Source organism: Caulobacter sp. SRI_008 (assembly GCF_057586355.1).
On sequence record NZ_JBYCZS010000005.1, the window covers coordinates 1 to 55,282 of the forward strand.

Annotated in this window: 51 protein-coding genes and 3 tRNA genes (1 of these 54 cut by a window edge); 26 read left to right on the forward strand and 28 right to left on the reverse strand. The window is 68.4% G+C overall.

The genetic code is table 11. The annotated features are described in order from the left end of the window. Positions 1 to 2,095, forward strand: a 2,095-nt coding sequence (locus AC2YHT_RS05895; protein ID WP_487288649.1) for a TSCPD domain-containing protein, incomplete at its 5' end; no start/stop codon positions are given. A 77-nt stretch (positions 2,096 to 2,172) separates the two neighbouring features. Further along, a complete protein-coding gene (locus AC2YHT_RS05900; protein WP_487288650.1) occupies positions 2,173 to 2,670 on the forward strand; it encodes a pentapeptide repeat-containing protein in 498 nt (165 codons plus the stop codon). Positions 2,671 to 2,673: 3 nt separating this feature from the next. On the opposite strand, the gene AC2YHT_RS05905 is transcribed toward AC2YHT_RS05900, so the two are convergent. From AC2YHT_RS05905 to AC2YHT_RS05940, 8 genes are all read right to left on the reverse strand, one after another. Next, complete coding sequence (locus AC2YHT_RS05905) at positions 2,674 to 3,219, reverse strand: hypothetical protein (protein WP_487288651.1); 546 nt, start codon at positions 3,217 to 3,219, stop codon at positions 2,674 to 2,676. Positions 3,220 to 3,327: 108 nt separating this feature from the next. After that, a complete protein-coding gene (aspS, locus tag AC2YHT_RS05910) occupies positions 3,328 to 5,166 on the reverse strand; it encodes an aspartate--tRNA ligase (protein WP_487288653.1) in 1,839 nt (612 codons plus the stop codon). Between the two features lie 1,025 nt (positions 5,167 to 6,191). After that, complete coding sequence (locus tag AC2YHT_RS05915; RefSeq protein WP_487288654.1) at positions 6,192 to 7,943, reverse strand: class I adenylate-forming enzyme family protein; 1,752 nt, start codon at positions 7,941 to 7,943, stop codon at positions 6,192 to 6,194. A gap of 260 nt (positions 7,944 to 8,203) precedes the next feature. Next, positions 8,204 to 11,023, reverse strand: coding sequence for a valine--tRNA ligase (locus AC2YHT_RS05920; protein WP_487288655.1), 2,820 nt, complete (start codon positions 11,021 to 11,023; stop codon positions 8,204 to 8,206). Between the two features lie 150 nt (positions 11,024 to 11,173). Further along, on the reverse strand, positions 11,174 to 11,716 hold the full coding sequence (popZ, locus tag AC2YHT_RS05925; RefSeq protein ID WP_487288656.1) for a pole-organizing protein PopZ: 543 nt from the start codon (positions 11,714 to 11,716) through the stop codon (positions 11,174 to 11,176). 135 nt (positions 11,717 to 11,851) lie between these two features. Further along, positions 11,852 to 13,297: a TolC family outer membrane protein gene (locus AC2YHT_RS05930; RefSeq protein WP_487288658.1), complete on the reverse strand. Its 1,446-nt coding sequence runs from the start codon at positions 13,295 to 13,297 to the stop codon at positions 11,852 to 11,854. Between the two features lie 125 nt (positions 13,298 to 13,422). After that, positions 13,423 to 13,995, reverse strand: a complete 573-nt coding sequence (locus AC2YHT_RS05935) for a protein-L-isoaspartate O-methyltransferase family protein (protein ID WP_110121236.1) — start codon at positions 13,993 to 13,995, stop codon at positions 13,423 to 13,425. A gap of 99 nt (positions 13,996 to 14,094) precedes the next feature. Then, positions 14,095 to 14,424: a hypothetical protein gene (locus AC2YHT_RS05940; protein WP_487288659.1), complete on the reverse strand. Its 330-nt coding sequence runs from the start codon at positions 14,422 to 14,424 to the stop codon at positions 14,095 to 14,097. A gap of 175 nt (positions 14,425 to 14,599) precedes the next feature. Here AC2YHT_RS05940 and AC2YHT_RS05945 point away from each other — a divergent pair, with 175 nt between their 5' ends. Both AC2YHT_RS05945 and AC2YHT_RS05950 read left to right on the forward strand, forming a co-directional pair. Then, complete coding sequence (locus tag AC2YHT_RS05945; RefSeq protein WP_487288661.1) at positions 14,600 to 15,031, forward strand: hypothetical protein; 432 nt, start codon at positions 14,600 to 14,602, stop codon at positions 15,029 to 15,031. Between the two features lie 90 nt (positions 15,032 to 15,121). Beyond that, positions 15,122 to 15,604, forward strand: coding sequence for a hypothetical protein (locus AC2YHT_RS05950; RefSeq protein ID WP_487288662.1), 483 nt, complete (start codon positions 15,122 to 15,124; stop codon positions 15,602 to 15,604). A gap of 19 nt (positions 15,605 to 15,623) precedes the next feature. Here AC2YHT_RS05950 and galE read toward each other — a convergent pair whose 3' ends face one another. The 3 genes from galE to AC2YHT_RS05965 all read right to left on the reverse strand — a co-directional run bounded on the left by galE (position 15,624) and on the right by AC2YHT_RS05965 (position 17,107). Beyond that, the gene (gene galE / locus AC2YHT_RS05955; RefSeq protein ID WP_487288664.1) at positions 15,624 to 16,598 is read right to left on the reverse strand and encodes a UDP-glucose 4-epimerase GalE; all 975 of its coding nucleotides are present in this window, start codon (positions 16,596 to 16,598) and stop codon (positions 15,624 to 15,626) included. A gap of 215 nt (positions 16,599 to 16,813) precedes the next feature. Next, positions 16,814 to 16,888: transfer RNA gene (locus AC2YHT_RS05960), tRNA-Asn, on the reverse strand. Between the two features lie 144 nt (positions 16,889 to 17,032). Next, positions 17,033 to 17,107, reverse strand: a tRNA-Asn gene (locus AC2YHT_RS05965). A gap of 349 nt (positions 17,108 to 17,456) precedes the next feature. Here AC2YHT_RS05965 and AC2YHT_RS05970 point away from each other — a divergent pair. Continuing rightward, positions 17,457 to 17,867, forward strand: coding sequence for a hypothetical protein (locus AC2YHT_RS05970; protein ID WP_487288665.1), 411 nt, complete (start codon positions 17,457 to 17,459; stop codon positions 17,865 to 17,867). Here AC2YHT_RS05970 and AC2YHT_RS05975 read toward each other — a convergent pair. Continuing rightward, on the reverse strand, positions 17,864 to 18,667 hold the full coding sequence (locus tag AC2YHT_RS05975) for a hypothetical protein (RefSeq protein WP_487288667.1): 804 nt from the start codon (positions 18,665 to 18,667) through the stop codon (positions 17,864 to 17,866). The two genes, AC2YHT_RS05970 and AC2YHT_RS05975, sit on opposite strands and share 4 nt — an antisense overlap. A 238-nt stretch (positions 18,668 to 18,905) precedes the next feature. On the opposite strand from AC2YHT_RS05975, the gene AC2YHT_RS05980 reads away from it, so the two are divergent. Then, positions 18,906 to 19,391: a hypothetical protein gene (locus AC2YHT_RS05980; protein WP_487288668.1), complete on the forward strand. Its 486-nt coding sequence runs from the start codon at positions 18,906 to 18,908 to the stop codon at positions 19,389 to 19,391. 47 nt (positions 19,392 to 19,438) lie between these two features. Further along, positions 19,439 to 20,017, forward strand: coding sequence for an NUDIX domain-containing protein (locus AC2YHT_RS05985; protein ID WP_487288669.1), 579 nt, complete (start codon positions 19,439 to 19,441; stop codon positions 20,015 to 20,017). Here AC2YHT_RS05985 and AC2YHT_RS05990 read toward each other — a convergent pair. Genes AC2YHT_RS05990 through tmk form a run of 4 tightly spaced genes read right to left on the reverse strand, consistent with a single transcriptional unit; the run spans position 20,014 to position 23,243 of the window. Beyond that, entirely contained in the window at positions 20,014 to 20,829 is an 816-nt protein-coding gene (locus AC2YHT_RS05990; RefSeq protein ID WP_487288671.1) for an MBL fold metallo-hydrolase, read from the reverse strand. The two genes, AC2YHT_RS05985 and AC2YHT_RS05990, sit on opposite strands and share 4 nt — an antisense overlap. Next, positions 20,826 to 21,605: a TatD family hydrolase gene (locus AC2YHT_RS05995; RefSeq protein ID WP_487288672.1), complete on the reverse strand. Its 780-nt coding sequence runs from the start codon at positions 21,603 to 21,605 to the stop codon at positions 20,826 to 20,828. The genes AC2YHT_RS05990 and AC2YHT_RS05995 overlap by 4 nt, the downstream gene beginning before the upstream one ends. A gap of 4 nt (positions 21,606 to 21,609) precedes the next feature. Beyond that, positions 21,610 to 22,617 (reverse strand): DNA polymerase III subunit delta', encoded by a 1,008-nt coding sequence (locus tag AC2YHT_RS06000; RefSeq protein ID WP_487288674.1) that lies wholly within the window; start codon positions 22,615 to 22,617, stop codon positions 21,610 to 21,612. Further along, positions 22,614 to 23,243 (reverse strand): dTMP kinase, encoded by a 630-nt coding sequence (tmk, locus tag AC2YHT_RS06005; protein ID WP_487288675.1) that lies wholly within the window; start codon positions 23,241 to 23,243, stop codon positions 22,614 to 22,616. The genes AC2YHT_RS06000 and tmk overlap by 4 nt, the downstream gene beginning before the upstream one ends. Before the next feature lie 78 nt (positions 23,244 to 23,321). Between tmk and AC2YHT_RS06010 the strand changes: the two genes are divergently transcribed. Continuing rightward, the gene (locus AC2YHT_RS06010; RefSeq protein WP_487288676.1) at positions 23,322 to 23,687 is read left to right on the forward strand and encodes a hypothetical protein; all 366 of its coding nucleotides are present in this window, start codon (positions 23,322 to 23,324) and stop codon (positions 23,685 to 23,687) included. On the opposite strand, the gene AC2YHT_RS06015 is transcribed toward AC2YHT_RS06010, so the two are convergent. Continuing rightward, positions 23,684 to 24,622 carry a septal ring lytic transglycosylase RlpA family protein gene (locus tag AC2YHT_RS06015; RefSeq protein WP_487288677.1) on the reverse strand — a complete coding sequence of 313 codons (939 nt, stop codon included), beginning with the start codon at positions 24,620 to 24,622 and terminating at the stop codon, positions 23,684 to 23,686. The two genes, AC2YHT_RS06010 and AC2YHT_RS06015, sit on opposite strands and share 4 nt — an antisense overlap. 317 nt (positions 24,623 to 24,939) lie before the next feature. On the opposite strand from AC2YHT_RS06015, the gene AC2YHT_RS06020 reads away from it, so the two are divergent. The 5 genes from AC2YHT_RS06020 (at position 24,940) to AC2YHT_RS06040 (ending at position 28,638) form a co-directional block, all read left to right on the forward strand. After that, a tRNA-Ser gene (locus tag AC2YHT_RS06020) sits at positions 24,940 to 25,029 on the forward strand. 58 nt (positions 25,030 to 25,087) lie between these two features. After that, positions 25,088 to 25,960 (forward strand): hypothetical protein, encoded by an 873-nt coding sequence (locus AC2YHT_RS06025; RefSeq protein WP_487288678.1) that lies wholly within the window; start codon positions 25,088 to 25,090, stop codon positions 25,958 to 25,960. A gap of 802 nt (positions 25,961 to 26,762) precedes the next feature. Continuing rightward, a complete protein-coding gene (locus AC2YHT_RS06030) occupies positions 26,763 to 27,680 on the forward strand; it encodes a class I SAM-dependent methyltransferase (RefSeq protein WP_487288679.1) in 918 nt (305 codons plus the stop codon). Then, positions 27,677 to 28,411 carry a pseudouridine synthase gene (locus AC2YHT_RS06035; RefSeq protein ID WP_487288680.1) on the forward strand — a complete coding sequence of 245 codons (735 nt, stop codon included), beginning with the start codon at positions 27,677 to 27,679 and terminating at the stop codon, positions 28,409 to 28,411. The genes AC2YHT_RS06030 and AC2YHT_RS06035 overlap by 4 nt, the downstream gene beginning before the upstream one ends. Further along, positions 28,408 to 28,638: a sulfurtransferase TusA family protein gene (locus AC2YHT_RS06040; RefSeq protein WP_487288681.1), complete on the forward strand. Its 231-nt coding sequence runs from the start codon at positions 28,408 to 28,410 to the stop codon at positions 28,636 to 28,638. Before AC2YHT_RS06035 ends, AC2YHT_RS06040 begins: the two co-directional genes overlap by 4 nt. Here AC2YHT_RS06040 and AC2YHT_RS06045 read toward each other — a convergent pair. Together AC2YHT_RS06045 and AC2YHT_RS06050 are read right to left on the reverse strand one after the other, a co-directional pair. Continuing rightward, entirely contained in the window at positions 28,610 to 29,560 is a 951-nt protein-coding gene (locus AC2YHT_RS06045) for a YihY/virulence factor BrkB family protein (RefSeq protein ID WP_487288682.1), read from the reverse strand. The genes AC2YHT_RS06040 and AC2YHT_RS06045 overlap by 29 nt on opposite strands. 242 nt (positions 29,561 to 29,802) lie before the next feature. Then, entirely contained in the window at positions 29,803 to 30,930 is a 1,128-nt protein-coding gene (locus AC2YHT_RS06050; protein ID WP_487288683.1) for a CaiB/BaiF CoA transferase family protein, read from the reverse strand. Positions 30,931 to 31,112: 182 nt separating this feature from the next. On the opposite strand from AC2YHT_RS06050, the gene AC2YHT_RS06055 reads away from it, so the two are divergent. Beyond that, positions 31,113 to 32,435: a diguanylate cyclase domain-containing protein gene (locus AC2YHT_RS06055; RefSeq protein WP_110121253.1), complete on the forward strand. Its 1,323-nt coding sequence runs from the start codon at positions 31,113 to 31,115 to the stop codon at positions 32,433 to 32,435. Positions 32,436 to 32,444: 9 nt separating this feature from the next. Next, entirely contained in the window at positions 32,445 to 33,080 is a 636-nt protein-coding gene (locus AC2YHT_RS06060; RefSeq protein WP_487288684.1) for a DsbA family oxidoreductase, read from the forward strand. 132 nt (positions 33,081 to 33,212) lie between these two features. On the opposite strand, the gene AC2YHT_RS06065 is transcribed toward AC2YHT_RS06060, so the two are convergent. Further along, a complete protein-coding gene (locus tag AC2YHT_RS06065) occupies positions 33,213 to 33,956 on the reverse strand; it encodes an EcsC family protein (RefSeq protein WP_487288837.1) in 744 nt (247 codons plus the stop codon). A 117-nt stretch (positions 33,957 to 34,073) separates the two neighbouring features. On the opposite strand from AC2YHT_RS06065, the gene AC2YHT_RS06070 reads away from it, so the two are divergent. The 5 genes from AC2YHT_RS06070 (at position 34,074) to AC2YHT_RS06090 (ending at position 40,042) form a co-directional block, all read left to right on the forward strand. After that, positions 34,074 to 34,889, forward strand: a complete 816-nt coding sequence (locus tag AC2YHT_RS06070; protein WP_487288686.1) for a DUF2806 domain-containing protein — start codon at positions 34,074 to 34,076, stop codon at positions 34,887 to 34,889. A gap of 165 nt (positions 34,890 to 35,054) precedes the next feature. Then, on the forward strand, positions 35,055 to 35,750 hold the full coding sequence (hdaA, locus tag AC2YHT_RS06075; RefSeq protein ID WP_487288688.1) for a DnaA regulatory inactivator HdaA: 696 nt from the start codon (positions 35,055 to 35,057) through the stop codon (positions 35,748 to 35,750). Between the two features lie 93 nt (positions 35,751 to 35,843). Beyond that, the gene (locus AC2YHT_RS06080; protein WP_487288689.1) at positions 35,844 to 38,072 is read left to right on the forward strand and encodes an RNA degradosome polyphosphate kinase; all 2,229 of its coding nucleotides are present in this window, start codon (positions 35,844 to 35,846) and stop codon (positions 38,070 to 38,072) included. Between the two features lie 96 nt (positions 38,073 to 38,168). Next, positions 38,169 to 39,656, forward strand: coding sequence for a Ppx/GppA phosphatase family protein (locus tag AC2YHT_RS06085; protein ID WP_487288690.1), 1,488 nt, complete (start codon positions 38,169 to 38,171; stop codon positions 39,654 to 39,656). A gap of 116 nt (positions 39,657 to 39,772) precedes the next feature. Next, entirely contained in the window at positions 39,773 to 40,042 is a 270-nt protein-coding gene (locus AC2YHT_RS06090) for a hypothetical protein (RefSeq protein ID WP_487288691.1), read from the forward strand. Positions 40,043 to 40,048: 6 nt separating this feature from the next. Here the strand turns inward: AC2YHT_RS06090 and AC2YHT_RS06095 are convergent, their stop codons facing one another. Next, positions 40,049 to 41,632: a response regulator gene (locus AC2YHT_RS06095; RefSeq protein WP_487288692.1), complete on the reverse strand. Its 1,584-nt coding sequence runs from the start codon at positions 41,630 to 41,632 to the stop codon at positions 40,049 to 40,051. Between the two features lie 354 nt (positions 41,633 to 41,986). Then, positions 41,987 to 43,156, reverse strand: a complete 1,170-nt coding sequence (gene rnd / locus AC2YHT_RS06100; RefSeq protein WP_110121262.1) for a ribonuclease D — start codon at positions 43,154 to 43,156, stop codon at positions 41,987 to 41,989. 125 nt (positions 43,157 to 43,281) lie between these two features. Here rnd and purM point away from each other — a divergent pair, with 125 nt between their 5' ends. The 3 genes from purM to AC2YHT_RS06115 all read left to right on the forward strand — a co-directional run bounded on the left by purM (position 43,282) and on the right by AC2YHT_RS06115 (position 45,443). Next, on the forward strand, positions 43,282 to 44,319 hold the full coding sequence (gene purM / locus AC2YHT_RS06105; RefSeq protein ID WP_487288838.1) for a phosphoribosylformylglycinamidine cyclo-ligase: 1,038 nt from the start codon (positions 43,282 to 43,284) through the stop codon (positions 44,317 to 44,319). Next, positions 44,319 to 44,900, forward strand: a complete 582-nt coding sequence (gene purN / locus AC2YHT_RS06110) for a phosphoribosylglycinamide formyltransferase (protein ID WP_487288693.1) — start codon at positions 44,319 to 44,321, stop codon at positions 44,898 to 44,900. Before purM ends, purN begins: the two co-directional genes overlap by 1 nt. A gap of 243 nt (positions 44,901 to 45,143) precedes the next feature. Next, entirely contained in the window at positions 45,144 to 45,443 is a 300-nt protein-coding gene (locus AC2YHT_RS06115; RefSeq protein WP_487288694.1) for a GIY-YIG nuclease family protein, read from the forward strand. A gap of 272 nt (positions 45,444 to 45,715) precedes the next feature. Here AC2YHT_RS06115 and ndk read toward each other — a convergent pair whose 3' ends face one another. Further along, positions 45,716 to 46,135, reverse strand: coding sequence for a nucleoside-diphosphate kinase (ndk, locus tag AC2YHT_RS06120; RefSeq protein ID WP_058350417.1), 420 nt, complete (start codon positions 46,133 to 46,135; stop codon positions 45,716 to 45,718). 89 nt (positions 46,136 to 46,224) lie between these two features. Here ndk and AC2YHT_RS06125 point away from each other — a divergent pair, with 89 nt between their 5' ends. Both AC2YHT_RS06125 and AC2YHT_RS06130 read left to right on the forward strand, forming a co-directional pair. Continuing rightward, a complete protein-coding gene (locus AC2YHT_RS06125) occupies positions 46,225 to 48,099 on the forward strand; it encodes an ABC-F family ATP-binding cassette domain-containing protein (RefSeq protein WP_487288696.1) in 1,875 nt (624 codons plus the stop codon). Between the two features lie 77 nt (positions 48,100 to 48,176). Then, complete coding sequence (locus AC2YHT_RS06130) at positions 48,177 to 48,587, forward strand: hypothetical protein (protein ID WP_110121266.1); 411 nt, start codon at positions 48,177 to 48,179, stop codon at positions 48,585 to 48,587. 5 nt (positions 48,588 to 48,592) lie between these two features. Here the strand turns inward: AC2YHT_RS06130 and AC2YHT_RS06135 are convergent, their stop codons facing one another. The 5 genes from AC2YHT_RS06135 to AC2YHT_RS06155 form a co-directional block, all read right to left on the reverse strand. Continuing rightward, positions 48,593 to 48,910: a hypothetical protein gene (locus tag AC2YHT_RS06135; protein WP_487288698.1), complete on the reverse strand. Its 318-nt coding sequence runs from the start codon at positions 48,908 to 48,910 to the stop codon at positions 48,593 to 48,595. A gap of 888 nt (positions 48,911 to 49,798) precedes the next feature. After that, the gene (locus AC2YHT_RS06140) at positions 49,799 to 51,520 is read right to left on the reverse strand and encodes a cellulase family glycosylhydrolase (RefSeq protein ID WP_487288699.1); all 1,722 of its coding nucleotides are present in this window, start codon (positions 51,518 to 51,520) and stop codon (positions 49,799 to 49,801) included. A 348-nt stretch (positions 51,521 to 51,868) separates the two neighbouring features. Beyond that, the gene (locus AC2YHT_RS06145) at positions 51,869 to 52,219 is read right to left on the reverse strand and encodes a peptidase inhibitor I78 (protein ID WP_199228291.1); all 351 of its coding nucleotides are present in this window, start codon (positions 52,217 to 52,219) and stop codon (positions 51,869 to 51,871) included. Further along, a complete protein-coding gene (locus tag AC2YHT_RS06150; RefSeq protein WP_110117847.1) occupies positions 52,216 to 52,674 on the reverse strand; it encodes a DNA polymerase III subunit chi in 459 nt (152 codons plus the stop codon). Before AC2YHT_RS06150 ends, AC2YHT_RS06145 begins: the two co-directional genes overlap by 4 nt. A gap of 8 nt (positions 52,675 to 52,682) precedes the next feature. Next, a complete protein-coding gene (locus tag AC2YHT_RS06155) occupies positions 52,683 to 54,164 on the reverse strand; it encodes a leucyl aminopeptidase (protein ID WP_487288700.1) in 1,482 nt (493 codons plus the stop codon). A gap of 260 nt (positions 54,165 to 54,424) precedes the next feature. Between AC2YHT_RS06155 and lptF the strand changes: the two genes are divergently transcribed. Continuing rightward, positions 54,425 to 55,282: the 5' portion of an LPS export ABC transporter permease LptF gene (gene lptF / locus AC2YHT_RS06160; protein ID WP_487288701.1), read on the forward strand. Its footprint extends 285 nt past the window's final position; 858 of the gene's 1,143 nt are visible here — the first part of the coding sequence; it begins with the start codon at positions 54,425 to 54,427; its stop codon lies off the right edge, out of view.

The window sequence follows — 55,282 nt, forward strand, 5'->3', positions numbered from 1 at the left end:
ACCGGCCAAGCCGGCGCCGCTGCTGGCCCTGGCCGAGCCGGCCGACGTCGCCGCCGGTGACGAGGCCGCCGCCCTCGCCGCTCGCGCCAGCTGGGAGACCGGCCAGATCGTCCTGGCCCTGTCGCCCGCCGACGCCGATCATCTGTCCGCCGGCCACGCGGCCCGCGCCGCCGTGAACGCCGCCGCCTTCCTTGGCGACGAAGGCTTCGACCTCGCCGGCTTCCGCCACGCGGTGCGCCTGTGGGCGATCGCGCTGGAGCTGGAGCGCCCGATCAACGGCGCCGTGGCCTTGAGCCTGGCTGGCGTCGGCGACTGGCTGCTGGCCCAAGGACTGTCGCCCGCGACGTCCGCCGGTCGTGACGCCGCCGCAGCGCTGTGGGCCCTGGCCTCCGGCGAGGCTCTGACGGCCTCCGCCGAGGTCGCCGGCGTGCTCGGCGCCGCCGAGACCTTCACGGCCGACCAACAGCGCGTCACGGACACGCTGGCCGAGCGCGCCACGCTCGCCACCAAGCTCGACGCGCCGCTGGCGGCTGAGGCCGTCGCCGCGCTGGATCGCGCTATGACCGCCGTGCGCGCCCACGGCCTACGCGGAACGGGCGTCGTCGCCGCTTTCGAAGACGCCGAGACGGCCCTGCGCTTGGGCGCTCGCCCCGGCCTCGATACGGTCTGGAGCCTGATCCAGGCCGCCGAGACCCTCGATGGCGTCGCCGTGCGCCAATTCTCCGGCGCCGCCCAGTCGGCTCTGCGCGCCGACGGCGCCGATCTCGACGCCGCGCGCCTGCACGCGCTTGGCGCTGGATCACTGGAGGAGGCCCAGGGCCTCGACCATCGCGCCCTGGCGGCCGTCGGCTTCACAGGCCACGAGATCACGCTTGCGGAGAGCGTCCTGCGGTCCACCGGCGACCTGCGTGCGGCTTTCGCGCCAGCCGTGGTCGGCGCCGACTTCCTCAGCGACGTGCTCGGCGCGCCCGCCGAGGCGCTGGCCGATCCCGCCTTCGACACCCTGGCCTTCGCCGGCTTCGCGCCGGAGACGATCGCCGCCGCCCAGGCCCACGCGGTTGGAACCGGCCGCATTCACGACGCGACGGCCCTGGCGCCGGAAACCCAGGTCCTGTTCCGCGCCTTCGAGGCGCCGGGCCAGGCTGACCGCATCGCCTTCACCGCCGCCGTCGAGGCCTTCGCCTGCGCGCCGTGGCCGCTGGCCCTGGTCGCGCCGTTCGACGCCCGCCCGGCCGACCTGCTGCGGCTGCAGGCCTCGGCCGCCCGCGCCGGCGTTCGGGCTCTGAAGCTGTCGCGCGCCGCCGCCCCGGCCGACTTCACGCTCGACCTGCCAGAAGCCCCGACCGAGGCGCCGCGCGCCAGGCCGCCCGAGCCGGTCGTCACCGAGCGGGTGGTCGAGAAGGTGGTCGAGCGCCGGCGCGAGCGCCGCAAGCTGCCCGACCGCCGCAAGGGCTACATCCAGAAGGCGGCCGTCGGCGGCCACAAGGTCTATCTGCACACCGGCGAATACGAGGACGGCGAGGTCGGCGAGATCTTCATCGACATGCACAAGGAAGGCGCCGCCTTCCGGTCGTTGATGAACAACTTCGCCATCGCCGTATCGCTGGGCCTGCAGCACGGCGTGCCGCTGGACGAGTTCGTCGACGCCTACGTCTTCACCAAGTTCGAGCCGGCCGGGCCGGTAACGGGCAACGACTCGATCAAGTCGGCGACCTCGATCCTCGACTACATCTTCCGCGAACTGGGCGTCTCGTACCTGGGTCGAGACGACCTGGCCAACGGCGACCCGCAGGAGTTCAACGCCGACGGCCTGGGCCGAGGCAAGAACGCCGAGACCGAGGACGAGGCTGACGAGCCCGCGCCGCTGCCGGCCTCGAAGTTCATCTCCAAAGGCTTCTCGCGCGGCGCGACGCCGGACAACCTGGTCTTCGCCGCCTTCGGCCGTCGCAAGGACGACGAGGCCAAGACCAGCGCGCAGGCCGACCAGGCCGACATCTGCCCAGCCTGCGGCGACGTCGCCCTGAGCCGCAAGGGCGGCCTCGTGGTCTGCGAAAGCTGCAACGGCCAGGCCGAACGGCCTTCCCCCCGGGGATGAGTTTCTGGCGCGGGGCTTGCTGCGAAGGTCGCAAGTCCCATACCTCGCCCCTTCCATCGCCTAGGACGCGTGCCGAAATGAAACCGCTGGCCCTCCTCGCCGCCGCCGCGCTCTCGACCCTGGCCCTGGCCGGTCCCGCCCTGGCGCAGAACGCCGGACAGATCGAGCGCGTGCGCCGCGGCGCCGACTGCCCCAAGTGCAATCTCTTCCAGGCCGACCTGTCGGGCCTGACGCTGAAGGCCAAGAACCTGGCCGGCGCCCGCCTGCGGCAGGCCGACCTGTCGCTGGCGGTGATGGGCCGCACGCGGTTCACCGGCGGCGACCTGCGCGACGTCAACGCCTATGGCGGCGTCTTCGGCGGCGCCAGCTTCGCCCGCGCGAACCTGACCAACGCGACCTTCGTCGGCGCCTATCTGGAAGGGGCCAGCTTCGCGGGCGCCGACCTGTCGGGCGTCAACTTCTCGGGCGCCGAGCTCGACCGGGCCACGGGCCTGACGCAGGCGCAGCTGAACCGCGCCTGCGGCGATCCTTCGACGACCCTGCCGCGCGGCCTGTCGATCCCGCGCTGCCGCTAGGGCTCAGCGCACCGGCAGCATCAGGTGCGCGTAGGGCGTATCCGGGAACATGACGTAGGGCTTCGACGTATCCGGACGCGCGCCGCCGGGATAGCCGGCCAACATGCCCGGCGCGCCGACGACCATGACGTGCGGACCGGTCTTGACCCAGTCATCCCCGGCCATCGGCTTGGTGGCGTAGGGGTCGAGGTTGCTGGGATCCGAGCCGCCCTTGAGCATGTAGATGAAGCCCGGCTTGCCTTCCGGCGGCGGCTTGCGGCCGAACATGGCGCTCGCCCATTCCATGGCGTTGGCGTCGGCGCACATGGGATCGACGCCCGGCGTCGTCGGGATGTCGGGCATGCAGGTGTAGCCGTTCGTGCCGTCGCGCAGGTGACGCATCGAGCCGTCGGCGGCGAAGGTCATGATCGCCGCGTCCTTGCCGATGGCCGGTGGCGCGGCCGACATGGCGCTGGCGATGATCTTCTGGTCGGCGGCGGACGGCGGCGCGGCTTGGGCGACCGTCACGGCGGACAGGCAAAGAGATAGCGCTAAAGCGGTCCTGAACATCGGGAACCCTCCCTGGGCGCACCCCCGACAGCGGCACCATAACACGAAAAAGCCCTCCGAGCCGAACGGCCGGAGGGCTTTGTCTTTCAGGCGCTTGCCCTCAGATCCTTAGACCTTGATGGGCGGAGCCGTGCGGATGTGCAGTTCCTTGAGCTGCTTGTCGAGCACGTTGGCCGGGGCGTTCATCAGCAGGTCCTGGCCCTGCTGGTTCAGCGGGAAGGCGATGACTTCGCGGATGGCGACCTGCTCGGCCAGGAGCATGACGATGCGGTCGATGCCGGGGGCCAGACCACCGTGCGGCGGCGCGCCGTAGCGGAAGGCGTTCAGCATGCCGCCGAACTGCTCCTCGACCACTTCCGGGCCGTAGCCGGCGGTCTCGAAGGCCTTGAGCATGATCTCGGGCTTGTGGTTCCGGATCGCGCCCGAGCACAGTTCGTAGCCGTTGCAGACGATGTCGTACTGATAGGCGCGGATGGTCAGCGGGTCCTGGGTCTCCAGGGCCTCCAGACCGCCCTGCGGCATCGAGAACGGGTTGTGCGAGAAGTCGACCTTCTTCTCGTCCTCGTTCCACTCGAACATCGGGAAGTCGACGATCCAGCAGAACTTGAACTGCTCTTCGGCGACCAGCTTCAGCTCCGTGCCGACGCGGGTACGGGCGAGGCCTGCGAACTTGGCGAACACGGCCGGATCGCCGGCCACGAAGAAGGCGGCGTCGCCCTTGCCCAGGCCCAGGCTCTCCATCAGGGCCTGGGTGGGTTCACCCAGGTTCTTGGCGATCGGGCCGCCCCAGCCGCCCTGGTCTTCCGACCAGAAGACGTAGCCGAGGCCCGGCTGGCCTTCGCCCTGGGCCCAGCTGTTCATGCGGTCGCAGAAGGCGCGGCTGCCGCCGGTCGGGGCCGGGATGGCCCAGATGGCGTTCTTGGCGTCGGCGCCGAGGATCTTGGCGAACAGGCCAAAACCGCCGTCACGGAAGTGCTCGGAGACGTCGGCCATCTTGATCGGGTTGCGCAGGTCCGGCTTGTCGCTGCCGTACCAGGCCATCGACTGGGCGTAGGTCAGGCGCTCGAAGCCCTTGTGCTCGAGCGTCGCGCCGAAGTCGTTGGTGAAGGTGTGGGCCTCGCTGATCGGCGAGACCGGCTTGCCCGAACCGAACTCCTCGAAGATGCCGTGCATCACCGGCTCGATGGCCGCGAACACGTCTTCTTGCGTGACGAAGCTCATCTCGACGTCGAGCTGGTAGAATTCCAGCGAACGGTCGGCGCGCAGGTCCTCGTCGCGGAAGCACGGGGCGATCTGGAAGTAGCGGTCGAAGCCCGAGACCATCAGCAGCTGCTTGAACTGCTGGGGCGCCTGCGGCAGGGCGTAGAACTTTTCCGGGTGCAGACGCGAGGGCACCAGGAAGTCACGCGCGCCTTCCGGCGAGGACGCCGTCAGGATCGGCGTCTGGAACTCGTTGAAGCCCTGGGCGAACATGCGGTTGCGGATCGACTGGATCACGCGCGAACGCAGCACGATGTTCTTGTGCAGGGTCTCGCGGCGCAGGTCGAGATAGCGGTGCTTGAGGCGGATCTCTTCGGGATAGTCCGGCTCGCCGAAGACCGGCAGCGGCAGTTCGTCGGCGGTCGACAGCACTTCGACGTCGGTGACGCGAATCTCGATCTCGCCGGTCGGCAGGTTGGGGTTCACGACGCTGGCGTCGCGGGCCACGACCTGGCCATCGACGCGGATCACGCTCTCGGCGCGCAGGCGCTCGACGATGGCGAAGCCCGGGGTCTCCGGGTGCAGCACCAGCTGGGTCAGGCCGTAGTGGTCGCGCAGGTCGATGAAGACCAGGCCGCCGTGGTCGCGCTTGCGGTGGATCCAGCCCGACAGACGCACATTGGCGTTGGTGTCGCTGGCCCGAAGAGCGCCGCAGTTATGGGTGCGATAGGCGTGCATCGTGGTCATGAAAGGCTTTGAAACGCGTTGATTTGCAAGGCGCGGAAAGGCGCATGCGGGGGCGTTTATGTCAAGGATTCTGGCAATCTTGTTCCTTCTCCCCTTGCGGGAGAAGGTGGCGGTCGAAGGCCGTCGGATGAGGGGTTTCTCAGACATCCGACATCGCACCTGGCCTCACCACTGCTCGCGGCTTTGAGTTCTGAGAGACCCCTCACCCGACCCTGCTCCGCAGGGCCACCCTCTCCCGCAAGGGGAGAGGGACACGGGTTTGCGATCTCCCGTGGCGATCCACGAAAGTTGGCGGGGAGGCGCGGAGCGGCCGGGCGGAGCCCGGAGACCGTGATGTGTTTTAGCGTTTCGGCTTCGTCTGACCGCTCCGCCGCATCGTAGGCTCGAAGGACCGGGGGCGCGGGTGCTTTTTCAACCCTGGACCCGGTTGTCCCTCGGACGGGCAGGACCAATAGCCCCGCGGTGATCCGGCGGCGCCTCGGCTGATCCTGTTAGGCCGGTTTGAAACGATCCCGACCCTGTCGACCCGCTTGTCTCGTCACGGAACGGCTGGCGGCCCAATCACGCCTTCTGAGCGATCCTGCAAACCCGCCCTTCCCATGACGCCCCAAGCGGCCCCGCTCGATGCGATCCACAGCCGCTAACTCGGGCCGGTACCAAGAGCCCTCCCCATGGCTGGGATGGCGATGATTATGGGGCGGCTTGAGTGGGGGAGGATAAGTTGGGGTTATAAAGTTTTAGCGCGTTGAACTTACTGGATTATTTTCCGATTACGCCGTGTGAGCAGTGTGCGTAACGCCGCCCCAACTCCGTAAAATCCCCGCGAAAGCGGGGACCCAGGCTTTTTCTGCCACCCACGGCGCTCGACGATAAAACACCTGGGTCCCCGCTTTCGCGGGGATTTTACGGGTGGAGGGATCAGGCCCCGAGCCCGGCCTGACCGCTGTACGCCGTGTTGAGTTCTGAGAGACCCCTCACCCGACCTGCTTCGCAGGCCACCCTCTCCCGCAAGGGGAGAGGGACGTCTACCCCGTCACGAAGACCTTCTTCAGTTCGGTCTTCAGGATCTTGCCGTTGGCGTTGCGTGGCAGGGTCTCGGGCCAGAACACCACCCGCACCGGCACCTTGAAGGCGGCCAGGCGGTCGGCGACGAAGGCGCGGAGTTCGTCTTCGGTGGCCTCGGCGCCGGGTTTCAGGGTGACGACGGCGGCGGGTTCCTCGCCGAGGGTCTTGTGGTCGACGCCGACCAGGGCCGCGTCCATCACCGCCGGGTGGTCGTAGAGGACGTTCTCGACCTCGATGCAGTAGATGTTCTCGCCGCCCCGGATCAGCATGTCCTTGGCGCGGTCGATGATGTAGCAGAAGCCCTCTTCGTCGAGGCGGGCCAGGTCGCCGGTGCGCACCCAGCCGTCGATGAAGGTCTGGGCCGTGGCCTCGGGCTTGTTCCAGTAGCCCTTCACCACCTGCGGCCCCTTGCACCACAGCTCGCCCACCGAACCGATCGGCAGCTCCTGGTAGGGCGCCTCGAGGGTCATGATCTTCAGGTCGGTGACCGGCACGGCCGGGCCGCAGCTTTCGGGACGGTTCTCATAGTCCTCGCCCGAGTTGGAGGTGGCGGTGGCCGAGGTCTCGGTCATGCCCCAGCCGTTGCCCGGCGAGGATTTCGGCCAGATCTCCTTGATCTTGCGCACCAGCTCGGGCGCCGAGGGCGCGCCGCCATAGGCCACGGCCTCCAGCGACGACAGGTCGTAGTTGTCGCGGGAGGGATGCTCGATGATCTGCCAGGCGATGGTCGGCACGCCGCCCATCTGGGTCAGCTTCTCGTCCTGGATCAGCTGCATGGCCTTTTCGGGATCCCACTTGCGGATCATGGCGAGCTTCGCGCCGCCGAACAGGCCGGGGTTCATCACCGCGAAGCAGCCGGTGGCGTGGAAGAACGGCACCGAGATCAGCGCGCCCTTCTGCGGCAGGCTGGGATCGGGCTGGGGCGGAGCCTCGCCACGGCGCAGGAAGCTGCGCGCCGAAGCCGCGGCGGCGGCGAAGATGTTGCTGTTGACCGCTCGGTGCGTAGCCAGGGCGCCCTTGGGCTTACCCGTGGTGCCGGAGGTGTAGAAGATCGTCGCGTCGTCCTCGGGACCCAGTTCGACGGTCGAAAGCGGCTTTTCCTCCAGCTTGATCCAGTCGTTGGGGCCGCCGATCACGCTTTCCAGGCGCGTGACGTAGGGATGGGCGATCTCTTCCCTGGCGCGCGAGACGTAGACGCGCTGGAGGTCGGGGCAGTTGTCGAAATGCTCGGCCAGGCGCTCGAAGCGCTCGACGTCCATCACCGCGACCGAGGCGCCGGAATCGACGAGGCCGTATTCCAGCTCCGGCCCGGTCCACCAGGCGTTCAGCGGGGTGAGGATCGCGCCGATCGACAGGCCCGCATAGAAGGCCACAGGCCATTCGGGCAGGTTGCGCATGACCAGGGCCACCCGATCGCCCTTCTTGACGCCCTTGGCCTCCAGCTCGGCGGCGAAGACGGTGACGGCGCGGTAGAAGGCCTCGAAGCTGACCCGCTCGTCCTCGTGGACGAGATAGATCTTGTCGCCGTGGGTGCGGCCGACCTGCAGGGTGTGGCGCAGGGTGGGCGGAAGGTTCTTCCAGGTCCGCGTCGGCACGCCGCGGATCACCACCTCCTCCATCTCGCCGGGCGTTCCCGGGGCGGTGATCAGGGCGTAGGCCTGTTTCACCGACATGGCGGGCCAAGGGGGCAAGGCGTGAGCGGCCTGGGTCATTCGTTACTCTCCCGGTGTAGCTCGCGCTCGTTGGAAGCGGCGCGTTTCCGTCGAGTAAGCACGGCGGGACGACCGATGTAAACGGTCGTTTGGATAGATAAGGGAACAATGTTTAGTTGGCCGCCCCGTCCTTCTCCCCTTGCGGGAGAAGGTGGCGGCGAAGCCGACGGGTGAGGGGTCGCGCGGGCGGTTCTGAGAGACCCCTCACCCGACCCCGCTCCGCGGGGCCACCCTCTCCCGCAAGGGGAGAGGGATCGCAATTAGGCCATCGCCGCCAAGCGCTGCAAAGCCGCTTCCAGCTTGGCCTTCGCCGCTTCAGCCTCGGCGAGGCGTTCGCGGTTTTCGTCGACGACCTCGGGCTTGGCGCGGGCCAGGAAGTCGGGGTTGCCGAGCTTCTTGCCGGTCTTCTCGATCTCCGAGACGTGGCCGGCGATCTCCTTGGTCAGGCGGGTCTTCTCGGCGGCGACGTCGATGAACTCGGCGACGCCGAGGGCGCCGGTCGCTTCACCCATCACCACAGGCGCCGTGCCGGCGGGCGCGGCGTCCGCCAGGGAGATCTCGCCCAGGCGGGCCAGGCTGAGCAGCAGATCGCGGTGACGCGACAGGCGGCCTTGGGTGCCCTCGCCCGCGCCGACCACGGCCAGGGCCGGCTTGGCCGACGGCGGCACGTTCATCTCGGCGCGCAGCGAGCGGATCTCGCCGACCGTGTCGACCAGCCAGCCGATCTCGGCGGCCGCGTCAGCGTCGATCCAGCTTTCCGGAAGTTCCGGCCACTGGGTCGAGATCAGCATGGCCTGGCGGGCCGGACCGCCCTCTTCCGCCGTCTTGTCCCACAGCTCCTCGGTGATGAACGGCATCACCGGGTGCAGCAGGATCAGGATCTGGTCGAGCACCCAGGCCGTGGTGGCGCGGGTCTCGGCCTTGGCGGCCTCGTCTTCGCCGTTGAGGATCGGCTTGGCCAGCTCCAGGTACCAGTCGCAGAAGACGTTCCAGATGAAGCGGTAGAGGCTGCCGGCGGCCTCGTCGAAGGCCGGGGCTTCGAGAGCCCTGGTGACCTCGCCGAGCGTCTTGACGACCTCGCCGCGGATCCACTTGTTGATCGGCTGGGTCACGCTCGCGGGGTCGAAGCCCTCGACGCGGACGCAGCCGTTCATCTGGGCGAAGCGCGTGGCGTTCCACAGCTTGGTGCCGAAGTTGCGGTAGCCCTCGATGCGCTGCTTGGAGAGCTTGATGTCGCGCGCCTGGCCCGACATGGCGGTCAGGGTGAAGCGCACGGCGTCGCAGCCCAGCTCGTCGATCAGGGCGAGCGGGTCGATGACGTTGCCCTTGGACTTGCTCATCTTGGCGCCCTTCTCGTCACGGACGAGGGCGTTGATGAACACCTGCTTGAACGGGGCTTCACCCATGAAGTGGATGCCCATCATCATCATCCGGGCGACCCAGAAGAAGATGATGTCGAAGCCGGTGACCAGGGTGCTGGTCGGGTAGAAGCGGGCGACGTCCGGGGTCTTTTCGGGCCAGCCGAGGGTCGAGAACGGCCACAGGGCCGAGCTGAACCAGGTGTCGAGGACGTCTTCATCGCGCTTAAGCTCGACGCTAACGATATTACCTTCTTCGTCTCTGACCGTAGTAGGCCACCCCTCAACGAAGCGAACTCGGGTACCAGAGCCGTAATAGGCCGAAGCCTCCACCATCACGTCTTCTTCGGTCTCACCGACAAAGATCTTCGAGGTGTGCTGGTCCACATCTGCCGGGTCATTCGAAGGCCCAAACCAGGCCGGGATGCGGTGGCCCCACCAGAGCTGGCGCGAGACGCACCAGGGCTCGATGTTGCGCAGCCACTCGAAGTAGGTCTTTTCCCAGTGCTTCGGCTCGAAGACCGTCTCGCCGGTCTCGACGGCCTTCAGGGCCGGCTGGGCCAGGGTGTAGGCGTCGACGTACCACTGGTCGGTCAGGTAGGGCTCGATGACCACGCCCGAACGGTCGCCGTGCGGGACCATGTGCTTGGTCTTCTCGATCTCCTTCAGCCAGCCCTCTTCCTCGGCGCGGGCGACGATGGCCTTGCGCGCGGCGAAGCGGTCCATGCCCTGATACTCGGCCGGGACGGCGTCGTTGAGCTTGGCTTCGGGGGTCAGGATGTTGATGGCCGGCAGGCCCGCGCGCTTGCCGACGCCGAAGTCGTTGAAGTCGTGCGCGGGCGTGATCTTCACCGCGCCCGAACCCTTGGTCGGGTCGGCGTAGTCGTCGGCGACGATCGGGATGCGGCGACCGACGATCGGCAGGACCACGTCCTTGCCGACCAGGTCCTTGTAGCGCTCGTCCGACGGATGGACGGCCACGCCGGTGTCGCCCAGCATCGTTTCGGGACGGGTGGTGGCCACGACGATGTAGTCGCGTGTCTCAAATTGGGTCGGCTTGCCCTCGTCGTCGAACTCGACGGGGTGCTGATAGGTGACGCCGTCCGCCAGCGGATAGGCGAAGTGCCAGTAGGCGCCGTCGACCTCCTTCTGCTCGACCTCGAGGTCGGAGATGGCGGTCTGGAACTGGGGATCCCAGTTCACGAGGCGCTTGTCGCGATAGAGCAGGCCCTGCTTGTAGAGCTGGACGAAGACCTTGCGGACGGCGGCCGACAGGCCCTCGTCCAGGGTGAAGCGCTCGCGCGACCAGTCGCAGCTGGCGCCCAGACGGCGCAGCTGGTTGGTGATCGCCCCGCCGCTCTCGGCCTTCCATTCCCAGACGCGCTCGACGAAGGCGTCGCGGCCCATGTCGCGGCGGCCGATGTTGCCGGCGGCGGCCAGCTGGCGCTCGACCACCATCTGGGTGGCGATGCCCGCGTGGTCGGTGCCCGGCAGCCACAGGGCGGCCTTGCCGCGCATGCGGTGGAAGCGGGTCAGCACGTCCTGCAGCGTGTTGTTCAGCGCGTGGCCGATGTGCAGGCTGCCCGTGACGTTCGGCGGCGGGATCACGATGACGAACGGCTCGGCGTTCGGATCCTCAGCTGGCTTGAAGGCCCCGGAGGCCTCCCAGGCGGCGTACAGGCGGGGTTCGACGGACTTGGGATCGAAGGTCTTTTCAAGCATGGCGGAGGGGATATGCCACTTAGCGCCGCCCCGCGAAACCGGGCGACGGGATTATCGGGGATTTTGAACGGGAAAAGGCGGCCGCCGGAGCGACCGCCTTCTCAATTTCAATGCGTCGGCGGCCGCCCTAGGGACGGTGCGACGCAAGCATCATACGCCGCGGCCGCGCGAGATCCGGTGGACCTCTTCCTCGACCTTGTTCTCGACGATGCGCGGCAGGTTGGTGTCCAGCCACTCCTTGAGCAGCGGGCGCAGCAGCTCGCGAACGACGTCTTCCAGCGTGCGGCCGTTGGCCGGCATCAGCAGGGCCGAGCTCAGGCTGCCGAAGGCGCTGGCGGCAAGGCCGGCGGCGTGGTCGCCGACCAGGGTCTCGGCCACTTCGTCGCGGTTGAAGGCCGGCGCGGGCGGGGTGTAGGCCGGTTCCGGCGGCGGGGGCGGCGGCTCATAGGCCGGCTCCGGCTCGGGTTCCGGGGTGTAGACGTCGAGGTCGCCGAGCGTCTCGACCGGAGCCGGCGGCTCGATCGGATCGGTCAGGTCGAGGACGTCGTCCTCGATCAGCGGCTCGGGCTCGGGAACCGGCTCGGGCGCGGGCGGCGGCGCTTCGGCCGCCGGAGCGTCGTCTTCGGAGATGATCCGCCGGATCGAGGCGAGGATCTCCTCCATCGTCGGTTCTTGAGAGCTCTGGTCGGACATGATGGGCTGGGCCGTATTAAAGGGCTACGAATCCTTGGCGTCCTGCAAGACGCGCACCACCGATGGTGCAGACTTGCACGGCTTAAGCAAGGCCAAGGATGGGCGAGGCGATGATTCGTCCAGGATTGGACGGACTTACTTACCCGGAGCGGGCGTCGCCACGGCCGGCGAGGCGATCTTGTCGAGCGCCTGCACGGCCGGCTCCCACGGCACCCACCCGAAGGCGTGATTGACCTTGTCGTACGAGGTCTTGGGATCGTAGCGCGTCACGTCGGGGGCCAGCTTGGCGATGTCGAGCGCGCCCATGGCCTGCAACACGCCGGTGCTGGCGACGTATTCGTCGCGGCGGGCGGTCACGAGGGCCAGTTCGGCGGCGCGCAGCTCCTGCTGGGCGTTGAGCACGTCGAGCGTGGTGCGCAGGCCGACCTGCTGCTCCTGGCGGACGCCCTCGAAGGCGATCTTGGTCGCCCTCACCTGCTCCTCGTTGGACACGAGGTTGGCGCGGGCGGCCAGCAGGGTGCTCCAGGCCGACGAGACCTGCTGCACGACGGTGCGCTTGGCGCCCTCGACGGCGATGCGGGCGGCGTTCTCGCGCTCGCGGGCGGCGCGGACGGCCGAGGCGTTGAGGCCGCCGGTGAAGATCGGCACGCGGGCGGTGATCGAGCCGGCGACGGCGCGGTCGTAGTCGCCGAACTGCTTGCCGGCGCCGTTCACCTCGCTGGCGTCGTAGCCCAGGCTGGCGCCGGCCGAGACGGTGGGCAGGTAGGCGGCGCGGGCCGCGGCGACGTCGGCCGTGGCGGCCTGCTCGCTGTAGCGAGCGGCGACGACGGCCGGGTTGTTGGCTTCGGCGGCGTCGAAGGCCTGCTCGACGCTGGCCGGCAGCAGAGCGGCCAGCGAGGGTTCGGGCGCCAGGTCGGTCGGATTCTGGCCGACGACCTGGGCGTAGTTCGCGCGGGCGACGGCCAGGTTGGCCTGGGACGAGGACAGGCTGGCCTTGGCGGCGGCCAGGCGCGCCTGCGACTGGGCCACGTCGGTGCGGGTGATCTCGCCGACCTCGAAGCGGGCGTTCGACTCGTCGAGCTGGCGGGTCAGGACGTTGACGTTTTCCTGGGCGATCCGAAGGCTTTCCTCGGTGCGGCGGACGTCGACATAGGCGGTGATGACAGTGGCCAGCACCGACTGCTCGACGCTGCGCAGGTCTTCACGGCCGGCCAGGACAGTCGCCTCGGCGGCCGTCAGGTTGGCGCTGGCCTTGCCGCCCGTATAGAGCGGCTGCGACAGCGAGACGGTGGCGCCGCTGCCGCTGGTCTTCAGGCGGTCCAGACCGTTAGTACGCTCGGCGTAGTCGGTGCGCGAAGCCGAGATGTCGGCGGTGGCGCTGACGGTCGGACGGAAGCCGGTCTTGGCCTGGACGACGGTCTCGTCCGTGGCCCGCTGCACCGCGCGCTGCTGCTGCAGGGTCGGATTGGTCTGGTACGCCAGGGAGACGGCGTCGGTCAGCGTCTCGGCGTTCGCGGCCGAGGCCATGAAACCCATGCAGCAGGCGGCGGCCAGCAACCCGGCCCGACGGCTCTTCGACATCCCGTTCTTCCCCAACACACCCGAAGCTCTCGCTTCAATACCAGCGCTGTAAGGCCGGCCGTCAACCGTCGCTAGTTAAGCTTTTTTCACGCAGGCGTTGTGCGCCCGCGTGAAATAAGCCCGGATCAGAACGCGAAGCCGGCCTCGACCGGGAAACCGGCCAGGAGCGACGGCGTCGAATCGAACACCGGACGACCGGCCACACCGTCTTCGGCGCGGACATAGAGCGTGGCGCGGCCGACCGGCCCCTGGCGCTCGACGACGCCCAGACGGCCGTGCAGGGCGAGCGCCCCGGTCCACGAGGCCGGCGCCTTCGGCACGGCGCCTTCGGTGACGATAACATCGTATTCGCCGGCCGGAACGGCGGTCAGGTCGTCGCCGTCGAGACGGGTGACGGCCAGGCCCATGGTCTCGAGCACCACGGCGGCGTACGGCGCGGCGATGACCAGGGCCTTCTCGCCGGCGCGCGGCTTGATGATCTGCAGCAGCTTGCCGATGTCGCGCGGACGCATCAGCGTGCGGCCCGGCGCATATTCGACTTCGGCGTCGGCATAGGCCAGGTAGGCCTTGCCGGCGGGCACGAGGTTTTCGCGCGGAACCACACGCAGGGCGTCCTGCAGCGGCAGGTCGGTCACGTCGGCGGTGCGGATCTGGCTTTCCACCATGTTCAGGCGGGCGGCCGCGAAATCGGAGCTCATGGACTTCCTCGGAAAGCGGTTCGACAGGCTTATAGGTCCGCGTCTCGTCGGAAGGCAATCAGCCGCTTGCATTACGCATGCAGGGCGTTCGGCGTCGCGTCAGACCCCTTCGCCGAGCAGGCGACGCAGCTGGTTGACGGCCGGACGCATCAGCGGACAGACCGTGGCGGCCGTGGCCAGGGGCGGGCCGAGCACAGCGGCGCGGGCGGCGTCGTTCTCGCAGAGCTGCACGGCGATGCGGGCGATCAGCGCCAGATCCGGTTCCAGCAAGGCGGTGCGCTGGTCGATCAGGCGGGTCAGGTAACGCGGGTCGGCGTCGTCGGGATAGCTTTCGATGGCTTCCTCGACGCTTTTGAGCAGCACCTCGATACGGCTTTCCACACCCACGGCGGTGGCGGCCTCACGCAATCTGGCTTCGATCTCACTCATGCCCAGCCGCGCCCCCGCGTACGCCTTCCCCTGAATTCGGCGGCCCGTATGGCGCAAAATCGTCGTTAACGCCTCCCCCAAAAGCATACTGTCCCCAAAATGGGGACATGGTGAATTTTGCTGGCGCGGCGACTCAGCACCACGGTTAATCGGGCCAAGGGCTTCAGGGGACGGTATGGGCACGGATGTTCGGCGCGCGGTTGTCCGCCTTTCGGCGGGTTATTTCCTGCGCTCGCTGGATGTCGCCAAGGGCCTGCACGGCAACGACCCGGTCCGGGCCATCGTCTTCACCACCATCTGGGTGGCCAACACCGCCCACATCCGCCCCAACATGGGCTTCGACGCCAAGGAAAAGGTGGTCCAGGACGCCCTGCGCCGTCCGGTGACGGTGGTGCAGATCGCCGACTCGCTGGTTATGCCGGCCGAGACGGTGCGCCGCCACGTCAGCGGCCTGATCGCCGACGGCCTGTGCGTGCGCCACGGCCGCAAGGGCGTGACCATTCCGGCCGAGGTCTTCGCCCGCCCCGAGATGCTGGCCAGCCTGGACCAGCAGCACCAGTACACCGAGACCTATTATCGCGAGCTGCAGAAGCTGGTTGAGGCGTAGCCGTTCGCGCGCTCGACGCCTGATTGCAGCGACATCGCAAGACCGCTAGCGTCGGCCTTCCACCAAGGCGAAGCCTGCATGCGATCCCCCTTGATCCTCTGCCTGCTCGGCGGCCTCGCCGCATGCGCTCCCGCGTCGACCGACGCGCCCGTGGCGGCGTGGGCGAAATGGGGCATGTCGGATGCGAAGGTCGTCGCCGGGTCCGCCGGACGCCTCTCGCCGGCTCGCCTGGAGGAACCCGGCCACCTCCAGGAGCAGCCGCTTCAGCTCATCTCGACTGGACGCCTCAGCAAGGACGGACGCGAGTTCGAGGCGACGTTCAGGTTCGACCGCCACAGCCGCGAGCTCTACGAGATCACGCTTCACCTGGACGGCCAGAAGGCCTGCGCCGACCTGCTGGGCGAAACGCTCACGCGGCAGGGCCAAGCTGATCGCGTGCTCCAAGGCTCATCCGGCGGCAAGGCCGGCATGTACATCTGGAGCAAGCAGCGCCCGTTGATGCTGAACTACCGGCCGGCCTTTTCGGATTGCGCGCTGATCTACGCTGCACCCAGGAACGCCAAGGCTTCCTGAGGAGGAAGGGCGGACGGCGTCAGCCGCGCGAGGCCTCGAAGCGCATGGCGTCGGCGATCATCGTTTCCAGCGAGCGCGTCGGCCGCCAGCCGAGATCGGCGGCGATGCGGGAGATGTCGGCGACCAGGGCCGGCGGGTCGCCTTCGCGGCGGGGGCCGTAGCCGTAGGGGGCGGGCTTGCCGGCCACGGCCTCGGCGGCCTTGATCAGCTGCAGCACCGAAGCCCCCTGCCCGGCCCCGACATTGTAGGTGTCGCCGCGACCGCCCTCGATCAGGCGGCCCAGGGCCAGGACGTGGGCGTCGGCTAGGTCGGTGACGTGGACGTAGTCGCGGACCGCGGTGCCGTCGGGCGTGGGATAGTCGTCGCCGAACACGGTCAGCGGCCCGGCGCGGCCCAGCATGGCGCGGCACAGCAGCGGCACAAGATGGGTCTCCGGCTCGTGGCGCTCGCCGATCTCGCCGTCGGGGTCGGCCCCGGCGGCGTTGAAATAGCGCAGGACCGTGACGTTGAGGCCGTAGGCCGGCTCCATCCAGCGCAGGGCGTCTTCCAGGGCCAGCTTGGTCGAGCCGTAGGGATTGATCGGCCGGGTCGAGTGGCTCTCAGGAATCGGCGAGACCTCGGGCGCGCCGTAGACCGAGGCCGTCGAGGAGACGACCAGAGGCGCGACGCCGGCGTCGGCCAGGGCCTTGGCGAAGATCACCCCGGCGGTGAGGTTATTGTCATAGTACTTGGCCGGATCGCGGTTGCTCTCGCCGATCAGGCTGTGGGCCGCGAAGTGGATCGCGCCCTTGATGTCGTAACGGGCGACCAGTTCGGTCACCAGGGCCTCGTCGCGGATGTCACCCTCGTGCAGCGGCCCCCACTTCACGGCGTCGGCGTGGCCCATGACCAGGTTGTCGAGCGTGACGGGGCTGTAGCCGGCGGCCGCCAGGGCCTTGCAGGCGTGAGACCCGATATAGCCGGCGCCGCCGGCCACGAGAATCGACCCGGACATCGATTGGGACATCGATTGGGAACTGGACACCGGCCCTCTTTCGCCGCCCGAGATCCTGGCGCCCGGGCGTTTCTGCATGTCGCCGAACCTTGCGCCGGCCGCAACCCCAAAGCCTTGGCCATGGAGCCCGCGGACGCGCCGCGTCCGGACGATCAGGCGAAGGCAGAAGGGGAAATCTTCCTGACGGCGAACCCTTCGAACGATCGAAGGGAGAGTGGCTCCGCGGGTAGGATTCGAACCTACGACCAGCCGGTTAACAGCCGGCTGCTCTACCACTGAGCTACCGCGGAACAGGTCGCTCTCAAGAGAGGGCGGTTGATAGCCGCCCCGGTGACTCGGCGCAAGCCGCACAATCGCCCTGCGGCGAGATGAACCGGTAAAGCTTGTGGAGGAATTTCCTGGGCGACGAGGTCTTCGAATGATCGAAGGAAGAGTGGCTCCGCGGGTAGGATTCGAACCTACGACCAGCCGGTTAACAGCCGGCTGCTCTACCACTGAGCTACCGCGGAACAGGTCGCTCTCAAGAGAGGGCGGTTGATAGCCGCCTCGGTGACTCGGCGCAAGCGCCTTCGAGATAAAAAACAGCCCGGTTCGAAAACCGGGCTGTGAAAAGTTGAGTGATGGTGGGGCGCCTTCAAAAAGAAGACGCTCACAACCTCGCCAATCATGGTTAATCAGATCTTAATTTCACGCCGACCCGCCAAAAGGTCGCAGGGGTGACGGACGGGCGCCCCGCCCAGAGGCGCCTTCGCGTTGCTCCTTAAGCCACCCAGTCTCGCGACCCAAGCTCGCGACCATGTGTAACAGCGATACGTCGGCATCTTCCCGCCGGCCGACTCGGCGGCTAAAGCGTTCACCATGAACGAACCCGACGACCAGTGGTCGGTCACGCTCCAGCGCGGCGTGGCCAGCCTCGACTTCCAGGTGGCGCGCGATCCCGCCGTGGCCGCGCCCGTCATGACCGGCCTGCTGGGCGACCTGCGCGGGGCGCGGGCGATGGTCCAGGCCGCCGCCATGGCCGCCGCTGAGGCCGACCGCTGGGTGGCCGCCGGGTCGGGCGACATTCCCATTCCGCGCGCCCTGGTGTTGACCCGCCGCGACCTGGCCAAGGCCAAGGCCGCCGAGCCGCCCGGCAGCACGACCTCGCCGTTCACGGCCGGCTACGCCGCCGTCTATCGTCTGGAGTTGGCCCGCCTGCTGTGGGCCGCGATCTCCGACGCCCCTGCCCGCCGGCTGGAGGAACTGGCCCGCCGGGTTCCGGCCAACTAGAAACGTCGCCAGAGGGCGATGACCGCCCCACGCTCGCGCAGGGCGTTGCGGCCTGAGGCCGTGCCGGTAAGCCCGGCCTGGGCCGACCAGCCGGCCGGCAGGGCGTAGACCGCCGAAAGCTCCAGGTTCAGATAGCGATAGGCCTCGTAGCCGCCCTGCCCGGCTCCGAGCGACGAGACAGCATAGGCCTGCCCCATCAGCGTCAGCGGCTTCCTGGGCCGCACGCCGAGCGTGGCCTCGAACCGCCGCTCGTCGGGCGGATCGCCGTCGCGGCGGCGCAGCCCGCCCTGGACATCGGCGAAGACCTCGCGGCCGCCCAGGGTTCCGCTCCAGCCGACCAGCAGGCGGCTGTCGTATTCAGTGTCGGGCGAGCCCTTCTGCGCCGCGCCCGGATCGGCATCGCCGCCCGGCAGGCGCACCGAGGTCTGGTTCGACATCACCCAGCCGTCGCGCGCCAGAAGGCGGTAGCGGACCCCGACCTCGATATGCCCCGGCTCGTCGGCGCGGCCGTTGGCGGTGCGCAGGCGGCGGACCGAGCCCTGGAGGCCAAGGGTCAGCCGGTCGGTCAGGCCGTATTCGGCGAAGGCCTGCAGCTCGGTCTTGCGGTAGTCGACGATGTCGACCGCGCCGCCGCCGGCGTCGAAGCCGTGGGTGCTGTCCTGGGCGCGCAGGCTGACGATCACCTCCTTGCCGCCCTTGGGCTGGGTCCAGGCCGCCGCCTCGGCTTGGCTCCACGACCCAACCGTCGCCACAGCCGCCAGCAGAGCGGCGCCCCCGCGCCGCCTCACATCGAAGTCCATGCCGCCTCGCCCCTCCGCGACCGGTGAGCGATGATAGAAACACGAACTATCGCTAAGGCTGCATATGATTTTATGAGATTGACTCGCAACAACATGAGTCCTAGATCTTGTTGCGAACCAATCGCAAATCGATGTCGGGTTTTCCCTCCCCTCACCCATGACATCGCCTGCGTCCGGCGGAGCTCTCCTCCGCCGGACGCCTTTTGCGCCGAACTCGTCCGCCGACTTGGAGGTCTCAATGAGCTGCGCCTGCGGACTGGAGATGGACTTCGAGGACACCGGCCCCGAGGGCCTGGCGCGGGGCGAGCGCCTGCTGCTCTGGGGTGTGCGCACCTGGGCGGCGCTGCGCCTGCAGGGCCAGCCGGCCGATGCGGCGATCCGCGCGACCTTCGCCCGCAACGCCTCGCCGCGCACGGCGGCGCTGTTCATGCAGACCATGCTGCTGGTCGAGAGCGATCTCGTCAGGCCGTTGCAGATCCAGTGCCCGCACTGCGCCGGCTACGCCATGGACGAGCAGCGCCTGGTGACCGCCTGCGGCCTCGCCGCCGCCGCGCCGGGCCTGGCCGCCCGGCTGCTGGCCCCGCTGGTGACCCGGCCCGAGGTGGCCAGCACCTTCGCCCGCGCCCTCAACCATGCGCTGGCGCTCGATGGCTCGCCCCTGCCCGTGCGGATGGGCGAACCTGTCGAGGAAGCCCCGCCCCCGCGCATGGCGACGGTCCACTAACGAGCCGCAGGCTTGGCCTGACGACGCGGCTCGCCTATCCAGGGTCCATGACCGCGCCCCGCATCGTCGCCCGCGACCTGGCCTATTCCGGCTGGCTGCGCCTGCATATGCTGACCCTGGAGACCGAGGGCGGCGAGCGCTTCAAGCGCGTCGTCGAGGACCACGGCTCGGCCGTCGCGGTCCTGCCCTACGATCCGGAACGCAAGGTCGCCGTGGTGGTGCGCCTGACGCGGGCGCCGCTGCTGATGAAGGAAGCCCAGCCCGTCGTCGAGGCGCCGGCCGGGCTGATCGACGCCGGCGAGACGCCGGCCGACGCCGCCCGCCGCGAGGCGATGGAAGAGACCGGCCTCACCCTGCGTGAGATCATTCTGGCCGGCGAGATCTGGAGCATGCCTGGCGTGTCCAGCGAGCACATGACGCTGTTCCTGGCCGAATACGGCGTCGCTGACCGCACCCACGCCGGCGGCGGTCTTGCCGAGGAGCACGAGGACATCGAGGTGATCGAGCGCCCGCTCGACGCGCTGTGGGCCGAGACCAACGGTTCGGCGCCCGCCGACGCCAAGACCCGGATCCTGTTGCAGGCCCTGCGGCTGAAACGCCCCGACCTCTTCGACGGTCCGCTCTAGAACCCGACCTCGAAGCGCATGCCGTCATAGGCCGGCTCGACGCCCGGCGGCAGCTGGCCGGCCAGGGCGTTGTAATCGAGGTCGATGTGCAGGTTGGTCAGGATCGCCCGCTTGGGCTTGGCCCGCTCGATCCAGCCCAGCGCCCGCTCGACATTGGCGTGGGTCGGATGCGGGGTCCAACGCAGGGCGTCGACGATCATGACGTCGAGGCCTTGCAGGTCCGGCCAGCTCTCCTCGGGGATCTGCAGCACGTCGGGCATGTAGGCGACGCCGCCGAAGCGGAAGCCGGCGGCGCGGATCTCGCCGTGGTCGACGTCGAAATTGACCACCGGGATGGCGCCGCTGGGCCCCTCGACGCCCCAGGCTTGGCCATGCGGCGGCAGATGGCGCGCCTCGCAGATGGCCGGATAGCCGCCCTTGGTCTCGAACACGTAGCCGAACCGCAGCAGCAGGCCGTCATAGGTCGCCGGATCCATGTAGGTCGGGATCCGGAAGCGGTGATTGAGGAAGAACGGCCGTACGTCGTCGAGGCCGTGGGCCTGGTCGGCGTGGTCGTGGGTGAACAGCACCGCGTCGATGCGGCCAGCGCCCGCCCGGGCGGTCTGGAGGCGCAGGTCCGGCGAGGTATCGACGAGAACCGTCGTATCGCCGCGCGGATCCCCGCCCGACAGCCGCCGCACCAGCATCGAGCAGCGCGAGCGGTGATTCTTCGGCTCGGCCGGATCGCAGTCGCCCCAATTGCCGTCGGCGCGCGGCACCCCGCCGGAGGAGCCGCTGCCGAGGATGGTGAACTCGAGCCGGCCGCCGGTCATGGGCGCGGAATCGCGTCGAACAGGGCGAAGAAGGCGTCCTCCGAGCGCTGTTCGGCTTCAGCACGGGTCCAGCCGCGGATCTCGGCCAGCTTGTCGACGATGTGCGGCAGGTGGGCCGGCTCGCAGCGGCGGCCGCGCATCGGCACGGGGGCCAGATAGGGACAGTCGGTCTCGACGATGATGCGGTCGGCCGGCATGTCGCGGATCACGGAACGCACGTCCTCGGCCTGCTTGAAGGTGGCGATTCCCGAGACCGAGAACCAGGCGCCCAGGGCGGCGGCCCGGCGGGCCAGATCCGCGCCGCTGGTGTAGCAGTGCATCAGGATCTTGAAGGCGCCCTTGGCGTGCTCCTCCTCCAGGATCTGGCCCATGACGTCGTCGGCCTCGCGGGTGTGGACCACCAGCGGCAGGCCCGTCTGGCGGGCGGCGGCGACATGTTCCCTGAACACGGCGGCCTGCACCTCGCGGGGCGACAGATCATAGTGGAAGTCCAGGCCCGTCTCGCCGATGCCGACGACCCGGGGCTTGCCGGCCAGCTCGACCAGGTGGGCGGTCGTCAGGTCGACGTGGTCCTTGGCCTCGTGCGGGTGAGCGCCGACCGTGCACCAGATGTCGGCCTCGGTCATGGCGATGGCGTGGACGGCCGGGAAGTTGGGGATCTTGTCGCAGATGGTCAGCATCATCTCGATCCCCGCCTCGCGGGCGCGGGAGATGACGGCGTCGCGGTCCTCGGCGAACTGGGGCGCGTGCAGGTTTACGTGGCTGTCGATGAGCATGCGGTCAGATGGCGGCCTTGGCGGCGGCGCGCAAGTCCGCAATCGCCGTCCAGAACACGTCGGCGCGGTCGAGGTTCACGGCCTCGGCCTCGATCGGCCAGCGGATCAGCCGCTCCCAGGCGCCGGCCAAGCGGTCGAGGCCCGCCGGAGTGCGATCGCCGGCCATGCCAGTCGCCATGGCGTGGATCTGGTCGGCCAGGCGCTCGAACAAGAGCTCGAAGCGGGCCTGGCCTTCGGCGCCCTTGAAGGTGTCGGCCAGGGCCAGCAGCGCGGCCTCGTCGATCTCGGGCAGCTTGCGCAGGATCTCGCCGGCGGTGTCGTCGGCCTCCAGGGCCTTGGCGGCCGCCAGTTGCAGGGCCTTGCCGGGCGCGCCGTGGGCCATGCGGCCCAGGCGCTCGGCCTGGCGTCGATCCAGGCCAAGGCGGTGCTCGACCATGTCGGCGGCGCGCTCGACGCCCGGCGCGGGCACGGCCAGGCGTCGGCAGCGCGAGCGGATGGTCGGCAGCAGCTTGCCCGGCGAATGGCTGATCAGCAGGATGATCCCGCGCGCCGGCGGCTCCTCCAGCGTCTTCAGCACGGCGTTGGCGGCGTTGACGTTGAGATCGTCGGCGGCGTCGATGATCGCCACCCGGTAAGGCGAGGACGCCGGCGAATTGGCGAAGAAGCCCGGCAGCAGGCGGGCCTCGTCGACGGGGATGGACTTGCGGGCCTTGCCGTCGTCGGTGGCGCGCTCCAGCACCATCAGGTCGGGATGCGAGCGGGCCGCCACCTGGCGGCTGATGAAGTCCGACGGGGCCGAGCCCAGCAGGCCGAAGGCCGGATCGGGCCGCGCGCCCAGCAGCCGGCGGGCCATGCGATAGGCCAAGGTCGCCTTGCCGACACCCTCCGGCCCGGTCAGCAGCCAGGCATGGTGCAGCCGGCCGCGGCCCAGGGCGTCGATGAACGCGGCCTCGGCCTTGTCCTGGCCGTCGAGCGAGAAGACGTCGCGCGGATGCGGAGGCGCGTCGCTCACGCCAGGTCCAGCCGCTCGGACACGGCCTCCCAGACGGCTTGCGAGACCTCTTGGATGGTGGCGGTCGCGTCGACCACCGCGCAGCGATCCCGTTCGCGGCGGGCGATTTCCAGGAAGCCGGCGCGCAGCCGCTCGTGGAAATCCAGGCCCTTGGATTCGAAGCGCGCCGCCCCGCCCCGCGCCGAGGCGCGTTCGAGGCCCACGGTGGCGGGCAGGTCGAACACCAGGGTCAGGGTCGGGATCGTGGCGCCCAGCACATGCTCTTCCAGGCTGGCGATCAGCGACGCGGGCGCATCGCCGCCGGCGCCCTGATAGGCGCGGGTCGAATCGGCGAAGCGGTCGCAGACGACCACCGCGCCGCGATCCAGGGCGGGACGGATTATCCGCTCCACGTGGTCGCGACGGGCGGCGTACATCAGCAGGGTTTCGGTGACCGGCGACCAGCGGTCGGCCGCGCCGTGCACCAGCAGTTCGCGGATCGCCTCGCCGCCGGGACTGCCGCCTGGCTCGCGGGTGACGACGACCTCATGGCCGAGCGCCTCCAGCCGCTGCGCCAAGAGGCGCACCTGAGTGGATTTGCCGGCGCCTTCGCCGCCTTCGAAGCTGATGAAAGTTCCGCGGGTCACCGGCCTCAAATCGGCTGGAACGCCGGGCTTGTCCAGACGCGGAATGGACCGCAGCCCCTAGCAGGTTATGTTTCCCGCATGACCATCAGCGACACGCCCGCTTCTAACAAGGTGAAGGCCATCTACGAAGCCGGTCTTTCGCCCCATAGCCTGGACGAAAGGATCAGCGGCGACGACCTGCTGGCCTTGTCGGTGCTCTGCCTGACCGGCAACCGCATCGTTCACACGATAGAAGCCTTCGAAGTGATCGGAAGCGACCACTACGCAGACTATCGGTTCAGCCTGTTAGGACAGGCTCCGGAAGAGACTCTACGCCCCTGGACTGAACGTGTGCGAGACTCGCACAGCATCGTCGCCGATCTGGTCGAACAGGCGAAAAAGGCTGAGCATCAGATCGTCTATCAGGTCTGGCTCGACGAAGCCCAGGAACCGAAAATCACTTAGGGCCGCAGCACCGTGGCGTCGCCGAAGCCGAGCGAGGCGACGCGGTCGCGGATCCCCCAGGCCTCGCCCTCGTCGGCGCCGCAGTTGACGACGACGCGGTAGAGCGTGCCGCCGCCGCGATCCATCGGCTCGACGGTGACGCGGCCGGCCGAGGCCAGGCGATCGGCGGCGCGCTGGGCGTTTTCGCGGTTGGCGAAGCTGCCGGCCTGGACGCGATAGGCGCCGCTGGACGGTGCATCAACCTTGGTGACGCGCGACGACGGGGCCTCGGCCGGCGGGTCATAGAGATTCGCGGCCGTCTCGCGCGGGATTTCCCGATAGGCCGGCTGGGACGGCGGCGGGGTGGCCGGAATGGCGGCGAAGCGGCGGGGCTGGTCGACGGCGCTCTTGGGCGCTGGGCCGATATAGCGCACCCGCACCCGGGCCAGACCCCTGCCCTTGTAGCCAAGTTCGTCGGCCGCGGCCTTGGAGAGGTCGATCAGGCGGTCGCCGACGAACGGTCCGCGATCGTTGACCCGCACGCGCATCTTCTTGCCGTTGTCGAGGTTGGTCACCTCCACGATCGACGGCAGGGGCAGCGTCTTATGGGCGGCCGACGGCAGGTCCATGTCGAACAGCTCGCCGTTGGCGGTGCGGCGGTTGTGGAACTGCTCGCCGTACCACGAGCCGGTTCCGACCACGTCGTAGTCAGGGTCCGCCTTCGGATAGTACCAGATGCCCTTGATCTGATAGGGCTTCTCGGTGCCGCGCAGGCCCTGGCCGTAACCGGGCGGCGGCGGACCGTGATATTCGCGGTCGGGCGAACTGCTGGCGACCGGCTTGTTGATCGGCAGGCGCGGCGACGGCGTCGCGCAGGCGGCCAGGCCCGCAGCGCCCAGCGCCGTCAGTCCCAGGACCTTCAGCGCGCGGATTTCAGAACTGTAGGTGCGCCGCATGCGTCGCCAAAACTCCGGATGGTCGTCCCCCATCGTGGTTTCAGCTTCGTTCAGATGTTTTTAGGCTTGGTTAAGGATGCCTGCGACAGATCGTTCTGGAGCCGAAGCACAAGCGCTGATATAGCCGCCCGCTCCGGACAGGTGGCCGAGTGGTTTAAGGCAGCGGTCTTGAAAGTTGCTGGGGGTTCGCCCCTTGAACCGCAACCGACCTGGAAATAAGAGCGTGCTTACAGCCGCTTAGCTGGCGACCTTCGGCGCGTAGCTCGGCGGCAAAAATACCGATAAGCCTGTCATAAGCGGCAGCGACGAGTCGGTACGGAAGTGTGGCCGAGTGGTTTAAGGCACTGGTCTTGAAAACCAGCGACGGTGAAAGCCGTCCGTGGGTTCGAATCCCACCGCTTCCGCCACCTCGTTCTGCGCCCTCTGGCGGGGCATCGGTCGCGACGATAGCAACATCCAATTGGGGTGGCCGACGTGATCTTTGCTCTGATTGATTACCTCAAGTATCGATCTAGACGTGGTCGCTATGGGGAGAGCGCAGGCGCGAGCGCATTAAGCCTTGGCTTCGTCGATAGCCTCCCAGATGATTTAATCGCCCAACTAAGGGTGGGCGACATAATTCTTACTCAGAGATTTGATTCAATTTTATCCTGGGGCACAATGTATTTTGCCTCCGCGTTTGTCGATCACGCAGCCGGATACATTGGTGATGGCAAAGTGCGCCACATGACTTTGGGCGGCATACGTACTCACCATATTAATACAATAGCCAAGGGCTCCAGGGTGCTACCGGCCAGGCTGAACGCTCCGCTAGGCGACGAACATTTCATCGATAAGTCAGATGATGAAGTCGTCGATTACCAAGGATTGACGCTTGACGGGGGCTTCATCAAAACGGGCTGGAGGCTTTCACACATACTTCCCCCCAAATTTCAGCTCGCCTGGGTTGGAATGCGATTGTTGTCTGGATTCTACATCACTCGTTATAGATGGGAATTCACAGCAGACTTACTTATTCTAGCCCTGCTCGTAGATGCACCAATATTCGTGATATTTCGGTTAATTTTTGCAACTCCATTCGCCGCGGCTATTGTTGCGCTAACAGTCTTCAACATCATTAGGCTGGAGTGGAGACGAAGCTCAGGCCTCGGATACGAACTTATAAGTCATCCAGATATATTTCTGGAAAATCTACATAAATATGGGGGGATAATATTTACAAAGATTGGCCCCCTATCTCTTTCCAAACTTGGCATTATGCCGCTAAAACTATTTCTTGCCATCGAGGAAAGTCTTCGCGTGAGTGGAGAGGGCACCGATGATGGCTCCGATGATTAGCTTGAGGTAGCTTATCAACTCCACGGAGACCGTTTCGAACGCAGCGATTCCGGTCCACCGGTGGCAAAAGCCAAAAAGAAGGATCGCGCCGAGGTCCACGAGAAGGATTACAAAAAACGCTCTGACCGCCCAAGGCATATCGACAAGCAAGCGGATCGCGATTGAGCGACCCTCTGCATTTTTCTTTTCCTCGTACATTTCAGCTCCGGTGCGGCTTCATCGTGATAGCGGAGGGCAGCATAAGCTATCGCTTCAAACAGGCGACAACCATGGGCATATCCCGGGCGTCATACCTACCTTCAGCGGTGCCCGCCTGAGCATCGGCCTCAAACATGGCCCACCCTATTGGGCCGTCAAATTTGGCGAGGATAGGTGGCACGTGTTTGCGTTCGAGCTTTTGCACCAGCGCCAGAAGAGACCGAGCGACTGCCACCGCTAGGACCCGATCACTTTCAGAACGAGAGCAAGCTCAAGCAGGCGCTGAAACTGCGCAACCTCACGGCGCTGCTGCCAAAGCACAGCCTCGACATGGTGCTCCCATAACGACCGCGCAAGCACGCGCGCAACCTCGGTTGCTGCCCCAGGCGTCGAGCGCCGCTTGCCGAATGGACGCGGCGGCGACGGAATCGTGGAAGCCGAACGGGGCTTCGAAGACCTTACAGGCGGCGCGCACGGAGCTTGGCCACGGCGGACCCTCCTTCTGGCGCACCCACTGGCGTCGGAAGCCCGCCCAAGGTAACCAACGCCCTTTCAAAGACGGCCTTCGTCCCGTCGCCCTTTTACGATCAAGATCCTGACCTCCATGACCGACACGACCTCCGCCGCCGTCTATGGCTTTCCCCCGCGCGAGGTGATCGAGACGCCGCGCGGCGCGATCCAGACGGCTCCGACCGTGCCGGGCGCCGAGCCGCTGGAAGAGCAGGCGGACGCTTCGCTGGACGCTTTCGTCGCCCTGGCCCCGGCCGGCGCCGTGGAGCGCCGCTATGTGCTGGCCCAGATGCTGCGGGCGCTGAAGCCCGGCGGCCGGCTGACCGTGGCCGCACCGAAGGATCGCGGCGGCCTGCGGCTGAAGAAGGAGCTGGAGGCGTTCGGCTGCAAGATCGGCGAAGACGCCCGCCGTCACCACCGCATCTGCATCACCCTGCGCCCCGAGGCGCCGGCGGGTCTCACCGAGGCCCTGGCCGAGGGCGCGCCGCGCCGCATCGACGGCGAGGGCCTGTGGACCCAGCCCGGCGTGTTCAGCTGGGATCGCCTCGACACCGGCACCGCCCTCTTGATGAGCGCCCTGCCCGCCTTTTCCGGCGCCGGCGCGGACCTCGGCTGCGGCATTGGGGTTCTGGCCCACCAGGTGCTGGCCTCGCCCAAGGTGACGAAGCTGGCCCTGATCGACATCGACCGCCGGGCGCTGGACGCCGCGCGGCGCAATGTGGGGGACGATCGGGTGAGCTTCTCGCACGCCGACGTGCGGCTGGGCCTGCCGGAGCTTTCGGGCCTCGACTTCGTGGTCTCCAATCCCCCGTTCCATGAAGGCGGCGGCGAGGACAAGGCGCTGGGCCAGGCCTTCATTCGCGGCGCCGCGGCCCTGCTGAAGAAGGGCGGCGCGCTGTGGCTGGTGGCCAACCGCCACCTGCCCTACGAGGCGGTGCTGGGCGAGCACTTCACCCGCGTGCGCCCCGTGATCGACCAGAACGGCTTCAAGGTGTTCGAGGCCGTCAAATGAGCAAGCCGCTGATGGCGCGCCTGGATCGGCTGCTGGCCAATCTGGGTTATGGCGCGCGGCGCGAGGTGCAGGCTCTGGTCTCGGCCGGCAAGGTGACCTTCGACGGCGTGCCGCTGAAGGACGCCGGCAAGCGCATCGCGGTGACGGCCGACCTGCCTCAGCACCTGATGATCCGAGGCGTTCCGGTCGATCCGCCCGCCCCTCTGGTGCTGCTGATGAACAAGCCCCTGGGCGTGGTGTGCTCGCACCGGGAGGACGGGGCCAAGATCTACGACCTGCTGCCGCGTCGCTGGCAGGTGCGCGATCCGGCGCTGTCGAGCGTGGGGCGGCTGGACAAGGACACCTCGGGCCTGCTGCTGATCACCGACGACGGCGACTTCCTGCACCGGGTGATCTCGCCCAAGCGGCATGTGGCCAAGACCTATCTGGCCAGCCTCGACCGGCCGCTGTCGGGCAAGGAGGGAGAAGCCTTCGCCAGCGGGACGCTGATGCTGGAAGGTGAGGAAAAGCCGCTGCTGCCGGCGCAGCTGGACGTGGTCGACGAGACCACCGCCCGCCTGACCATCACCGAGGGTCGCTATCATCAGGTGCGCCGGATGTTCGCGGCCATGGGCAACCACGTGGTCGCCCTGCATCGCGAGCGGATCGGCGGGATCACGCTGCCCAGCGACCTGGAGCCCGGCAAGTATCGGATCCTCTCCGCCGAAGAGGCCGAGCAGGTGTTTTCATGAGCGACATCGAGGTCGACGCCCGGGGCCATCGCTGCCCCGTGCCGACCTTGCGGCTGCGCCGGGCGCTGGAGCATGCCCCGGCTGGCGCGACCGTGCGCCTCCTGGCCGACGATCCGCTGGCCCGCATCGACGTGCCGCACTTAGCCCGCCAGCTGGGGGCGACGCTGGAGGGGGTCGAGGACCTGCCCTCCGGCGCGATCAGCTTTCGGGTGACGAAGGCGCCTTGAGGCCGATGGCCTTGGGGCCGTCGAGCAGGGCCTGGGGCCGCTCGTCGAGGGCGATCTCGACCTCGGTGGCCAGGGCCCCGCCGAAGAACACCGCGTTCACGCTCCACGACAGCCAGATCAGGAAGATGATCACGGCCGAGATCGAGCCGTAGGTCGCGCCCAGGTGGGCCACCTTCTCGACGTAGAAGGCGCTGGCCCACGACATGAAGACGCAGAACAGGGCCGCGGCGACGCCGCCGGTGATCGAGGCGCGCCAGCCGACCGGCACGCGCGACATGGCGTAGCGGTAGATCAGGGTCATGCCGACCACGAGGCCGAAGGTCGCCCAGCTCCACTCGCTCTGGATCCACGACACGCCCTGCAGCGGCCGCAGGTCCAGGGTGCTGGAGAGCAGCCGGAAGGTCAGGAAGATGCCCGACATGGCGAACAGCAGGCCGAAGGCCGCGATCAGCACGAACAGCGCCATCAGGTTGAAGCCGAAGAAGCCGCGCTGGTCCTCCTCGTCATGGATGAACGACAGGCCGGCCAGCAGGGCCTTGAAGCCGCGATGGGCGGCGTAGACGCCGATGACCAGGATGACGAGGCTCTGCAGCGAGACGGTGTAGACCGGCGCATGGGCCAGGCGCTGCATCTCGCTCTGGAAGATCGGCCGAGCGCCGGTCGGCATCATGAAGGCCAGGGCGTCGGCCTGGCGGGCGGCTGTGCTGGGATCCAGCAGCAGGCTGTAGAGCCCGATCAGTATGGCCAGGCCCGGGAACACGGCCAGCAGGGCGAAGAACGAGACGCCGCCGACGTAGAGCATGACGTCGCGCCCCCACAGCCGGGACAGGGCCAGGCCGAGGACGCGGAGAATTTCCTGGATCCAGTGGATCGGGTCGAGATCGAGGTCTCGCCAGCGGATGGGGGCCTTGGGGGGCTGCATCCGCCGGAAACTGCCCTCGCCCGCCTGGTGAAGCAACCCTTGGCGGCTCTGCTTGTCGCCAAACAGTCAAAGACGCGCCGCCTCAGGGAAAGCGACGCGTCTCCGCAGGACTTGCCTGAACCGGACGCCACATCGAGGGACGGGTTGGCGCAGCGGCCGGTTACAGGTCGAAATTAGGATTCGCCGCCTGAACCGCGCCTGAACGTGGTTGTCAGTTTGGCGAGGGTGCGAAAACCTCGCCCCTACAGCGCCCCAGACGCCTCCAGTTCGGCGATGGCCGCGCCATCGAAGCCCCAGTCCGACAGGGCCTGGGCGTTGTCAGCCCCGATCTTCGGTGGCGGGCCCTGGATGACGCCTGGCGTGGCTGAAAAGCGCGGCGCGGGCGCGGGCTGGATGACGCCGGCGACCTCGACGAAGGTCTCGCGGGCCTTGTTGTGGGCGTGGTCGGGGGCCTCGTCCATGGAGAGGACAGGGGCGAAGCAGACATCGGTGGCGTCCATCAGCGCGCACCATTCGTCGCGGGTCTTGGTGACGATCACGGCGGCCAGCTTCTCGCGCAGGGCCGGCCAGTCCTCCCGGCTCATCTGGGCCTGGAAGTGCGGGTCGGTGATGCCGGTCTTCTCCAGCAGCAGCAGGTAGAACTGCGGCTCGATCGAGCCGATCGACACCCACTTGCCGTCGGCGCAGCGATAGGTGTCGTAGAAGTGGGCCCCGCCGTCGAGCAGGTTGCCGCGCCGCCCCTCGCGCCACATGCCCATGGCCTTGAAGCCGTAGAACATCGCCATCAGCGAGGCCGCGCCGTCGCTCATGGCGCAGTCGATGACCTGGCCTTGACCGCTCTCGCGCGCATGGATCACCCCCGCCAGCAGGCCGAAGGCCAGATAGAGCGCCCCGCCCCCGAAGTCGCCGACCAGGTTCAGCGGCGGGATCGGCTTGTCCTCCGTCCCGATGGCGTCGAGGGCGCCGGTGATGGCGATGTAGTTCATGTCGTGGCCGGCGGCCTTGGCGTAGGGGCCGGTCTGGCCCCAGCCGGTCATGCGGCCGTAGACGAGCCTGGGGTTACGGGCCAGGGCGACGTCGGGTCCCAGGCCCAGGCGTTCCATCACCCCGGGACGGAAGCCCTCGAACACCGCGTCGGCGGTCTCCATCAGCTTGAGGCAGGTTTCGACCGCGGCTGGCTGCTTGAGGTCCAGCGCCACCGAACGGCGGCCGCGGGCGGTGACGTCGGCGGGCGAGGAGCGGCCCGAGCCCTTGCGGTCGATGCGCACGACGTCTGCGCCGAGGTCCGACAGCAGCATGCCGCAGAACGGCCCCGGGCCGATCCCGGCGAACTCCAGCACCTTCAGCCCCGACAGCGGTCCCTGGCCCATGCGTTCCTCCCGTTTTCTGTTCTGTTGGCGCCAGTAGGACCCGGCTGACGCTCGGTCAGGCAAGCCCGGCCGCAAACCACCTGTCGACAAGGTAAAGGCTGCGACCTTGCATCCCTTTGCCGCACCCCCGCCTCTGCTATGTTGGCTCGCGAATCGAGGCCCTGCGCCAGCGGAGAACGAATTTGGCGGTGAACGCCCGGATCCTGATCGTGGCGCGTGACGACACGCGGGCCGGTCCCCTTTCCGAGGGGCTGGACCGGCTGGGCTGGCGCACCATCACCGCCCGCGGCCCCTATGCGGCCCTGGCGGCGCTGGGCGATCTGCAGATCGAGGCCGTGATCGTCGACATCGACGCGGCCGGTCCCGACAGCCAGACGCTGGCTCGCCGCCTCAAGGCCGCCGTGGCCCCGCGCCGCCTGCCGGTGATCGCCATCGGCGAGCCGGGCACCGACGCCGGCCAGGCCGCCTTCGACCTGACCCTGTCGCCGCCGCTGCATCCGTCGCAGGCGGTGCTGCGCCTGGAGTCCCTGGTCCGCACAGCCATCGCCGAGGAAGAGTTCGAGCTTCGCCTGACCACCTTCGGCGATCGCGGCCGCCGGCTGGACCTGCCCGAGCCCACGGCCACGCCTTATCGCGTACTGGCCATCGGCGAGCCCGCCCCGCAGTTCCTGGCCCTCTCCAACGCCCTGACCCGCGGCGGCGCGGACGTGGTCGGCGCCTTCACCGCCTACACAGCCTTCGACTACCTGCACGAGCGGGCGTTCGACGCGGTGGTGCTGTGGGCCGGCGAGAACCAGCAGGAGGCGATGTCGATCGCCGCCGGCATGCGCCGCAACACCCGGCTCTTCCACATCCCGGCTCTGCTCTACATGAACGCCGAGAGCTACGTGACCATGTCCGAGGCGTTCCATCGCGGCGTCTCCGACGTGGCCTCGCCCCAGACGCCGGAGGGCGACACCGCCCGCCGCGTGATCGAGCTGGCCCGCAACTACCGTCGCGGCGAAGCCATTCGCGGCGCGCTGGAGAAGGCCCGCAGCTCGGGCCTGATGGACGCCGCCACCGGCCTCTTCACCCGCGACCTGTTCGCCGCCCACCTGGCGCGGCTGGCCGGCGCGGCGCGCGAGCGTGGGCGGCCGCTGTCGATCGGCGTGCTGCGCGTCGCCGACAAGCCCGAGGTCGTCTGGGCGCGGCAGAACGGCTGGCTGGACCGGGCCATCCCGCAGATCGGCTCGATGGTCGGTCGCCTGGTCCGCGTCGAGGACACCGCCGCCCGCCTGGCGCCGGAAGTCTTCGCGCTGGCCCTGCCGGCCACCAACCTGGCCGCCGCCAAGGCCGCCGCCGAGCGCATCGCCGCCGTCATCGGCTGCACCGCCTTCGACGCCGGCGAGGACCGCAGCCCATTCGTCTGCGAGTTCGACATCGGCGTGGCCCAGATCGAGCCGGGCGAAACCGCCATCCATGCGCTGGAACGCGCCGCCTCGCTGGCGCTCCAGAAAGCCGTCTAGGAGCAAGTTATGGGTCAGCCGATCACCGTCGACGTCGTCGCCGACGTCGTCTGCCCGTGGTGCTATCTGGGCTGGCGACGGGTGAAGAGCGCCCTGGCCGCCCGTCCGGACCTCGAGCCGATCGTCGTCTGGCGGCCCTATCAGCTGGATCCGACTCTTCCCGAGGAAGGCGTCGACCGCGCCGCCTACATGGCCGGCAAGTTCAAGGATCCGGTGCGGCTGAAGGCCGTGCATAAGGCGCTGCAGGAAGCTGGGGCCGAGGAAGGCATCGACTTCGCCTTCGACAAGATCGCCCTGTCGCCCAACACCAGCGCCGCCCACCGTCTGATCCGCTGGGCGCGCGGCGCGGCCGTGCAGGACGAGGTGGTCGAGGCCCTGTTCGCGGCCTATTTCGAGCAGGGCCGCGATATCGGCGATCCCGTGGTGCTGGCCGACATCGCCAAGGGCGCCGGCATGGACGAGGTGGCGGTTCTGGGCCTGCTGTCGGAAGGCGCCGACAAGGACGTGATCGTCCAGCAGCACGCCATGGCCGTGCGCGGCGGCGTCACCGGCGTGCCGGTGGCGATCTTCGCCGGCAAGGTGGCGGTGGTCGGGGCCGAGAGCCCAGAGAACCTGCAGAAGGCGATCGACCAGGCGCTTCTTTAAAACCTCTCCCGTGGGGAGAGGGAGGGGCCCGCCGCGAAGCGGTGGGAGGGTGAGGGCGTACGCCGCTGGCGGTCTCGTCACCCTTGATCCGCGCCTTATCCGGAAAGGTCCCTAACCCCTCACCCTCCCATGCTACGCATGGGCCCCTCCCTCTCCCTCTGGGAGAGGTTGAAGAGATTCAAGCCGCATACGATACGCCATCACTGCCGTGTGCCCCAGCTTCTCGACCAGACGCCAGTTGACGATCGCCCCGACCGGCGCGCCGACGACGGGCAGGAGCTGAGCCAGTTTCGCAAGATCGATGTGGTCGCGATACTGCTGCTGGAAGGCGCGCCAGTCGAAGCCAGAGAGGTCGGTCGGGTGCTGGCGCTGGTCCCAGCCGTCCATGGCCTCGAACACCCGGGCGCGGTGACCCGAGTCCGAAAAGGCCAGCTCGAAGATGTGCAGGATGTAGAGCCGCTCGGAGAGTTCCGCGCCGTCATGGCCGAAAGCGGCGGCGATCTCGAACAGCAGCTTGATCTTGAAGCTCATCAAGAGCGGGAAGTCGGCGGCGGCGAGCACGAAGCCCCCTGCCCCGGCGATGCCGCCCTCGGCGGCGGCGGCCTTCTTCCAGCCGTCGATGGCCGCCCGCACGCGAACCAGCCGCTCGTCCAGCGTGGCCTGGACCAGCGGCGCGCCGGTGGCGAAGTCCGAGCCCGTCAAAATGGCCCGTGTCATGCCCTGCATGGCGGCGGTGATCGCCGCGTGCACCTTCTCCGGGATGATCTTGTTGACCTTCAGCTGCACCGCGCGGGCGGCCAGGCCCAGCGCGCCGGGCGGCTTGGTCATCTCGGCGCGCCAGGCGGCGAGATCGGCGGTGGCGGCGGTCTGGGCCAGGAGGCTCTCCGGAATGGCGCGAGCCTTGCCTGAAGGTCGCTGAGAATCATGGCGGCGGGCCGATTTGACACGCCGGCCGCCGGATCATGACGCATTCCGCGCGAGGCCAAGAGTCCGTTGTACCTGTCGATTGAAACGCCGACCTCGTCGCCCGTCCGTCCCGCCGTTCTGGGACGCCTGGTCGCCGGCCCCGAAGGCCACGACGCCCCGCCCGCCTTCGCGACCGGCCTGATGGGCGCGGCGACGGGATCGGACGCCCTGCTGTCGCGGGCGGTCTCGACCCAGCTTCGCGAGTTCGCCCGTCGCCAGACGGCGCGCGAGACGGTGGCCCGCATCGCCGAACACGCCACGCGCGGCCGGACCCAGGCCAGGGTCGATCCGGCCTGGATGAACGCCTTCGTCGATCACGTGGAGCGCGCCCACGGCGACCGAGCCCTCACGCTGTGGGGAATGGTGCTGGCCGGCGAGATGCTGTCGCCCGGCAGTTTCTCGGTGCACGCCATGCGTCTGCTGGCCGAACTGCCGTCGCGCACCATCGGCCTCTTCGCCACGGCCGCCGCCCATTCGCTGAACGACGTGGTGTTCCAGGAGGCCTGCGGCTTCAGCAAGCCGGAAGCCGTCGCCCTGGAGGCGGCAGGCCTGATCTCCGGCGGCGGCGACACCTTCAACCTGCCGATGGCGGCCACTTCGCTGGCGACGGTGACGATGGAGGGCGAGCACGGCCTGGGCGCGTCGCTGGCCGCCCCGACCTCGTTCGGCGTCTATGTGCTGTCGCCGGTCGGACTGGAGTGGCGGCGGCTGGCCTCGAACGAGCCGGCCCTGACTCGCGCCCGCCGCATCGCCCAGGCGCTGGCGGATCGACGCCCCGGCGCGCGCTTCCACGTGCTGCACGCCGTGGCGCCGGACGGCGCGACCGTGCTGGAAACCATCTGACCACAGCCCGTCCACACGGGCGTCCACATTAGCGTCCACACCCTGGACCAGCGTCCACACCTATCGCCCGCTCTATCCCCAAGCGCGCCGGTTCGCCGTCTCGCTGTCGGAGTCCCAGCCGCCTATAGCTTGCCAACCCATTCACCATGTGACTTCGCCCCGACCTTGAGCCAGCTGAAATTGCCGTTGGAACGTCCGCCCAGCTTCGAGCGGGACGACTTCGCCGTCTCGCCGGCCAACGAGGACGCCGTGCGCGCCGTCGACGCCTGGCCGGCGTGGCCCAATGGCCGCCTGGCCCTGATCGGCCCGTCGGGAAGCGGCAAGACGCACCTGGCGCGCGCCTGGGCCGCCCAGGCCGGCGCGGTGATCATCGACGCCGCCGATCCCAACCTCGCGCCGCTGGACCTGCCCGCCCTGCGCGGCCGGCCGATCCTGGTCGAGGACGCCGACCGCCGCGCCCTGGGCGGCGTGGTCTCGGACGAAGATCTTTTCCACCTGCTGAACATGGCCGGGGTCGACGGCGGCAGCCTGCTGCTGACGGCCCAGACCGCGCCGCTGGAATGGCAGACGGTGGTGCCGGACCTGCGCTCGCGTCTCAACGCCCTGACCGCGGCCCTGATAGATGAGCCCGACGACGTGGTGCTGGAGGCCGTGCTGCGCCGCGCCTTCGCCGACCGCCTGATCCGCCCCGCCGACGACGTCTACGCCTTCCTGCTGCGCCGTATCCCGCGCAGCGCGCCCGAGGCCGTGGCCCTGGTGGCGCTGCTGGACGAGGCGGCGTCGGAAAGCGGTCGCGGAATCACCCGCGCCTTCGCCGCCCAGATCCTGGCCTTCGGCGACGACGACAGCTTCGAGGACTGAGCCGAACACCTCGATCCGCCTGAAGAAACGGCGTTTGTCTTGCGGCTGTCATCAGGCTCGGTCACGATGCGGACCGTTGCCCTGGAGTAGACGATGACCGACGCCGCCGCCCTCGCGCCCGCCCCTCACAAGGTGGAGACCGCGCCCGAGGATCGCGCGCGCCTCGTGCTCGACGAAGACCTGCTGGCCGCGCCCGAGCGGTTCTTCAACCGAGAGCTCTCCTGGCTGGCCTTCAACCAGCGCGTCCTCGAGGAAAGCGCCAACCCGCGCCACCCGCTGCTGGAACGCCTGCGCTTCCTGTCGATCAGCGCCAACAACCTCGACGAATTCTACATGGTGCGCGTGGCCGGCCTGAAGGGCCAGGTGCGCGAGGGCGTGCGCGTGGTCAGCCAGGACGGCCTGACGCCGGGCGAGCAACTGACCCGCATCAACGCCTCGGCCTTCGAGCTGATGAGCGAGCAGCAGAAGATCTGGCGCGAAGTGCGCGCCGAGCTGTGGGCCGAGGGCCTGAAGCTGCTGGACGCCAAGGACATCGTCGGCGCCGACCGCGAGCGGGCCGAGGAGATCTTCAAGTCGCGCATCTTCCCGGTGCTGACGCCGCTGGCGGTGGATCCGGCCCACCCGTTCCCGTTCATCCCGAACCTGGGCTTCTGCCTGGCGCTGAAGCTGCGCCGGATCTCGGACGACAAGCACCTCTACGCCCTGGCGCCGATCCCCAACCAGGTGCAGCGCTTCTGGGAGCTTTCGGCCGGCCCGTTGAAGGGCCGCAAGCGCGAACGCAAGATCGTGGCGCTGGAAAGCTTCATCATCCTGTTCCTCGACCACCTGTTCCCCGGCTACGAGGTCGAGGGCCGGGGCCTGTTCCGCCTGATCCGCGACAGCGACCTGGAGATCGAGGAAGAGGCCGAAGACTTGGTGCGCGAGTTCGAGGCGCGCCTGAAGAAGCGCCGCCTGGGCCGCGTGGTGCGGGTGAAAATCCAGACCACCATGCCCGCCGACCTGCGCGAGTTCATCACCGAGGGCCTGCGCGCCCAACCCGAGGACGTGGTGCTGGTCGACGGCAAGCTCGGTTTGGCCCAGATGAGCGAGCTGATCCCGCCGGATCGCCCGGACCTGAAGTTCAAGCCCTACAACGCCCGCTTCCCCGAGCGGGTGCGCGACCACGGCGGCGACTGCTTCGCGGCGATCCGCGAGAAGGACATCCTGGTCCACCACCCGTTCGAGAGCTTCGACGTGGTGGTGCAGTTCATCCGCCAGGCCGCCCGCGATCCCAATGTGCTGGCGATCAAGCAGACGCTGTACCGCACCTCCAAGGACAGCCCGATCGTGGCGGCCCTGATCGAGGCCGCCGACAACGGCAAGAACGTCACCGCCCTGGTGGAGATCAAGGCGCGCTTCGACGAGGAAAATAACCTCAAGTGGGCGCGCGACCTCGAGCGGGCTGGCGTGCACGTGGTGTTCGGCTTCGTCGACTGGAAGACCCACGCCAAGCTGTCGGTGGTGGTGCGGCGCGAGGGCGAGTCCCTGCGCACCTACTGCCACTTCGGCACCGGCAACTATCACCCGCAGACGGCGAGGGTTTATACTGACCTTTCGCTGTTCACCTGCGATCCGGCCATGGGTCGCGACGGCGGCAAGCTGTTCAACTTCATCACCGGCTACGCCCAACCCGGCGCGCTGGAGAAGCTGTCGTTCTCGCCCCAGACGCTGAAGCCCGACCTGCTGGCGATGATCGCCGCCGAGGCCGCCAACGCCCGCGCCGGCAAGCCGGCCGGCATCTGGGCCAAGATGAACGCCGTCGTCGATCCGCAGATCATCGACGCCCTCTATGCCGCCAGCCAGGACGGCGTGCAGATCGATCTGGTCGTGCGCGGCATCTGTTGCCTGCGGCCGGGCATTGTCGGACTGTCGGAGAACATCCGCGTCAAGTCGATCGTCGGCCGCTTCCTGGAGCACAGCCGCGTGGTGGCCTTCGCCAACGGCGCCGACATGCCCAGCGCCCAGACCCGGGCCTTCATCAGCTCGGCCGACTGGATGCCGCGCAACCTCGACCGCCGGGTGGAAAGCCTGGTGCCGGTCGAGACGCCCACCGTGCACCAGCAGGTGCTGAGCCAGATCATGGTCGCCAACCTCAATGACGAGGCCCAGAGCTGGCGCCTCGACAGCGAGGGCCACTACGCCCGCGATCCGGCCTGGGAGAGCAAGGGCGCCTTCTCGGCCCACGAATACTTCATGACCAACCCCAGCCTGTCGGGCCGCGGGCATCACGTGCAGGACCTGCCGCGGGCCTTCGACCACGTGGGTCCGAAGCGCAAGCGCTAGGATCCGGCGCCCAAAACCTGGGGAGCGACGGCTTTCGTGACGGTTTCGTCCAAGGCCGCCGCTTCCCCTGAGCGCCGAATGCGTTAAACCAGCCTCATGCCCCTCTCGGCGCCGCGCGACGCGGCCGTGATCGATATCGGCTCGAACTCGGTGCGCCTGGTGGTGTACCGGCTGGAAGGCCGCGCCATCTGGACCGTGTTCAACGAGAAGGTGCTCGCCGGCCTTGGCCGCGAACTCGGCTCCAAGAACCGTCTGGCCCCTGATGGCGTCACCCAGACGATGGCGGCGCTGAAGCGCTTCAAGGCGGTGCTGAAGGCCGTGCAGCCGGCCGAGACCTTCGTCGCCGCCACCGCCGCAGTGCGCGAGGCCTCCGACGGTCCGGCCTTCGTCAAGCGGGTGCTGGAAGAGACGGGCCTTTCGATCCGTATTCTGTCGGGCGAGGAAGAGGCCCGCTACGCCGCGCTCGGCGTGCTGGCCGGAACGCCGGACGCCACGGGCGTGGTCGGCGACCTGGGCGGAGCCAGCCTGGAGCTGGTGCGGCTGGAGACGACCGGCGCCGGCCAGGGCGTGACCCTGCCGCTGGGGCCGTTCAGCCTGGGCCTGACCGAAGGCTTCGACGCCGACCGCGTGCGCCGCCTGGCCGCCCAGCGCCTGGCCCCCGTGGCCGAGGCCTTCAAGGCCGACACCTTCCACGCCGTCGGCGGCGCCTGGCGGAACCTGGCTTTGCTGCACATGCGGCTTTCCGGTTACCCGCTGCAGGTGGTGCACCAGTACGAGATCGGCCGCGTCGAGGCCCTGGAGGCCGCGCGCCTGGTGTCGCACCAGTCGAAAAGCTCGCTCGAACGCATCGAGGGCATGTCCAAGAAGCGGATCGAGACCCTACCCTACGCCGCCATCGTGCTGGAAAGCCTGATCGAGCGCCTAGATCTCAAGCGCATCGAGATCTCGGCCTTCGGCGTGCGCGAGGGCCTGCTGTTCGAGGCCATGCCGCCGCGCGTGCGTGGCCTGGACCCGCTGATCGAAGGCTGCGCCTCGCTGACGGCCCGCCAGGGCGTGGCCGACGACCTGGGCGTGGCCCTGCAGACCTGGCTGACGCCGGCCTTCGACAAGCTGGAGCCGCTGTTCGACGGCCGCGACGCGGTGCTGACGGCGGCCGCCTGCCGCCTGGCCGACCTCGGCGCCCGCCTGCACCCCGACCATCGCGCTGATCTGGTGTTCGAGCAGGTGCTGCGCGCCCCGATCGCCGGCCAGACCCACGCCGAACGCGCCTTCCTGGCGGCGGCCGCCTTCGCCCGCCACGCCACGGCCTTCACGCCGCCGGAGCTGGACGTGCTGGAACGCCTGCTCAGCCCCGCCCGCATCAAGCGCGCCCGGGCCCTGGGCGCGGCCATCCGGCTAGGCTGTGACCTGTCGGGCCGCAGCCCGGCCCTGCTGTCGCGCTCACGGTTGACGATCGACAAGAGCGACGTCCAGCTGTCGGCCGAAGAGGGCTATGCGGCCATGCTGCTGGGCGAACAGACCGCCAAGCGGGCCTCGACCCTGGCCCAGGTGCTGAGCCTGAAGCTGAAGATCGCGCCGCTCTAGGCTTTCCTGTCTGAAGGCCGCGACAGCGCGCCGCAGGCGGAACGACGTTCCGCGAGCATGGTTTGTTAGCCACGCCAAGCTGAAGCTCCTCGTCTAAGCACGGGGAGAAAGCCGGCATGCAGAAGCAAGTCGCCTACGAACATCAGGACCAGGTTCAAGCGCCTTCGAGCCCGCCACGGGGCGACATCGTACGATTGGCCAATGCCGGCTCGAAGGCCGTCGAAAGCCCCGCCAGGCGATTGCAGCAGGACGTAGCGACCGCGTTCGGCGCCAAGGAGGGCTGGTCGGTGAAGCGGACCGTCCTGCTCGGCGCGGCCTATCACCTGGTGGTGCTGGGCGCCCTGGGCCTGGCGGCCAGCCAGGCTGTGGTCCACCTGGTGGGCTGACGTCGCCTAGGCGGCGCCCAGCACCCGCACCAGGACGGCGTGCAGGGCGGCGACCTCGAACGGCTTCTCGACGAAGTCCTGCATGCCCGCCGCGCGGCAAGCGGCCATCTCGGCCGGGCTGACCGCGCCGGTCACCGCCACCACCGGCGTCTGCTGGTTGAGGCCGTCGGCGCGCAGCCGGCGGGTGGTGTCCAGCCCGTCGAGGCCGGGCATGTTGACGTCCATCAGCACCACGTCGAAGCGCGTCTCGCCGGCGAGAACCAGCGCGCTTTCGCCGTCAGCCGCCAGGGTGACATCCAGGCCGAAGGCCTCCAGCACCTGGGCCAGGGTGCGGCGGTTGATCTCGTGGTCGTCGACCACCAGGACGGCCGGCGCGTCGTCGAAACCGTCGGCGGACGCGTCCAGCGGCTCTGGCGCGGGCGGCTCCTCGCCGACCGGGGCCGGCAACGTGAGTACGAAGCGCGCCCCGGGTCCCTCGACCGGCTCGGCGGCGAGATCGCCGCCCATCAGGCGGGCCAGATCGCGGCTGATGGCCAGGCCCAGACCCGTGCCGCCGAAGGTTCGGGCGGTGTCGGCGCCCAGCTGGTCGTAGGCGGTGAAGAGCCGCGCCAGCTGTTCCGGACCCAGGCCCGGCCCGGTGTCGGTGACCGCCAGGGTCAGCAGCAGCCCGCCCTCGGCGCGCGGGGTCATCTCCAGCGCCACGCAGATCCGGCCCTCGGGCGTGAACTTGATGGCGTTGGACAGCAGGTTGTTGAGCACCTGGCGCAGACGCACCGGGTCGCCCTTGATCCAGCGCGGCAGGTGGCGACCGCCGGTGAAGCGCAGCGCCAGCCCCTTGTCTCGGGCCTCGGCGCGCCAGAACCGCAGGGTGTCGCAGATCAGGAGGCGCGGCGCGAAGTCGATCGACTCGACGGTCATGCGGCCGGCTTCGATCTTCGACAGGTCGAGCAGGTCGTTGAGCAGGGCCCGCATCATCACGCCGGCGTCGGCGATCAGACCGGCCTTGCCCCGGGCCTGGCCGCGGGAAGTGCGGGCGATCTCGCCGGCCCCGGCCAGGATGGCGCTGAGCGGCGTGCGCAGTTCGTGGCTGACCATGGCGACGAAGGCGCTCTTGGCGGCGTCGGCGGCCACAGCCTGTTCGCGGCGGATCTCGGCGGCCGTCCTCGCCTCGCGCTCGGCCATCAGGGTCTGGCGCGACCAGCCGAAAACCAGCGATGTGACCAGCACCATCAGTCCGCCGCCGATCAGGAAGGCCTTCACACCCACGTCCTCGTGGTTGGCGGCCAGGACCGGCGAGATGAAGAGATAGGCCAGATGCGGCGTGGCGGTGACCGCGAAGGCCATTCGCGACCCCTTGGCCCCCATCAGAGCGGTCATCACCGAGCCGGCCAGAAGCAGAGCGCCGCCAGCCGCGCCGGCGGGCAGGCCCGTTCGCCACAGCGGCACCGCCAGCCAGCCGAACGCGACGGCCAGCAGGAAGTCGGCGCCCAGACAGGCGAGAACCCAGCGGCCCGGATTTCCCTCGAAGCCGCGCAGGGCCACGGCCTGGAGACCTTGCGCCGCGAGACAGGCGAACGCCCAAGGCAGCATGAAGGAAAAGCGCGGCGCCAGGCCGATCGCCGCACAGACCATCGCGATGACAAAGAGACGCAGAGGAATCTGCTGCCGCAGGGCCTTTGCCGGTCTTGCATAACTACGCGCGGCCCTGACCAGCCACGGATCCTGTTCCGCGTACGCCAACTCGACCTAAATCCCCAGTCTTCGGCCGTCCCCACGGCCGACATCTCCGCGACGCCCTTATAGCGCCCGGAGGTCACGATGATTTTGTCAAAACATGTCGGCCAAATGGCCGCTGTGCCGTCTTGCACAAAAGCAGCGCTTGCTCTTCGCGCCGGGTCGGCGACGGCGCAACCCCTTTTGAGTCGCGCCGCCGGAACGACGGTATCAGGCCGGGCGGGGAGCCCGGCGAACCTCGACGACACGGACCTTGGTCCCGTCGAGCACCAGGGCCAGTTCGCCCCGCTTGATCTTCAAGGCGTCCGTGCCGAAGGCGTCGCGACGCCAGCCTTGCAGGGCCGGGGTTTCAGCCTCGTCGTCGGCGGCGATCTTTTCGAGATCCGAGACGGTGGCGATCAGCTTGGACGCCACGCCGGCCTCTTCGGCGCGAGCCTTGAGCAGAACCTTCAGCAGCTCGACCACGGCGCCGGCCGAGGGCGGCGGCGGCGGGCCGGGCTTGTCGACCACGGGGGCGTAGCCCTCGGGATCGGCCAGGGCGGCCTTGATCGCGGCCAGCAGGTCGGGACCGAACTTGCTGCCGCCGAAGCCCTTGGGCACGCCGCGCAGGGTGTTCAGGCCGTCCAGCGAAGTCGGAGCCTGGGTGGCCAGTTCGTCGATGGCCTCGTCCTTGAGGATGCGGCCGCGCGGCTGGTCGCGCTGCTGGGCGGTGCGCTCGCGCCAGGCCGAGACGGCTTTGAACACGGCCAGGTACTTGGCTTGGGTCTTGCGCGGACGCAGGCGGCGCCAGGCCTTTTCCGGATCGACGTCATAGGCGGCCGGATCGCTGAGCGCCTTCATCTCCTCCTCGACCCAGGCCAGGCGGCCCGATTCCTGGAGGCGATCGCGCAGCACCGGGAACAGACGCGCCAGGTGCGTCACGTCGGCCAGGGCGTAGGCCAGCTGGGCGTCGGTCAGCGGGCGGCGCGCCCAGTCGGTGAAGCGGCTCGACTTGTCGATCTCGATCTTCAACATCTGACGCACCAGGGCGTCATAGGCGATCTGCTCGCCGAAACCCGCGGCCATGCCGGCCACCTGGGTGTCGAACAGCGGCGTTGGCATCGCTTTGAGATTGTTGAAGATCTCGACGTCCTGACGGGCGGCGTGAAACACCTTGAGCAGGGTCTCGTCGCGCATCAGTTCGAGCAGCGGCTCGAGGTCGAGGCCGTCCGCCAGCGGGTCGATCACGGCGTCCGAAGACGGCGAAGCGACCTGAATCAAGCAGAGCTTGGGCCAATAGGTGGTCTCGCGCATGAACTCGGTGTCCACGGCGATGAAGGGCTGCCCCTTCAAACCATTACAGAACTCCGCCAGCGCGGCGGTGGTGGTGATCGGCGTCATCGGCTGCTAATAGCCTCGCGCACCCCCGAGTCTGCAAGCGTCAAGCGTTGCGGAGCAGCCACTTTTCTGTCCCAAAGCGCCCGAGAGGGTCCGCGAAGGGCCTGGAACCACAGATGAGCGACCCGATGAGCGATCCGAAGACCGACCAAGCCGGCGGCCTGACCTACGCCCAGGCGGGCGTCGACATCGATGCCGGCAACGCCCTTGTGGACGCCATCAAGCCGCTGGCGAAAGCGACCCGCCGCCCCGGCGCGGAAGCCAGCCTCGGCGGCTTCGGCGCTCTGTTCGACCTGAAGGCGGCCGGCTACGAGGACGCCCTGCTGGTTACGACGACCGACGGCGTCGGCACCAAGCTGCGCATCGCTATCGACGCTGGCATGCACGCCACCGTCGGCATCGACCTGGTGGCCATGTGCGTCAACGACCTGCTGGCGCAGGGCGCCGAGCCGCTGATGTTCCTGGACTACTTCGCCACCGGCAAGCTGGACGTCGAGACCGCCAAGAGCGTGGTCGCCGGCATCGCCGAGGGCTGCAAGCTGGCCGGCGCGGCCCTGGTGGGCGGCGAGACCGCCGAGATGCCGGGCATGTACAATGACGGCGAATACGACCTGGCCGGCTTCTCGGTCGGCGCCGTCGAACGCGACGGCGTCCTGCCCAAGCTCGACAAGCAGCGGGCCGGCGACGTGATCATCGGCATCGGCTCGTCGGGTCCGCACTCGAACGGCTATTCGCTGGTGCGACGCGTGGTCGAGCGTTCGGGCCTGGCCTGGGACGCCCCCTGCCCGTTTGAAGACGGCAAGACGCTGGCCGAGGCCCTGATGGCCCCGACCCGCATCTATGTGAAGTCGATCCTGCCGCTGCTTCAGTCGGGCCGGGTCAAGGGCGGCGCCCACATCACCGGCGGGGGCCTCATCGAGAACCCGCCGCGCTGCATCGCCGAGGGCCTGATCCCGCAGTTCGACTGGAACGCCTGGGCCCTGCCGCCGGTGTTCCAGTGGCTGCAGGAGGTTGGCCAGATCGACGCCCACGAACTGCGCCGCACGTTCAACTGCGGCGTCGGCTTCATCCTGATCGTCGCGCAAGCCGACGTGGAGCCAGTGCTCGCCGCCCTGCTCAACGCCGGCGAAGACGCGTTTGTTTGCGGCCAACTGGCCGCCGCCTAATGGCCACGCGGACCAAGGTCGCCGCCCTGATCTCGGGCCGGGGCTCCAACATGGAGGCCCTGGTCCGCGCCGCCCAGGCTCCGGACTGCCCGTTCGAGATCGCCCTGGTGCTGGCCAACAAAGCTGACGCCGGTGGGCTCGCCACCGCTGAAGCGGCCGGGATCGAGGCGCTGTGCGTCGAAAGCAAGCCGTTCGGCAAGGACCGCGAGGCCCACGAGCGCGCGGTCGACGCGGCCCTGCGTGAGCGCGGGATCGAGGTCATCGCCCTGGCCGGCTACATGCGGATCCTCACGCCTTTCCTGGTCGACGCGTGGGAAGGCCGGATGCTGAACATCCATCCGTCCCTGCTACCCAAGTATCCAGGCCTCGACACCCACGCCCGGGCCATCGCGGCGGGGGATGCGGAGGCCGGCTGCACGGTGCACCTGGTCACGGCCGGGGTGGACGAAGGTCCGATCCTGGGCCAGGCGCGGGTGGCGATCGAGGCTGGCGACGACGATCACGCCCTGGCGGCGCGGGTGCTGAAGGAAGAGCACAGGCTCTATCCGGCGGTGCTGGCGCAGTTCGTGCGGGGGCTTTGAGGGGTCCCCAGCTCTCGCCTCCACCTCTTTGCTTTCCTCGCCCTTGTGGCGAGGATCCATGTGTCCGCCAGCTCAGTTGCGTCCGGACAGGCGCTGACCGCCCAGTTTCCTCCTCCAATTTTTGAGAAGGCTCCGGCATGGATCCTCGCCACAAGGGCGAGGAAGGCGGTTGAGGGCTAAGCGAGACGAAAACGTCGGCTTTTCCGCTGGCCTTCTTTTTTGCCTTCGATCCACGCTCGCCTAATGCAGAGCGAAGAGCGCTACATCGCCGTCTACATCATGGCCAACGAGCCGTTGAAGACGCTGTACATCGGCGCGACAGGCTATCTGACTCGCCGGACCTGGGAGCATCGGGAGGGACTGATCCCAGGCTTCACCAAGAAGTACGGCCTCAAGCGGCTGGTCTGGTATGAATCCCACGAGGACATGGCCACGGCGTTCCAGCGGGAACGGTCACTCAAGCGCTGGCCACGGCAGTGGAAGATCAATCTGATCGAGCGGACGAATCCGTTCTGGGATGATCTTTATCCGGGGCTGGCGTAGCGGCGCCGCTTTAGACCGCACTTAAATCTGCTTTCCTCGCCCTCGTGGCGAGGACCCATGCGTCCGCCTGCTCAGAAGGATCAGACCTTGCGCGGAGCGCCGAGCTTCACCGTCAAGTTCTGAGAACGCCCCACCATGGATCCTCGCCACGAGGGCGAGGAAGGCGGTTGGAGGGGTGGCGAGAAGCAAGAGCCCAGCGAGAAAGACCCCCCAAACAAAAAGGCCGGCGGGTCGCCCCGCCGGCCTTTTCGCAATTCTAAAGCTCGAAAGCCTTAGCCGACGATGTCGGCGTCGGTGAAGAACTGGGCGATTTCGATGCCCGCGTTCTCGAGGCTGTCCGAACCGTGGACCGAGTTTTCGCCGATCGACAGGGCGAACAGCTTGCGGATGGTGCCTTCGGCGGCGTTGTCCGGGTTGGTGGCGCCCATGACTTCGCGGTACTTGGCCACGGCGCCTTCGGCTTCCAGGACCTGCACGACGACCGGCTCGGCGGTCATCTGGGCGACGAGTTCACCGTAGAACGGGCGCTCGGCGTGCACTTCGTAGAACTTCTTGGCCTGAGCTTCGGTCAGGTGGACGCGGCGTTGAGCGACGATGCGCAGGCCGGCTTCCTCGATCACGGCGTTGATCTTGCCGGTGATGTTGCGGCGGGTCGCGTCGGGCTTCAGGATCGAGAAGGTACGTTCGGTCATTCCGAAAATCTCACAGAGAAAGTTTGTGAATTGGGAGGTTGCGGGCTTATAGCCGGGCGCCTCCTCCCCGCCAACCCCGCGTTCCCAACATGCTTCAGATCAACGAACTTACTTTCGACGCCTGGGGACGCCGGTTCTTCGACAAGGCGACCGTCAGCCTGCCTCCCGGCGCCAAGGTCGGCCTGATCGGCCGCAACGGCGTGGGCAAGTCGACGCTGTTCAAGCTGATCCTCGGCCACCTGGTCGCCGCCGGCGACGAGATCAGCATGCCCAAGAACGCCCGCATCGGTTCGGTGGACCAGGAGCACCCGGCCACGCCCGTGACCCTGCTCGACACCGTGCTTGAGGCCGACGAGGAGCGTCACGACCTGCTGACCCGGCTGGAGACCGCCGATCCCGAGGAGATGGGCGAGATCTGGAGCCGGCTGATCGAGATCGACGCCGACTCGGCGCCGTCGCGGGCCTCGGAAATCCTGGCCGGCCTGGGCTTCACCCAGGAAGACCTGCAACGGCCGATGAGCGAGTTCTCGGGCGGCTGGCGGATGCGCGTCGCCCTCGCGGCCGCCCTGTTCGCCGAGCCCGACATGCTGCTGCTCGACGAGCCGACCAACTATCTCGACCTCGAAGGCGCGCTGTGGCTCGAGGCGCGCCTGAAGAAGTATCCGCACACCGCCCTGATCGTCAGCCACGACCGCGAACTGCTCAACAACAGCTGTACGCACATGCTGCACCTGGCCGGCGGCAAGCTGGAGCTCTACACCGGCGGCTACGACGACTTCGAGAAGCGCCGCGCCGAGAAGGCCCGCCTGCAACTGTCGGCCAAGGCCAAGCAGGACGCCGAGCGCGCCCACCTGCAATCCTTCGTCGACCGCTTCAAGGCCAAGGCCTCCAAGGCCGCCCAGGCGCAGTCGCGGATGAAGCGCCTGGCCAAGATGGAGCCGGTGTCCACCACGATCGAGGAGCGCGTCGCGCCCTTCACCCTGCCCTCGCCGCCGCGCCCGCTGCCCCCGCCGCTTATCCGGCTGGAGAAGGCCAATGTCGGCTACGAGCAGGGCCGCGCGATCCTCAAGAACCTCAACCTGCGCATGGACCTGGACGACCGCATCGGTCTTCTCGGCGTCAACGGCGCGGGCAAGTCGACCTTCGCCAAGATGATCGCCGGCGCGCTCGACATCCAGACCGGCGAGTTGCACCGCGACAAGAAGATGAAGGTCGGCTGGTTCCACCAGCACCAGATCGAGGCGATGGACCCCAATGACACCCCGCTGGAGATCGTCCGCCGGGCCATGCCGGACTCCAGCGAATCCTCGCGCCGCTCGCGCCTGGCCCAATGGGGCCTGAACTTCGACAAGCAGGAGACCACGGTCGCCAACCTGTCGGGTGGCGAGCGCGCGCGCCTGCTGCTGAACCTGGTGGCCATGGACGCCCCGCACGTCCTGATCCTCGACGAACCGACCAACCACCTCGACATCGATAGCCGCCGGGCCCTGCTCGACGCCCTGAACGACTACGAGGGCGCGGTGCTGCTGATCACCCACGACCGCTCGCTGATGGAGCTGGTGGCTGACCGCCTGTGGCTGGCGGCCGACGGCAAGGTCGTGCCCTTCGACGGCGACATGGACGACTACGCCAAGTTCGTGCTCGACCGCGCCAAGCAGGCCGTGAAGCCGACCCAGGTGGCGCGCGAACCGGCCAAGGCCGAGACGGCGTCCGCCCCGGCCGCCAAGAAGGTCGCCATCGAGCCGCTGCGCCGCAAGGTCGAGGCGGCCGAGCAGGTGCTGAACCGCAAGACCCGGGATCTCGCCGAACTGGAAGCCCAGCTGGCCGACCCGCAACTCTATGTGAAGACGCCGGCCAAGGTTCCCGAACTGGAGAAGCGCCGCGACAACGCCAAGGCCAAGCTCGACGAGGCCGAGGCCGCGTGGATGGAGCTGGCCGAGCAGCTGGCGGAAGCCGAGGGCTAAGGGCCCACTCGCGGTAAACGTCAATAAACCAAGAGATTTAGCCGTTCCGACAGACCTGCGGTCGTATCCCTTGCGACATGACCGCAGCCCTCGCCAGCCGCAACCACGTCGTCGCCAATCCGGAAGGATTGTCGGCCGGCTGCGTGCTGGAGGCCTTCGCCGCCTGGCTCGACCAGCGCCTGGCCGAGGCCACGCGGCTGGAGATGGACCTTGCGTTCCGCGACCGTCCGTTCGACGTCGAGATCGGCCGCGTCCCGGCCCTGGTCGGCTGGGAGCACCGCTATCTCGCCCCCGGCGCCGAGGCGCCCAAGGGCAAGATGTGGACGGTCTACCGCCTGCACGACCAGACCGGCCGCCCCAGCGAACTGGCGACCGCCCGGGCCAGCGCCGACAAGCTGGAAGACCTGACCCCGCTGCTGGGCGAGCTGGGCTACCTCGGCGTGTTCGACGGCGACGCAGCGATGTTCCCGGGCGTCGGCAAGCGCTAACGGCGCTAGAGTTTGGTGATGCCGGCCCGCTTGAGGGCCTTCTCGATCCCTGGCCAACTCGGCTCCCGCGGTCTCTGCATGGCGTCCAGGTGCATGTTGCGCACGCTGGTCCAGCAGCGCACGCCTTCCTCCATCTCCTGACGAAAGCTGGCCAGTTCCTCGACCGGCGCGTGATGCGCGACAATCTCGACGTCGCGCATGGTTCTCTGGATCAGGGCGACGTTCTGCTCGCAGGCGGCGATGACGCCGCGATAGGCCGCATCGAGCTTGGGATTGCGGGAGGTTCGGCGCAGGCGGGTGCGTGGCGGTTTGGACTTGGGCATGGGATTTCTCCGCTTCGGAGGGATGGAGCGCCTGCGGCGCACCCCCTCAGTCGCTCCGCGACAGCTCCCCCAGAGGGGGAGCATCTGGTGCGACGCCTCTAGATCCTCCCCCTCTGGGGGAGGTGGCCCGGAGGGCCGGAGGGGGTCAGCGCAGGCATGCGATCTCGATCTCCCGTGAAAACTCACGAAAGTTGATGGGGAGGCGCGGAGCGGTCGGGCGGAGCCCGGAGACCGTGATGTTGTTTAGCGTTTCGGCTTCGTCTGACCGCTCCGCCACATCGTAGGCTCGAAGGACCGGGGGCGCGGGTGCTTTTTCAACCCTGGACCCGGTTGTCCCTCGGACGGGCAGGACCAATAGCCCCGCGGTGATCCGGCGGCGCCTCGGCTGATCCTGTTAGGCCGGTTTGAAACGATCCCGGCCCTGTCGACCCGCTCGTTACGTTACGGAACGGCTGGCGGCCCAATCACGCCTTCTGAGCGATCCTGCAAACCCGCCCTTCCCATAACGCCCCAAGCGGCCCCGCTCGATGCGATCTCAGCCGCTAACTCGGGCCGGTACCAAGAGCCCTCCCCATGGCTGGGATGGGGATGATTATGGGGGTGGTTTGAGACCCCGGGGATAAGTTGAGGTTATAAAGTTGTAGGGCGTTGAGTTGGTTCAACTCTTTTCCGATTACGCCGTGCGAGCAGCGTGCGTAAGGCCGCCCCAACTCCGTAAAATCCCCGCGAAAGCGGGGACCCAGGTGTTTTATCGTCGAGCGCCGCGGGTTTCAGAAAAAGCCTGGGTCCCCGCTTGCGCGGGGATTTTACGGGAGAAGGGATCGAGATGGGACCGCCAGCGGTGTAGCCCCTCACCCTCCCACGCTTCGCGTGGGCCCCTCCCTCTCCCTATGGGAGAGGTTTTGGCGCGGCGGGTTTGAGCGTGATCGAGGTCACCGCCGCCCCTCCTTCTGAGCGGAGGATCAGGGTGTTGGTTCCGGCCTGTAACGCCGCCGTCCCACCGGATCGCACCGCCGCGCCGCCGTTGGCCGTCAACGTCATAGGCCCCTGCCCCACGATGTTGACCGCGTAGGCCCCTGCCCGTTCCGCCGTCACCGTGTAGCGCAGCCATTCGCCCGCGGTGAAGTCGGTGACGCTCTGGCCGTCGCGGGCGATGTCGACGCCGTCGTTGCGATAGGTGCGGCCGTTGTTCCAGGGAGTACGGTCGGCGCCGGTGGCGACGTGGTAGTTGGCGGCGTCGGCGTCCCAGTAGGCCTTGCCGATGACGCCGAGGTCGTAGTCGACGGCGGCGATGGTTCCGCCCTTGGCGGTGACGCGGTGAGGCTTGAAAGGGTGGGTAGCGTCGTCGTGCGGCTGGCGCAGCATGGCGTCAAGCACGTCGGGGTGGCGCAGGTTGTTCTCGAACCGCACGTCGCGGGAGGCCAGCGTCATCAGCACGGCGTAAGCCTGGTCGGCCTGGACCGGGGTCTTGGCCTCGCCGGTCAGGGTGGCGACGACGGCGTCGTAGTCGGGGCCGACCTGGACCTCGAGCGGCTGGTTGAAGCCGATCTTCTTCAGCGGCCAGAAGGCCCAGCCGATCCCATGGCCCTCGACCAGGCGGATGGCGTCGGCGAACCAGACGTTGGAGTTCTCGCCCGACTCCCCGAGCCACACCGGCAGACCGGTCTGCTCGCGCAGTTTCAGGATCGGCTCGACCGAGGCCTGGTCATTGCGGTTCCAGTACTTGTGGAACGACAGGGCCAGATTGCCGTCCCAGGGCTTTCCCAATCCCTTGTAGTTGTTGCCCCAGCAGTTGCCCTCGATGATGACGAGATGGCGCTGGTCGACCTCGCGGATCGCCGCCGTGATCCGGCGCTGGAAGTCCCAGAGCAGCGCCTGGGTCTCATCGGCGCAGCCGTTGCCCGACGCCTTCCTGTCGAAGTCCCAGTTGGGTTCGTTGAGCACGTCGTAGGCGGCGATGGCCGGCTCGTCCTTGTAGCGTTCGGCCAGTTTCCGCCAGAGGGCGATGGTCTTGCGCTGGTTCTCGGGGCTCTCCCACAGCGACGGCTTGGCCGGATCGCGGTCGGAGATGGCGAGATCATTGCCCTGCCCGCCCGGCGCGGCGTGCAGATCCAGGATCAGGTGCATGCCGTTGGCCTTGGTCCAGGCCAGGAGGTCGTCGATGCGCTTGAAGCCGTCCTCTTTCCAGGTGTCGGCGCCGGGCACGCGCTCCTGATCGGCCGGCAGGGTCAGGAGGGCGTAGTGCATCGGCAGGCGCACGGAGTTGAAGCCGGCGGCGGCCATGTAGTCGATGTCGGCCTTGGTGGTGTGGTTGTCGAGCCAGGCCGTGTGGATCGCGGCCTCGCGCTGCGGGCCGACCAGGGCGGCGATGCGGGCGCGGATGACGTGCTCCTGGCCGAGCTTGGACAGGCGCAGCATGTAGCCCTCCTGCAGCATCCAGCCGCCCAGGCCCATGCCGCGCAGGACGACGGGCGCGTCGGTCTCGTCGATGATGCGATCGCCCTGGGCCTTGAGCCACTGCGGGCCGGGAGGCGGCGGCGCTTCGGCGGCGAGCGCGGTCGAGACGGCGAGCAGAGACGCGGCGGCGGCCAGGACGGCGGCGAACTTCATGGACGAACTCCCCAGCGCGCGCGGCTGGTTGAGAGGTCGCCGCTGCGTCGCGGGCGGAGTTGGCCCGGGGACTCTGATTTTGTCCAGATAGACGCCGTATTTGTCCATGAGGACAAATGGTTAGGGGGAATTCTGGAGGTGGGCGGCGCTAGTTCTTCAAGCAGCAAAATCGCCCGTCATCCCGGCCGTAGCGAAGCGAAGAGCCGGGACCCAGGGGCGGCGCGCAATGAGGCGGCGACCGCTGGCAGCACGAACCTTATCGCGGCGCCCAGTCCCCTGGGTCCCGGATAAGCGCTTCGCGCTTTCCGGGATGACGATCTTCTTGAGAGCTGTGAGGGAGGAAGCCCCTCAGCCGCACTTCACCTGCTGGACCACGCCCGTGTCCGGATTGAACAGGATGTTCAGGCGGTCGGCGCGGTAGTCCATGGTCACCGGGCAGGTGGTGCAGGCCACGCGCCAGCGGGAGGGATCGACCGGGGCCGGCAGTTCGGTGCGGTTCTTGCCGACGAAGGCTTGAGCGTCCTTCAGGCCGCACTGGTCCTTTTCGGGTTCCGGCGGCTTGGGCAGGGCGATGGCCGGCGGGGCGACCGGGGTTTCGGGCGGCGGCGGCGGGGCGGGTTCGGGCGCGCCGGTCGAGCAGGCCGCCAGGACCATGGCCGCGCCGAACATCACGCCAAACCGCTTCACGAACCGCGTCATGCCTTCTTCTCCCATCCGCGTTCGGCCTGCTGCCAGTAGGACACCGGGTGGCCGGCCGCCTTGAACGCCTTCCAACGGCCCCGCGCCAGCCGCAGGGCCTCTTCGTCACGACCGTCGAACAGCAGGATGCAGCGCGTGAACGCGGCAAGGTCCCCCGGCTCGGCGCCGTCGAGCAGGAACAACGCGTCCCCGCCGTTCGGGTTGTCGAGACCGGCGCTGAGCAGCACCGGCTGGCGCTCGGCCAGGGGCTCCTCGGCCATGCCGTGCGGCAGGAAGCTGTCGTCGCGAAAGGTCCAGAGGTGGGCGTCCAGCGCGTTGAGGCGCGCCGGGTCCCCGCCCCGGACCAGAGCCTTCCAGCCGCGCCCCAGGGTCTTTTCCAAGAGCTCGGGCAGCACCTGTTCGGCGCTGCTTCGCTCCAGATGGTAGAACCAGATCTCGCAGGGCGCGGCTGACATGCGTGACGTCAGCCTTCGTAGGCGTCGGCGACGAGGCGGTTGAGCAGGCGCACGCCGAAGCCGGCCGCGCCGTCGGGCACGGTCGGATCGGCCGAGCCCTTGCGCCAGGCGGTCGAGGCGATGTCGAGGTGGGCCCACGGCACGCCGTTGACGAAGCGCTGCAGGAACAGGCCGGCCGTGATCGAGCCGGCCGGACGCCCGCCGATGTTCTTCATGTCGGCGATCGGGCTTTCGATCTGCTTCTCGTAGGCCTTGGGCAGCGGCAGGCGCCACAGCGGCTCGCGCTCGGACTCGCCGGCGGCCAGCAGCTTCTCCGACAGGCCGTCGTTGTTGCTGAACAGGCCCGCATAGTCGTTGCCCAGCGAGATGATGATCGCGCCGGTCAGGGTGGCCAGGTCGATCATGAACTTCGGCTTGAAGCGCTCCTGGGTGTACCAGAGGGCGTCGGCCAGGACGAGGCGGCCTTCGGCGTCGGTGTTGATGACCTCGATGGTCTGGCCCGACATCGAGGTGACCACGTCGCCGGGGCGCTGGGCGTTACCGTCGGGCATGTTCTCGACCAGGCCGAGCACGCCGATGGCGTTGACCTTGGCCTTGCGGCCGGCCAGGGCGTGCATGACGCCGGCCACGGCGGCCGCGCCGCCCATGTCCCACTTCATGTCTTCCATGCCCTCGGCGGGCTTGATCGAGATGCCGCCGGTGTCGAAGCAGACGCCCTTGCCGACGAAGGCGATCGGCTGGGCCGACTTGTCGGCCGCACCGTTCCACTTGGCGATGACCAGCTGGCTCTCGCGGACGCTGCCCTGGCCGACGCCCAGCAGCGAGCCCATGCCGAGCTTGGCCATTTCGGCTTCGCCGAGGATCTCGACTTCCAGGCCCAGGCTCTCGAGGCCCTTCACGCGGGCGGCGAACTCTTCCGGATGCAGGATGTTGGCCGGCTCGGAGACCAGGTCGCGGCTGAACAGGATGGCGTCGGCCAGCGGCTCGAGGGCGGCGAAGGCCTTCTGGGCCTTGGCCGGATCGGCGGCGGCGACCTTCACTGTAGCGACCGAGGGCTTCTTCTCGGCCTTCTCGGTGGTGCGGTACTTGTCGAAGCGGTAGGCGGCCAGCTTGACGCCGAAGGCGACGCGGGCGGCGGTCTCGGCGTCGCCGCCGAGCTTGAGCAGCAGCTCGGTGACGCCCGAGGTCTTGACCGCGCCATAGGCATGGGCGGCGGCGATCTCGACGGTCTCCGGCTCGACCACGCCCGAACCGTCGACGCCGATCACCACCACGCGGGCGGCGTCGAGGCCGGCCGGGGCGACGATGTCGAGCACCTGGCCCTTGGCGCCGATGAAGCGGCCGCCGGCCGCGGCGCGGACGATGGCCCCGCCGGCGGCGTCGTTGACCGCCTTGGCCTCGGGCGAAAGGGCGGCGGCCTCGTAGGCGAGGACGGCGATGGCGGCGTTGGCGCCGGCCTGGCTGTCGGCGGGGACGAACTCGATACGCATGGAGCGCTCCTGGGAAGCGGAAAGCCCGGTCGCGGCGCGGCCTCAAGAAGGCCGCGATCCGACGCGACAGGACGTGAACGCCCGGCATAGTCCATGCCGATCCTTGGGAAAAGACCGTCGCCGTTCACAGCCCCGTCACGCCGTCCCAACGCCGTCCCACATCATGTCTTCGGTTGTGCCAAGCCGAGCCAGACGTGTAGAACACGCCCACGCCGGGGTTCGCCGCGCGAATCCGTGAAGCCCCCGAAACCACCCCCTGCATGCGCCTGATCGAACGCTATCTTTTCCGACAGCTGGTCGGGCCGAGCCTCCTGGCCATCGCGGCCCTGGCGGCGCTGGCCCTGCTCGCCCGAAGCCTGTCGGAATTCGACATCCTGGTCGAGCAGCGCCAGACCGCGCTGATCTTCGCCAAGATGATCCTGCTGGCCCTGCCGCAGCTGCTCAACATCATCATGCCGATCGCACTGTTCGTGGCCGCCCTGGTGGCCCTGAACCGTCTGCATACCGAGCAAGAGATCGTCGTCTGCTTCGCCGGCGGCATGAGTCGCTGGCGGGTGATCTCGCCGGCCATGCGGCTGGCGGTCGGCGCGACCCTGGTGTCGCTGGCGCTGGGTCTCTGGGCGCAGCCGTGGTCGGCGCGACTGATCCGCGAGACGGCCTACGACATGAAGACGGACCTGGCCTCGACCCTGGTGCGCCCCGGCGAGTTCACAGAGCCCGGCCCCGGCCTGACGGTCTACGCCCAGTCGATCGACCGCGACAACCTGATCAAGAACCTGTTCATCCACCAGGAAAAGCCCAACGGCGGCTCGGTGACCTACACGGCCCGCGAAGGCGTCATCGCCAAGCGCAACGGCCTGCCGGTGCTGATCATGCGCAAGGGCTCGAACCAGGAATTCGCCAGCAACGGCGTGCTGAACTACCTGTCGTTCGAGGAATATGTGTTCGACCTGTCGAGCCTGTTCCAGAGCGACGAGCTGCTGCACTACAAGATCGCCGACCGCTATCCGCACGAGCTGTTCTTTCCCGACCTGACCCAAGAGTGGGAGCAGCACAACCGCGTGAAGCTGATCGCCGAGGGACACTCGCGCCTGTCCAGCCCGCTCTACAACCTCGCC

What these genes read in the sequence shown, in the direction of transcription:
- AC2YHT_RS06040 (WP_487288681.1), top strand. Translation starts at nt 28,408, where the DNA reads ATGAGCGACATCGAGGTCGACGCCCGGGGCCATCGCTGCCCCGTGCCG.
- AC2YHT_RS05935 (WP_110121236.1), bottom strand. Translation starts at nt 13,995, where the DNA reads ATGAGCTCCGATTTCGCGGCCGCCCGCCTGAACATGGTGGAAAGCCAG.
- AC2YHT_RS05975 (WP_487288667.1), bottom strand. Translation starts at nt 18,667, where the DNA reads ATGGACTTCGATGTGAGGCGGCGCGGGGGCGCCGCTCTGCTGGCGGCT.
- AC2YHT_RS06130 (WP_110121266.1), top strand. Translation starts at nt 48,177, where the DNA reads ATGACCGCAGCCCTCGCCAGCCGCAACCACGTCGTCGCCAATCCGGAA.
- AC2YHT_RS06125 (WP_487288696.1), top strand. Translation starts at nt 46,225, where the DNA reads ATGCTTCAGATCAACGAACTTACTTTCGACGCCTGGGGACGCCGGTTC.
- purM (WP_487288838.1), top strand. Translation starts at nt 43,282, where the DNA reads ATGAGCGATCCGAAGACCGACCAAGCCGGCGGCCTGACCTACGCCCAG.
- AC2YHT_RS06135 (WP_487288698.1), bottom strand. Translation starts at nt 48,910, where the DNA reads ATGCCCAAGTCCAAACCGCCACGCACCCGCCTGCGCCGAACCTCCCGC.
- AC2YHT_RS06085 (WP_487288690.1), top strand. Translation starts at nt 38,169, where the DNA reads ATGCCCCTCTCGGCGCCGCGCGACGCGGCCGTGATCGATATCGGCTCG.
- AC2YHT_RS06050 (WP_487288683.1), bottom strand. Translation starts at nt 30,930, where the DNA reads ATGGGCCAGGGACCGCTGTCGGGGCTGAAGGTGCTGGAGTTCGCCGGG.
- aspS (WP_487288653.1), bottom strand. Translation starts at nt 5,166, where the DNA reads ATGACCACGATGCACGCCTATCGCACCCATAACTGCGGCGCTCTTCGG.
- AC2YHT_RS06090 (WP_487288691.1), top strand. Translation starts at nt 39,773, where the DNA reads ATGCAGAAGCAAGTCGCCTACGAACATCAGGACCAGGTTCAAGCGCCT.
- AC2YHT_RS05985 (WP_487288669.1), top strand. Translation starts at nt 19,439, where the DNA reads ATGACCGCGCCCCGCATCGTCGCCCGCGACCTGGCCTATTCCGGCTGG.
- AC2YHT_RS06030 (WP_487288679.1), top strand. Translation starts at nt 26,763, where the DNA reads ATGACCGACACGACCTCCGCCGCCGTCTATGGCTTTCCCCCGCGCGAG.
- AC2YHT_RS06095 (WP_487288692.1), bottom strand. Translation starts at nt 41,632, where the DNA reads ATGCTGCCTTGGGCGTTCGCCTGTCTCGCGGCGCAAGGTCTCCAGGCC.
- AC2YHT_RS06145 (WP_199228291.1), bottom strand. Translation starts at nt 52,219, where the DNA reads ATGACGCGGTTCGTGAAGCGGTTTGGCGTGATGTTCGGCGCGGCCATG.
- ndk (WP_058350417.1), bottom strand. Translation starts at nt 46,135, where the DNA reads ATGACCGAACGTACCTTCTCGATCCTGAAGCCCGACGCGACCCGCCGC.
- purN (WP_487288693.1), top strand. Translation starts at nt 44,319, where the DNA reads ATGGCCACGCGGACCAAGGTCGCCGCCCTGATCTCGGGCCGGGGCTCC.
- AC2YHT_RS06035 (WP_487288680.1), top strand. Translation starts at nt 27,677, where the DNA reads ATGAGCAAGCCGCTGATGGCGCGCCTGGATCGGCTGCTGGCCAATCTG.
- AC2YHT_RS05995 (WP_487288672.1), bottom strand. Translation starts at nt 21,605, where the DNA reads ATGCTCATCGACAGCCACGTAAACCTGCACGCGCCCCAGTTCGCCGAG.
- AC2YHT_RS06150 (WP_110117847.1), bottom strand. Translation starts at nt 52,674, where the DNA reads ATGTCAGCCGCGCCCTGCGAGATCTGGTTCTACCATCTGGAGCGAAGC.
- AC2YHT_RS06080 (WP_487288689.1), top strand. Translation starts at nt 35,844, where the DNA reads ATGACCGACGCCGCCGCCCTCGCGCCCGCCCCTCACAAGGTGGAGACC.
- AC2YHT_RS05970 (WP_487288665.1), top strand. Translation starts at nt 17,457, where the DNA reads ATGAACGAACCCGACGACCAGTGGTCGGTCACGCTCCAGCGCGGCGTG.
- AC2YHT_RS06115 (WP_487288694.1), top strand. Translation starts at nt 45,144, where the DNA reads ATGCAGAGCGAAGAGCGCTACATCGCCGTCTACATCATGGCCAACGAG.
- AC2YHT_RS06140 (WP_487288699.1), bottom strand. Translation starts at nt 51,520, where the DNA reads ATGAAGTTCGCCGCCGTCCTGGCCGCCGCCGCGTCTCTGCTCGCCGTC.
- AC2YHT_RS06045 (WP_487288682.1), bottom strand. Translation starts at nt 29,560, where the DNA reads ATGCAGCCCCCCAAGGCCCCCATCCGCTGGCGAGACCTCGATCTCGAC.
- AC2YHT_RS06015 (WP_487288677.1), bottom strand. Translation starts at nt 24,622, where the DNA reads ATGCGGCGCACCTACAGTTCTGAAATCCGCGCGCTGAAGGTCCTGGGA.
- AC2YHT_RS05920 (WP_487288655.1), bottom strand. Translation starts at nt 11,023, where the DNA reads ATGCTTGAAAAGACCTTCGATCCCAAGTCCGTCGAACCCCGCCTGTAC.
- AC2YHT_RS06010 (WP_487288676.1), top strand. Translation starts at nt 23,322, where the DNA reads ATGACCATCAGCGACACGCCCGCTTCTAACAAGGTGAAGGCCATCTAC.
- AC2YHT_RS05990 (WP_487288671.1), bottom strand. Translation starts at nt 20,829, where the DNA reads ATGACCGGCGGCCGGCTCGAGTTCACCATCCTCGGCAGCGGCTCCTCC.
- AC2YHT_RS05915 (WP_487288654.1), bottom strand. Translation starts at nt 7,943, where the DNA reads ATGACCCAGGCCGCTCACGCCTTGCCCCCTTGGCCCGCCATGTCGGTG.
- AC2YHT_RS06060 (WP_487288684.1), top strand. Translation starts at nt 32,445, where the DNA reads ATGGGTCAGCCGATCACCGTCGACGTCGTCGCCGACGTCGTCTGCCCG.
- AC2YHT_RS05940 (WP_487288659.1), bottom strand. Translation starts at nt 14,424, where the DNA reads ATGAGTGAGATCGAAGCCAGATTGCGTGAGGCCGCCACCGCCGTGGGT.
- AC2YHT_RS05930 (WP_487288658.1), bottom strand. Translation starts at nt 13,297, where the DNA reads ATGTCGAAGAGCCGTCGGGCCGGGTTGCTGGCCGCCGCCTGCTGCATG.
- rnd (WP_110121262.1), bottom strand. Translation starts at nt 43,156, where the DNA reads ATGACGCCGATCACCACCACCGCCGCGCTGGCGGAGTTCTGTAATGGT.
- popZ (WP_487288656.1), bottom strand. Translation starts at nt 11,716, where the DNA reads ATGTCCGACCAGAGCTCTCAAGAACCGACGATGGAGGAGATCCTCGCC.
- AC2YHT_RS05945 (WP_487288661.1), top strand. Translation starts at nt 14,600, where the DNA reads ATGGGCACGGATGTTCGGCGCGCGGTTGTCCGCCTTTCGGCGGGTTAT.
- AC2YHT_RS05900 (WP_487288650.1), top strand. Translation starts at nt 2,173, where the DNA reads ATGAAACCGCTGGCCCTCCTCGCCGCCGCCGCGCTCTCGACCCTGGCC.
- AC2YHT_RS05980 (WP_487288668.1), top strand. Translation starts at nt 18,906, where the DNA reads ATGAGCTGCGCCTGCGGACTGGAGATGGACTTCGAGGACACCGGCCCC.
- galE (WP_487288664.1), bottom strand. Translation starts at nt 16,598, where the DNA reads ATGTCCGGGTCGATTCTCGTGGCCGGCGGCGCCGGCTATATCGGGTCT.
- AC2YHT_RS06155 (WP_487288700.1), bottom strand. Translation starts at nt 54,164, where the DNA reads ATGCGTATCGAGTTCGTCCCCGCCGACAGCCAGGCCGGCGCCAACGCC.
- AC2YHT_RS05905 (WP_487288651.1), bottom strand. Translation starts at nt 3,219, where the DNA reads ATGTTCAGGACCGCTTTAGCGCTATCTCTTTGCCTGTCCGCCGTGACG.